Genomic DNA, 57,671 nt, shown 5'->3' on the forward strand with positions numbered 1-57,671 from the left:
TCCAGCAGACGCTGAAGCTCCTGTTCGCTGATAGGAAACATGGTCGCATGTCTCGCGCGGTAAGGGAAGCGAATCATCCCCTCATCCAATTCGTTTGACCATTGGGTCATATCTGAAGATTCCATAACGCCGAACTTGCCATATGCCCAATAGTCATAAAATAATAGCCATTTCTTCTCTTTGTCGACCCAAAGAAATTCCGGTCCCTCCGTGTAATCCGGTGTTTGGACGTTCGGAATGATTTCATAGGGACCTTCCATCTGATCTGATACAGCTAAGAAGTTCATTGGCGGGTGCGGATATTTCAACGGCTCATATACATGGCTTTCATCTTTAATAGCCATGTAATATTTCCCGTCATGCTCCGCCAGACTGGCGTCAATGGTTTGAAAGCCCGGATCATAGAACAATTCTGTCTTGGAGAATGTTTTCCAATCTTTAGTTCGCGTGCAAAAATGCTTGCTGTTACTTAAATCTTCCCCTACGCTTGAAGCCCAGTAAATAATAAAATCTCCATTAGCTTGATCATAGGAAAACTCGGGTGCCCAACTGTTGACGGTTTCAGGAATATCCTTCATGACAGGTAGTGCTCTTTCTTCTTTCCAGTGAATTAAATCGTCCGAAGTCGCATATCCAATCGTAGGTCCGAGTGGACGAATAGTAAATACGAGATGCCATTTTCCGTCCGGACCTTTACTAATATACGGATCCCTTAAAATTCCTTCACCTAAACTGGAAGCCCAGAGCGGTTTATTATTATTCAATTCATACCAATGCTTTCCATCACGGCTATAGGCATAATGCAATTTTTCTACCTTATGCGTCTGCCCAGGACCTGAGCGGAAATAGCCCATTAGAAATGCGTTTTGATTATTATTGCTTGATGTAAGCATCTGATGTGTACCCCTCTCGTGTTTGTACCTACGCTTAGTATATCGTTGTTCCTACGATTTCTTAATAGAGAAAGTGGTGCGACAGGTGAGGAAAAGGGACATCAAAATTCCCTCTTTCATTGAAGATTAGTGTCTACTTGACAGGTGTAACTTCACTGTCCCCCACTAATTTTTTCTTAACGTATTGGAGTAGTGATAGCTCTCTCCATTTGTATTGACCGCACGAATCCGATAATAGTAGACGGTGCCCGCGGTCAGCCCGCTATCAGTGTACGAGGTACCCGTAATTCCGGACTGAATGGCGGTGAAATTCGTGTGCGGCTGTGTGCTTCGGTAGACGGTATAGCTGTCCGTATTGTTGCGATACAGCCTTACCCAGTCGTACTTCGCTTGCACATTCAGGCTGTACAGACCTAATTTTCCGCTCGAATGTGTACTGTCGGTTGCGCTAAGAATTGGCCCGAGCTGGTTAACAGATCCCGTCAGTGTACTTCCCTCTACACGGAAATACATATGAAGCCGAGTCAGATCGAGCTCAGTCGCATTCGTATCAGTGAGCACCTGCGCCCGCGTTTTGCTTACAAGCACAGTCTCCGTACCGTTAACCACCTTTACGATTTTGAATTTGTCTTCATTTATATTGTATATGAATTTGTAATAGTTGGTATTGTCCACTATTCTTGCTGCCAGTCCGTATGCATAAGCTGTTTTCCCGGTCGCAGTAGCCGCCTGTTCAATCATGGCCTCCCCTCCGTAATCGCCGGTAGCGCTCGCGCTAAAGGTGGTCAATGACGTATTAGCTAAACTGGACTGATAGAACGAAACACCTCGCGTCAAATCGTTAACTAGCGACCATGTGCCAATATTCGGCGTCCATCCAGTCGATGTACCATCCTCAAAATATTTGTGGTACGTTTCAATCCTGGTCGGTTCCCAGTTAATCGTAATTGCTGTGCTGGTCTCACTGCCAATCTGCGCATCGTGCGGAGCGAGAGGAAGGCTGCCCGCAGCAACGGCAGTTAACTCAGAAGAAGCGCTGCTCTCTCCAGCCCCGTTATATGCAGTAAGGACAAAGTAGTAGGTCGTTCCAGGCGTCAGTCCCATCACCAACTGGCCAAGATTATTCCCGACATCAATCACGTTCGGATATGTTCCGGAGACGGTGCCGTACTTAACCTTGTAGCCGGTCGCTCCATTGACGCTCTGCCATTCGACGCCAATATTGCCGGACGTTTCGGCATAGGCTCTCCGTGCTAGAGGTGCCGTGGGAGCAGCAAGCTGAGCGCCTACTTCGTTGGACACCCCACTTTCGCCCGCAGAGTTGTAAGCCGTAATGACAAAGTAATAGGTTGAACCGTTCGTTAATCCCGTAACATTTTTGGTCAGCGCATTTCCGACATCTATCGTTGTAGGGTGGGAGCCCGAGGTTGTACCGTATTTCACCTTGTACCCTGTTGCATTAAGACTACTCTGCCATTTCAAATTGACAGCAGTGCTGCTTATATCGGCATATATGAGATTAGTGTTTCTTGGTATATCCGGCGTACCCGTTCCGTTCCATTCGACTCTCATGACACTGTAGGCGGGCACGAGAACAGGGTTCCCTGTTGACCCGGACTGTACCGCAATCGTGCTCGGCGCGACGTCCGTGTTAACTGCTAGCGGGTCGGTGCTGGTTGTGTACGTTTTTGTCATAGCAGCAGTAACATTAGAGCCGTTAACCTTAATTGTGACATCATGGGTGCTTGCCGATTTGTTTGTAATGACGACGTAGTTTTTGCCGTTATCTCCCTTGAATGCTTGGGCAAACAACGCGCTCATCGTTCCTGTGGTTTTATCTACTGTCGTTCCGCCGGTTACGGTTGTACCCCAAGCTGTAGTGCCTTGATTGACCGCACCATCCAGCACTTTGAGCGATGCGGAAGGCGCAGCGTAGAAAGAATTGAATGAAAGCGAAGGAATATCCACCGTATTCCCGTCTTGATACGCGTCCTCCAGCTTTGTCCCGAAATCGGTGCCAGGGGTAAAGAAGCCATTAGCCATTCGGTATCCGGCTAAATAAGAAACATCTGGATGGGTAACCAATCGGAGAATGGACTCGCTTACATAAACCCCATGGTACTGGGTACTGTCAAGCAAGCCCCCCAGCTTCACTCCGTGCTCTCCGATAAAAATATTTGGGTTGGTAAATTTGGCCGAATACGTGCTGTTGATAAAGGGCACCCAATCATCCAAATATGTGTTTGCATCCTTCATAGCCACTGTGCTAGTAGCACCGTCTCCTCTGAACCTGTGTGTCGTTATCGCGTCCCAATAAGGAGTTGGATAATTGATCACATCGTCGTCAAATGCCGCTACCTGCAAATTGCTCATCGATACGACCGTTTTTGCACCCGGATATTCGCTCTTAATTACGTCATTAAACGTCTTTACACGATCCAAATAGTCTGTGCCGCTCTTGAATGCAGGTTGCTGGTTTCCGACCCCCTGTACATAGAACGATATTTCATTGCCTAACTCGAAATACACCACAGGAACATGGTTTTGATAGAGGTACTTCGCTAAGTCACGTGCCTGTTCTGGGTTATACTGCAGGACATTGACCATAATGACTGCTTTGGCGCCTGTCTGCTGAAGAAAATCCACATAATCAGATATCCTTTCATCACCTTTAGCAATCTGATAGCGCTTAGAATAGATTTGATTGTAATAGCGCCGATCTTCCTTTTGCGTTTGACCTGTAAATTCGGTATCCGTCAGTCCAAGCTTCCACGAAAAGGCGTTGGTAGGTGTTCCACCTGGCCATCTGACAAAACCGATACGCCCGTAGTCAATAGCGGCATTGATTAATTCTGGGTCATTAAATTTAATCGCGGTTCGTTCTGGTTCATTATTCACTCCTCTAAAGTCGGGGTTGTAAGAAGTAACCGTACTCGTATCGATATCGATCGTTGCTGTATAATCTGCAGCTTGCACTGTGTTATGGAATGGCGAAGCAAACATGCTTGATGCAATCATGGCCAGGACCAGAGCAGATTTCGCTAATTTTTTCAATTCTATTCCTCCTCGTGAATTCATTAACTTATGACCAAAGCCTCACTTCATTCCACTGCTGATACAGCTGGTTCACCTCCTTGGACAGCTCATCGCCGCCGTTCTTCTTCCAATCCTCAACAACCGCATCAATCGTATCCAGCGGCGCTTCACCGGTAATGACTCTGGCCATTATGGACATCCATTTGGATTCAAGCTGAACAATAGAAGCACCCGAAGAGTTCTTCTGTGTATTCGGTAAGTCAAGCCACAGCACTTCGGTCGGATTCACGATCTCTATGCCGAGTTGGCCTTTCCAAAGTTTGTTGCCGCGTCCGTCGACTTCATGAACAGAAAATCTTTGTCTAGAACATCTTATGCAAACGCTTTCAGTAAATCAATGAAAGCCTTCTGCTCCTTTGTTTTCACCTGTACCGCTACTAGCTTGCCATCCTTCAATGCCCATTCATTGCCAATTTCGAAAAACTTGCCGATTATCCCCTTATCACCCTGCCATTCGCTAGCCATGACCCATTCCTGTTGGAACCTTACGGTTGTCCGCCTCTTTGAACCAAACTCTGCATTATGAAGAAGCCCCCTCCCTATCGGTTATTCCTTGCATTTCATAAGCTCAGCCGTGTAATTATACTGAGCATGATCTTATTATAATAAAAGCAAACCATAATTTAGTTGCACAGAACCTTGATTAGTTAACCGATTTCACGAAGAATGCTCATCCTCATTCCGTAGAGCCGGCATTACGCTTTTTGTTTCCCATGATGCCGGGACGTCCAAGCCTGCAAGCTCCATAATGACAGGTGCGATATCGAAATGCTGACAAAGGATCCATGCGGCGGCCTCCCTTGAATCGACCAGGTGCCCACACAATTATGGGGACACGGGTTACGGCGTCATACATAGACCATTTTAAAATATGATATTTATCCCCCAGCATTTCCCCATGATCCGAGGTGAAAATAATGACAGTATTGTCCAAGTACCCTTTTTCGCCCAATGCGCTTATAATTCCACCAATCTTCTCGTCGATCATCGTGATATTGGCATAATAATAGGCTCGCATGCGGTGCAGCTGCTTACGAAGACGAACCGACTTGCTTAGAAGCGAGTCCATCGGGATCAGTTCTAGCATTGTCCAGCCGGTGAATGCCGATTGAAACTTGACCACCAAATAGTGCCGTCCTTCGATTTCGATTTCCTTGGACTCCTTCTCGCCGATACGCTGAGCCTTGAGCTCATCGAATGAAGCCGGATCCAACGGATCGGCGGAAGCCGATTCCATGTCGGAGGAAAGCCGCAAATACTTTACCTTGAATGGAACGGGATGGGAGCCATTCGACCCATCGGTTGACAGGATGTATAACGATTCCTCCGGTTTGGCTGGGATGGATTGGCCTCAATATGTGCATAGATACAGGGTAACGGAAGGCGAATTATACTGCGCCGGGCAATGCACAACATCCGCCACGCCGCGATGACTGCGGAACAGGGAATAGCCTGTCCGGCGCCTGAACAGGCTATTGCAATGATGGCTTCTATCATCGGATTAACGGCTGCTTGTAATATACTGCTCCTCTCCTACTGTGGACTTTGCTTCAGCCCTGTAACTATGCAGCAGCACCATCCGACAAATTACGTCCCTTACGGCAAAATCGCAGACGGCCAACGCTTGGTGGCTCATTACCCGGGTGGGGGTGAACCGCTAAGCGCTGGCCGCTGAAAGTTCTTCTTCAAGGCTCGACCGCCGTTATTTCTTGGGGTAAGATTCCTTTAATTTTCGGATATCTACTACCTGTTCTTTTTTTCCCGCATTTTTATCAAACTTTAAGTATTGTTCCCTGGTCAGCACGTTCGCTCTTTGCGTCCATCGTACGTATTCTTCCTCCAACCGCCGTACGACTTCCGGATACTGTTCGGCCAAGTCATTTACTTCCGTTCCGTCGCTCACCATATCATACAGCTCCCAAGGCTGGGCATAGAACCTGACCAGCTTCCAGTTCTTATGCCTTACTCCGCAATTACCCTCATGTTCCCAGAACAAATACTCCTTCATTGACGTATCGTTCTTCCATATGGAAACCATACTTGTCCCTTCCATCGGTATAATTTGATTTCCATTATACGCCTTTGGATAGACGGAACCGGTTACTTCTACAATCGTAGCCATGATATCGGTAAGCTGTGCGGGAGATCTTCGAAGATCACCCTTGTCCTCCAAACCGGCAGGCCAATGAACGATAAAAGGTGAAGCAATTCCGCCCTCGTGGATATAATGCTTATACATTCGAAACGGTGTGTTGGATAGATTGGCCCAGCCATAGCCATAATGGCCGTTTCCGGTGAGGTAGTCTGGCCCGCCTGGAAGAAAATCAGGATTTTGAATTTCTGGAAACTCTCCGCTCCCCCCATTATCGGACAAGAACATGATGAGTGTATTGTCCAGCTCATCGACTTCTTCGAGAGATTGAAGCAAGCGGCCGATGTTTTGATCCATACAATCCACCATTGCAGCGTATACCTCAAATGCGCGAAGCCTCCACGCTTTATGAGGCTCTTCCGCCCAAGGCGAAGCAGCGGAGGCCGCTTGCGGCGACAACTCCCAGGATGCATCAATTATATTCATATCCTGCATGCGCCCGAATTTTTCGTCCCTTAACACATCCCAACCTTGATCAAATCGGCCCTTGTATTTTTGAATATCTTTCTCCTTCGCCTGTAAAGGAAAATGGGGAGCATTGAAAGCCAAGTACAAAAAGTAAGGCTGATTCGGCATTTGCTCGCGATGCTTCCTAAGAAACCCAATAGCTTGATCCGTCATATGATCCGTCGAAAAAAAATCGTCGTCGAAGCTGTCGGGATCCAGTTTCTGCCCGTTTAAAGCAACCTTCTCAGGGTTAAAATATTCCGGGGTATACACGATCGATTGATCAAAGCCTCTTTGGTGGGCAGGCACGACGCCCGCATGCCATTTACCGGAATGATAGGTTCCGTAACCGCTGCCCTTAAGCACCTCCGCAATCGTTACGCAGTGATCGCTCAGTCGCTCGGTGTATGGACCGTACTTGCCTTGAAGGTGCGCCATCCCTGCTTGATGCGGATGCAGACCGGTTAAGAGTGACGCTCTGGACGGCGAGCATCGAGCCGTATTCGAAAATTCGGTAAATCGAATCCCGTTACTGGCCAGCCTGTCGAGATGTGGAGTGTCGATATGACCTCCATAGCATCCGATATCCGAGTATCCCATATCATCCGCCAGAATCACAATGACATTCGGTTTTTGGTTCTGATTCATTTGAGTCCGCCTTTCCCTTCGACATGATTATTGGCGCTGACAGTTCCTTACTCCTCTTTCATTTAAACGATTGTATGTGGATAGCATTTTTTATTTACGCTGTTTGTAGATTTCATTCACCTCTTTGGTTAGTTGCTCGCCGCCATTTTTCAACCATTCGTCCACTGCTTTGTCTATTTCTTCCATCGGTGCATCATTGGCAATAACACGCGCCATGGAAGACATCCACTTCGTATTTAACGTTGTTATATTTACCTTCTTGTTGGCTTCTGTCTCTGCAGCCAAACCTAATCCAACATTCGGCCAATCATATTTATCATTGTTGTTCAGCCATTGTTCAACCTGCTTCACATAACCCTGATCGTTATATTTATGGAGCTGGATCGCTTTATCGGCACGACGGAAAAAGTTAATAGAGAATAGATTTCCGGTTTCTTTCGTCTGAAGCTTCTCAAAGCTGCCATCGTCCTTCTTCTTATAATCGACACCTTCTACGCCTTCTTTAATGAGATCATATCCTTCATCTGAAAGCATGTAATCAAGGAGTTTGAGAATACGCTGCTGTTTCTTGGGATCTGTATTCTTATTAATGACGACCTTCACCTGACCACTGCCCTCCGTTTGTGTCGCTCTGATTCCCGTAGGCCCAGCAGGTGGCAGAAGTTGAATAAGCTCCGCTTGAGGTGCATTCTTCTTGATGTTTGGAATATCCAAACGAATGGCTTCATTCGGATTTACAAGCTGAATCCCCGATTGTCCGTTCCATAGCTTATTTCTCGCGTCCGCAGGCTTCATAACTAAGAAGTTCTTATCCATTACACCCTCTGCAAATGCCTTTCTAAGGAACCCAATGAAACCCTTCAGTTCCTCTCTTTGCGCTTGCATCGCCACAAGCTTACCATCTTTCAAAGCCCATTCATTCCCTAATCCGAACGCTCCCTGCAAATAGGCTGCATTGCCGAATGTGCCGTTGGCAAGGGCCAGGATAGAGAAGCCAGTCGTATCCGCCTTGCCATTCCCATCTGGATCTTGCGTTACAAAAGCTTTAGCCACGTTATAAAATTCATCGATCGTCTCAGGCACTTTCAGATTCAATTTATCTAGCCAATCCTTCCGGATGGACATGGAGAAGAGATGCGGAATGCCATAATACGGAATGCCATAATAGGAACCCTTGGCATTTAATTCCATCCATGCTGCTTCAGGAAGCTGCTTGGTCAAATTAGGGTACGCACCCAGATAAGGTTTTACATCCAGAAACACGCCTCTGTCACGCCACTGCATATAATCTTCGGGAGCAATACGATATACATCGGGAAGGCTGTTTGAAGCAGCAAGAACACTTATTTTGTCGTTGTAGCTTGCGCCGGGAATCCACTGAATATCAAGCTTGATGTTTAACTTTTCATTCAACTTCTTAATGAGAGCAGAATCATTCGAAGGTCCGATTTCAGCATATTGCGGCACCATCAATGAGATATTCATGAGCTCCTTCCCGTCGTCAAGGCTTGCCGCAGAAGGCGTTGAAGTACCTCCCGCTTCTGATTTCTGGCTTCCATTCGTGGAGCATGCGGATAAACTGCTTACAGAAAGCAGCAGAGCTAAACTTAACAAGCACTTTTTTTTCATAGAAGCTCCCCCTCTTTAAACGTTAATAAATTTCAATGAGACCCTCGCAACCGAACCTGCAGGCATACTTATTTCTGCTCGTCCATCAGAGGCTACAGCTAGCTGTGATTCGATGATATGATAGCCGCTCTTTACATACCAATCGGTATGTCTTAGAAAAGGTGAATCACCGTACTGAAGCAGGACCGATGATTTCATCTCCCCTGTTAAACATTCTCCTTCTAAATGAACGGTATGGGCAAAACTCAGATCTCGATTCACAAGAAACAGGATGATTTCATCATTCCGATCTGAAATAACTGCGGCGGCATCAACATGCGGAACTTGTTCCATAGGTCGGATTCGAACCCAGGTCTGCGGCATCGTAAACGACGAGCCTTCTGTTTCAATCTCCAATCGCCGCCAGTTCGTATCGGTGCGCAAGAAAGGTTCCGCATAAAACCGTGACGTATCATTTCCTGGATTCACAGGCCTCATATCCACGGGGTAAGCCCGATAATATAGGGTATTGTCTCTTTGGTAGGCGTATTTGACAGAATCACCTTGTCGAATAAAGGTATTAAACATGGAGGAAACATAACACGCGTGAGCCATCGTTTCAAACTCCGCTTTTGGCCAATTCATATCCGTTTCCGGTTCCAGATTCCATTCCCCTATTTCCAGCGCCAGAGGCTCGAACCCGTATCCTTTAGCCAGTTCCTTCAGTTCTTGAATATTAGCTTCGTATTGGGTTGGATAGGAAACCAGAACTTGATTATAGAAAGATGGATCAGCAGCATTGCTTGCTAACCATTCCTTTCGCAAGCCTTCATCCCGTATTCCTCTTGTGTACTGGTGGATATCGAGCCCGTCGATATATGCAGGGCCTGCAATCTCGAACATTCGTTTGTTCCATATAGGCGGCTGGCCTGGAATTTCAGAGTAATCCACATAACTCGGGTCCTCTCCAGCCATAATAATGGAAATGGAAGGATCTATCTTTTTCATCATGGTATAGTACGTTTGAATTCGCTTGGAAAAATCGATTGAGTTCGTATAACCGAATTGATAATCCCCATAGCTCTCATTGCCAACCTGCCAAAGCTTAACTCCCCACGGTTCCGGATAACCATGTTCAGCGCGCAAACGCCCCATGGGAGTGGTGATATCTCCATTCACATATTCAACCCACTCTGCTGCAAGTTCAGGAGGCAAGTCATAGCTGAAACCGACATTTAAGAATGGCTCCGCTTCGATTAATTGACAGAATCTAAGGAATTCGTTGGTACCAAAATAGTTGGGCTCCAGACCACCCCAATTTTGATTATCTCGAACGGGTCGTTGCAGCCAAGGGCCGATCCCATCTTTCCAATTATATTCATTGGCATAATTACCGCCCCAGCGTATAGAGGTGACATTGTACATCTTCAGCAGCTCTATGGTCGTGGGGTTAAACAAACCTTCTACCGCATCTCCGGAAGTCAACATCACCCAATCGAGATCAACCGTACTTTCCCCATCTGCATCGGCTATCAAGCTTAATCTGTATTCACCAAAGGGAGAATCTGAATAACGGAATTCACTGGCTCGATCCAGGGTGAGCAGCAGATCGTAACGCTTCCAATTTTCAGTTAACTCCACACTGCTTTCACTTAGCCTCACACCCGCTTTATCCTCAAGCGCCGTATGCAGGCGGGTAAAAGAACCCGATGCTCGTGCATAGAACTGCAGGCGATATTCTAAAGTTCGTTCATCAGCCAGTGTAATTCGCTGCACAATCCCTCTTCTTCTCACGCCGTCCGTAAGCTTCATTCGCTGGTAGCTCTTCCACGCTGGTTTTCCGTGAACCCCGCCTTGCAGCTGTTCAAATGCACCCTCCTGATCGCCGACAGGCTCCCAGGGATAAGCCAATCCCGATGTATGTGGGGTGTCCCTGTACATGATTTCTGTCCGCATCGTCCACGGTAAATTCGTGCCATCCTTTTTTCTTTTCGAAAACCAAATCTCAAAGGAGCCATTGGCGATACAATCATCAATAATACCTGGATAGGTATCCTTCCCATTCATTTCAAAAAATTTCCCAAATATCCGCTTATCTATTTGCCAATGGCTCGCTTTCTCAGGTGCTGTGTGAAGGCGTATGTTAAGTCCCAAGGCTGCTCCTCCTTTTGTCTCAATTTCTCGTATTTGTCAAGCTTGTTGTCCTGCTTGTTCTAGTATGTATGTAATTCCGTTTTTTTTCGTTACACAGAAACTCGAAATGTTATCCGATTTCATTAGGAAGTTGTCAACTGGACTTCGAGAACATAGACCGCATGAGGTTGCAATTCATAGCTCCAATTCGCCCCCACAATCCGGGTGTTCAGAACCTCTTCTTTAATTTTAATCGGTTCAAATACGGTATTATAATCCTCATAGTGTTCTCCTATAATCGTATAAAGAAGCGCACCATCCAACGGTCTCCACGCAGCCAAATCACAGGTCAATGGGACATTCTCCAAACTCCGATTTACGATAAACATCGTCAAGATATCGTTCTGCTCGGAAATACAAGTCACAACATCCAAATTAGGCAGTTTATCCAAAGGAAGATCAAGCTTTGATACCCCGGCATCAAACGTATGGCAAAGTACCTGGGTTTCCACAACTCGATGCAATTGACGATTCGCATACAGACGTAAAAGGTGATAGGTCGCCGTTCCGAATATGGTGTCCTGACGTCCACTCCAGCCTGGCTTCTTCATGCGCTCATAATGATCTCCGACTCGGATACAGCCGCCCACCCAACCATTAACTAAATCAGAGAAGTTGGCGATATGGACCAGATGACTCTGTCGAATCATTTCGTTAAGCATGCAGGCATTGGCAACCGCAGCTTCTAATGTATGATTGTTCGGCAAATCAGGATTGGGGAAATACATGGTATTCCATTCTGTAACCGCAATTTTCAAATGCTTTAGATCTTCACTGCCTTGAATAATCGACTCCAATTCACCAAATAAAGACCTTGCTACTTCAGGAAAGGCCGTTATCGCTTTGAAACGGACTTCACCTGGGGTCCCGGCATCCATAGGAAAGAAATTTTGTCCTTGATACAGATGAAGTGTCAGGTAATCCATGGCTGAACCGGCTAATTCCAGCACTTTTCGATTCCATCCCGGGGCAAGCGAATCTCTGGCCGTTCCACAACCTAATAATCGAATGGATGAATCCTTTTCTTTCATTGCTTTTGCAAATGATAAATAATTGTCCGCATAATGTTCAGCAGAACACACGCCTGCCTGCCATGGACCGTACATTTCATTGCCAATTTCCCAATACTTGACTCCGTATGGCTCTGGATGTCCATTGCTTGCTCGCATGGCCCCCATCGGTGTTAAGACGTCCCCATTGCAATATTCCACCCACTGAGCAGCTTCCTCCGCTGTTCCCGTACCCATATTCACACAGATTTGGGGCTCCACACCAAGCTGTCGGCACAAAGAGACGAATTCGTCGGTACCAAAATATTTATGCACCTGCCCAGCCTGCTCCCATGCCTCATTGATGTAATTGGGTCTGTGATACGTCGAACCGACGAAGTCCTCCCAATGGTACAAACTGATGTAGTTGCCACCCAGTCGCATGATACCGCAATTCAATGCCTTAGCCATTTGAAATACGTCTTTCTTCAATAACCCCGTCTGTTGATCAGGGAGTATAGAAATATGATCGAACCAAATCATCCCTGTTGAAACCGAGTCCTCCCATTCCGCTGGAGGCAGCGGTATCGCCCACACCTGCATTTCGACAGCAGCACAGGAACGAGAAATCTCCAGGTTACCCGCAACTTCTTTCCAACGATGTTCCGTAACTTCGAGCTCTGTCGAGCCAAGAACCTCCCCGTTGCTCCGATCAAGCAGTTTTACCAGAACCCTGTGGATTTCACGCGTAGCCCGCATATACATGCGCAGGGTATGAGGTACACCATCTTCAATGTGAATACACTGCGCGATCCCTGACATGCACCTATCCTTGTTAAACAATCTAATTTTTTGACTATGTCCCGCATGCCCTCTTGCAGCTGGTTCTATCGCAAATTGGGTGTGCTTTCCGAAATTAAGCGGATACCAGGAACCCGAAACACCATCCAGATTATGGTCTTCCTCTTCGAAATCCATATTCCTGAGTGGATAAGCCAGCATCGCTGGCATATGATCATCAATATCCTCGATAAAATTCCCAAATATAAAGGGATTTATGGTGTGACCTGAAATGTCATTACCAACGATTAATCGCGCTTCAGTCATCATTTCCCCTCCTTCTTCACTCTTTCTTAAGTAAAGGTACTCTTATGGAGACAACTGTCCCTCTATTCTCAAATGACGTGATCGTCAAACCATAGGAGGGACCGTATTGCAGCACTAAACGTGCATGCACATTGACAATCCCTAGCGACTCACTTTTCATTAGCGTTTCGTTAGCCTGGGTAAGGATCCAATCCAACCGTTCCTGTAATTCTGCCAACTTGCTTACTGCAATGCCATTGCCATTGTCAGCAATTTCAATAATTAAGTCCTGTGCTTCATTGTAAGCACTGACAATGACTGTTCCACGTCCGCTCTTCGGTTCAACCGCATATTTAATGGCATTTTCTAGTATTGGCTGTAGTGAACATTTCACAATTAGCACATCCAAATACTTTTCATTGACATAAAAGCGGCTTTGAAAATGCTTTGGAAATCGAATCTTAATAATTTCCAAATATTTTTCCAATTGATTAAGTTCTTCTCTTAATGTAACAACAGGCTCTATGATAGAGGCCGTGTACCGGTAATAGTCTCCCAGGTTTTTGGCAATCACTTGAATGCGTTCATTTTTTTCTATATAGGCCAGACTGTTAATGATTTCTAAAGTGTTATACAGGAGATGCGGGTTAATCTGGTTTTGCAGTGCTTGGATCATGGCTTCTTTCTGTCTTAGCAAAATGTGCATCTCATTTACTTTCATAGAGCTGATAGTCTCAATGAGCTGATGAAGTTGATCCGTCATCCGGTTATAGCTGCGGCTCAGCAGCTGAATTTCATCCTTGCCTGGAATGACCTGCGCTCGAACATCCAAATTCCCTTTTTCAACATGTTCCATTAATTGCTTTAAACGCCGGAGAGGGCGAATGAACCACTGCGCAACAATCGGTACGAGAACAAGGACGACAGCGGCGAGAATTAGCATGGCTGCAATCATCGCGTTACGTGCCACTTTGACACCGCTTGCCATCTCTTCAAACGGAACCATCGCAACCAACTTCCACTTGGCTAACTCCGATTCGTTGTAAGCAACCAGCATTTCCGTACCCTGAATATCCTGAACAGAAGAAGTCTCATTAAACTTTAATTCGGATAACTTTGTTTCCTGAATGGGTTTACCAATCAACTCCGAATCAGGATGATACACAACCGTGCCCTCTTTGGATACGATAAAGAAATATCCTTTCTTAGCGAGAGAAGACCGTACAATCGTCTTTTCAAGATCGCTTATTCGCAAGTTAATGACTAGCCTTCCAGCCAATTTCATCGTATCGAGTGAGAAAATTGGCACGAGCAAGGAGATGACATTTTTACCTGTTACTTGAGATCTGTGTGTCGGCAGCACCTTTAAGGTAGAACTCATCTCCATTGCAAACCATGGTTCATTCAGATAGGTTTTAGATATTTGATCAAAGTGCTGAATATTCGAGACGACACGTCCACTCAAGGACATCAGAAACATACTGTCAACCTCACTGTAATTGAGGGCGACATAATTATTCAGCACATCCTCCAATTCGGCCAGCTGAGTAGGAGTACTCGGTTCTTCACTCGCCAGCCAATTCTGAATAATACCGAAATTACCAGTCAATTGGGTAAAATCGTTTCGCTTTGGCAAAGGACCCGCAACTAGTGAAGAAACAGAAATTTTCATTTGTTGAATATAGAGATCTATTTGATGATTGAGACGATAAGAGGCATCATCTGCAAACTGAAAAAAGTCATTTCGCGCCGCTTTCATATAGAAATATTGGGAGAGGGTCCCTGTTAGCAAGATGGATGAAAGCGTTACCGTCAGTAGGATCAGAATCAACTTTACCTTGATCGAATATCGGCTAAACCAAATTTCCCGCTTCATAAGCCCAGACCCTTTCGATATTCATTTGGGGTCACGGACGATACATGCTTGAACACACGGTTGAAATAGGGCAATGAAGCAAAACCAACCTCTTCCGCAATCTCATATATTTTTTTGTCTGAGTTTCGAAGGTATTCTAAGGCTTTTTCAATGCGTATCTGGTTTACATAGTTCACAAAGCTTTTCCCCGTATACTGTTTAAACAACACACCAAAATAAGACGTACTCAAATTGGAATAATCAGCCATCTGCTTTAGTGTTAATTCTTCTTGCATGTGGGTCATAATGTACTCGCAAGCTCGTTTAATAACGAGTCGCATGTTATTATTGGCAAACTGCGGATAGCGGCGTATCCACTCGTGCAAAAGGTCATGAAAGACATGGCGGACTTGATGCTCATTCAAATCCTCAGGAACGGAAGCCTCCTCAAATGCAGGATAAATGACCTTCACAACTTCCACGAGTTTACCTAAAAAGATACGTAAATAACTCATCTTAGCGCCCTTCTCTAATGAACGTTGACCCAAGATGACACCCAGCAGATGATCAGTTCGCTCAAACAGCTGAATCGGTTCGAATTGATGCAAACTATCCACAAAAAACTGCATGTCCAGCAAAATTTGATTGGGCTCTGCAAATGTTTCTAACCTGCTGACAGAGCGGGAAAGCGCAGAGTGAAGCTCCTTTTCCGAGATCGGTTTAAGCAAATATTCAGAGACATGCAATCGGATGGCATTTTGAGCATAAGGAAAGCTGTCATGGCCGCTAATGATAATAGAGACAACCGGTAAACGTTGATTTCGGATGCGCTGGGTAAGCTCGAGTCCATCCTTATCCGGCATTTGAATATCCGTGATGACCACAGTCGGCCACAGCTCTTGGATGAGACGCCAGCCTTCCTCGCAGCTGGAAGCTTCTCCAGTCACTTTAAAGCCATCCATTTGCTGAACCATTTCTACAATAGCATCCCTAATGAGCAGCTCGTCTTCTACTACTAGCACATGATACATCTGTATCCCCCTATATCTCACGGTCTGTCGAAGACTGTTTTAGTTCAAACATACTATATAAGGGCGCGCTTTAATAGTGGATATTGTTTCAATAACTATCCTTTGACAGAACCCATCATCATTCCCTTGCTGAAATATTTTTGCATAAAAGGGTATACCAGAATCAGCGGCATAGCTGCCAGCAGGATTGCGGCATGCCGGACAGCAGGTGTATACGCATATCCATTTTCCGTAACAGCGAGTCCCAGTTCAGAAGTATTTACAATGAGTACCTGACGAAGGAAAACCTGCAGCGGATACGAATTCGCATTGTTTAGATACAATACCGCTTGGAAGTAGGTATTCCAGTTGGCCACGGTATAGAATAACGTAAAGGTTACCAACACCGGCAGCGAGATAGGCAATATAATCCGCCAAAGAATTTTAAACTCACCGCAACCATCGATACGGGCAGATTCTTTCATTTCGTTTGGCAGCGTCTGAAAGAAGCTGCGCATGACAATCATGTTGAAGGGAGCTATCGCATTGACAAGCCAAATCGACCAATAGGAATTGATCAATCCGAGTTTATTCACAACCAAATAAGTAGGGATCATGCCTCCATGGAATAGCATCGTGAATAATACCATGAAATTGATGGTTGTTCTGCCTTTGACACCCGGCTGGGACAAGCCGTACGCCATCAGGATCGACAGCGTCATATTTATCGTTGTGCCTACCACGGTCAGATAAACGGCATTCTTAAATGCACGCGTGAATTGGTCATTATCCAAAAGAAATCTATACGCTTCCAATGTCCACTCTTTGGGCCAAAGCACAACACCTTTAAGCAGCAATTCTTTACTCGTGGCAAAAGAACTAAAAAAGGTAAACAAGAATGGCACGACAACGATCAATGCCAAACACAGAAGAATAAGAATTACACACGTATTAAACACGTTGTCTTTCAGGGACTGATCTGCTTTCATTCGCTAGTACACCCCTTCCTCTCCCAGCTTGCGTGCCAGTTTATTGGCACCAAGTACAAGCGTAAGTCCTACAATGGATTTGAACATTCCTACCACGGCCGAATAACTATAATCGCGTTGAAGAATACCGGTACGATATACGTAAGTATCAAATACGTCAGAGACATGAACATTAAGCGGATTCTGCAGCAGAAAAATATGCTCAAAGCCAATGTCCATGAAATTGCCCAGCCGCAAAATGAAAAGTACAATGACGACGTATCGAATCCCCGGCAGGGTGATATGCCAAATCTGACGGAAACGGCCCGCGCCGTCTACCTTTGCCGCTTCATATAAGGAAGGATCAATGGAGGCCATCGTGGCCAAATATAAAATGGACCCCCAGCCCATCCCTTGCCATATATTTTGCAGCAGCCACATCGGTCGAAGCCACTCCGCCTTCGTGAACAGCTCGATCTTTCCGAAGCCTGCTGACATCAGCCACTGATTGATAACGCCATCTTGTGAGGAAAACAATGTCGTCGTTATAGAAACAATAACAACCCATGATATGAAATGCGGGGCATACATAATGGTCTGCACAACGTTTCTGACTGTTTTCAATCTCGCTTCATTCAGCAGAAGGGCCAGAAGAATCGGTGCAGGAAAGAAAAAGAAAATATCCATCCCTGCAAAGTAAAACGTATTTTTGATCAGCAACGGAAAATCTTGCTCTGTAAATAATCGCACATAATTGTCAAAACCCACCCATTTGCTCTTCCATATGCCAACAAACGGATCATACCGCTGAAACGAAATGAGGAGACCCAGCATAGGGATATATTTAAAAATTAAGAAGTAAAGTAATCCAGGTACAATCATTAAATAAAATGGAAGATGGGCTAGTTTCCACGGTTGCTTCCTAGACTGAATGGTAGTAGCTGTAGCTGCTGTCTGGGCATTCCTCATAATTACCTCCACATGTTAGAACTGCATTTGACCTCATTATACAGACTGCCCATGCCGATTACGTTGCCTAGAATATCTATTTCTTAACCGATTTCACTTTATACTTGTACCTCATACGATGATCCAATTACAAATGATAAATAAAAGGACCCTCCTGTACATCACTGTACAAGGAGAGTCCTTTGTTAATGTTACTAGGGATGAGGTAAAACAAGCCAGACAATTAGCCTTATTCTTTATGGCCTTACAAGAAATCGAAATGCAAATTGAACGTTTACAAAGTTAGATGAGTTTTCATGGCTTACTAAGTCGATTGATCATGAGGCACTGTGACAGTTACCGAAGTATCCGTTTTGTTGCCCGCTTTATCGGTAACCGTATAGGTAATGGTATAGATACGTCCGTATCCAACCCCTAATCTTTCAGCACGCAACCGAAATGAAGTGGCCGCTGTACCGATATTTGCCTCCATGTCACCTTGACCACTATCTGGTTCATTGCTTGTAATAGAGGTTAACACCACTGATTCAACGCCTGATATAGCATCACTCGAATGAAGTGCAGCATTTATAACGACCATTTTATGATTCGCAGGCCAAATGGATGTTTTATCTAATTGAACAGTTAGTAACGGTGCCGTCTTGTCAATTTTAAACTCGATAGTTTGGATTTGCTCTACATTGCCTGCTTGATCCGTACTGCGATAATCGACCTTGTATATCCCTTCACCGAAGGCAGGAATGGAATCCGTATAGGTGATCCAACCCCCATTATTCACTTGGTATTCTGTTTTCGCCACGCCGGATAAATTGTCATATACAGACATGCTTACCGTAACATCCGACGTATACCATCCGTAACTGCCGTTATGTGCTGCCGGGCTTACAGTTGCAACACTTACGGGTGCTGTCTTGTCATTAGGCGTTACTTTCACCTCAGTCTCGGCATGAAGAGACGTCAATGGATTCGTGACACGGATCACTGCGCTGCCAACAGCCAGAGCATGCAGCTGTCCTTGGGCATCAATGGCTGCCACGTCGCTATTCGTGCTGCTCCAAAGCAGATTTTGATCCGTTGCATCGTTCGGAGTTATCCCCGCCGTAAATAAATGCGTATCTCCTACTTGAAAATCAAGCGCTTGGCTATCCAAGCTGATGCCCGTAGGGGGGATGAACTCGAACTTGACCACATCCGCACGAAGCGGTCTGTCATGAGCTGGATTCGCATCCTCGACCGTGATGTAGCTGGCACTTCCTCGCGGCAAATCATAGATGCCCAATACCTGCCATGAACCTTGTAATGTAGATTGATCAACGATCTTAGAATCGCTCTTTACGCCATCCGTATAAATCGAGTATTCGGCAGCTTTGGTCGTATACGCCGGAGTCGCGGGCGTTCCTGGCAAATAAACCGATACCCTATATCGTCCGGGCTGGGTGATTGTCGGCGTCCATTTGGCCGATGCGCCTGTTGGGTTCGTAATCGCTCGCGAGATACCGCCGTTATAACCTTGGAGAACCGTGGAAGTCACCCACTTATTCGTAGCGATTCCTAGTGGTCCGTTGACTTCCGTGTATCCCCCATTTGTGCCATAACTATTATAAATCGTAACCTGCTGTATGACGGGCATCGTTACCTGGATCTTCGCTTCGGCATAAAGGGAAGTTAGCGGATTCGTGGCTCGAATCACTGCCTCCCCGACCCCGGTCGCATTCGCATGCCCCTCGGCATCGACAGTCACGACTTGACTGTTCGAACTGCTCCAAATTAGCGACTGGTCAGTGGCCTCAGCAGGCGTAAACACAGCCGTGAAGGAATAATTATCTCCAACCCGTAAATCCAAGGAGTCGGTATCCAGAGCAATTCCTGTCGGCGGTATAGCCTCTAGCTTGATGACATCTGCCCTAAGAGGTCGATCGTGAGCTAGGCTTGTGTCTTCGAGCAGGATATAGCTGCTTGTTCCCCTTGGAAACTCATAGGTACCCAATACCTGCCATGATCCCTGCAGAGAGAATTGATCAACAACTTTCGTCTCCTGTTTTACTCCGTTGATGTAGATCGAATAAGCAGCCATCTTGGTGGTATTCACCGGAGTGGCGGGCGTTCCAGGGAGATACGCTGAAACCCGATAGCGTCCGGACGCGGACACATTCGGTGTCCATTTGGCCGTTGCGCCCGTTGGGTTCGTAATCGCTCGCGAAATACCGCCGTTGTAGCCTTTGAGCACGGTAGAGGTTACCCATTTATTAGTAGCCGTGCCAAGCGGTCCATTGACTTCCACATAGCCTCCCATGCTGTAACCACTATATAGAGTGATCGGATTGGTACTCGTCGGCGGAATCTCTTCGATATAAGGAGCCTCCAACTCACCTTTTACATAAAGCGGATTCTCATCCAGCCGCAGCCGTACATAACCATTCGTTGGCGTATATGCCACCGTATTCCCCATGATGTCCGTGACATGAAGGCTGCTGTGAGTATACAGCTTGAGGTCGGCTCCCGCAGGAGCGTACATGACCCGAATATCCTCCGCTGCTGTATGAAACTTATGACTATAAACGCCAGGTCCAACATCCTCCGTGGTTTGGAAATCCGCTCCCGTTAATTCACGGGTCATAGTCGCATAAGCGGCATAGGCCGGCTTAGGAACATAGGCCCCTTTGACATCGTCAGGATTCCGAATCAAACCGAACGTTCCCTCAAATTCATTCGGAACTGTAGATTTATTTTGCAAATTATAGATATTGATTTTTTGGATACCATTTGCCAAAGCAGTGACAATTCTTCGAGCCACATAGTTGGCTTGGACATGCTCGTCGAAATTGAAGTTACTAAATCCTGTCTCCGAAAGATTGATAGGGATGGTTTGATTATTGTTATAGGTTTTCATTATATTTTTGTGCCTGTTGATATCTTTAACGAAATCCTCTGGATTCCTCGTATACGAATGAAACGAATACTCATCCATATAATTCAGCGCACCCTTTTGGTAAAGCGCTTCCAAAAATGCATCTGAACCCAATTCGCCAAATACAAATCCGGTTATTTTCACATTCGGAAAAAGGGGATGAATTTGTTCGTAGGAGGTTTTTAACAAATTGAAGTAAAAATCCGCTTTCTCTGCCTCAGTGCTAAGTCCCTTCCCGAACGAAGGAATGTCCGGCTCGTTCCAAATTTCCACCTGACCGATCTGGGGATACCTGCTCAATACTTGCTTGCCATATTCAGCAAATGCCGTCCTTCCCTCCAAACTTGTCGGTGCATTTCCCCCATCGTATAAATTATTATATAACGCCAGAGTTAAATAGGGCTTGAGATCGTTCCCCGCTACACGCGACATGAAATCGTCATGGAAGGATTTAAAGCTATAAACCCCCTTCGTCGTATCCTCGATGTCCCCCCACCGCAAGGCATCCCTGACATACTTAACCCCCATTTTTTTGGCAATCGGGATCAGGGCTGCGGAGTCTTGAGCAATTAAGTCGGTTCGTGCAGCATGTGTTTGTACGGAAAAATGCGAATCCGCCACTTGGCTCAGATCGAAATTCGAGACGACCGCGAACGAAGTATCTTTGGAGGCAATAACGTTCCCGTTCTGCTTGGCTGTAATCACTAAGTTGAACCATCCATTTTTACCGGGATTAACGGTTAGCAGGGTCGTTCCGTCACTTACGGCTTGGCTTCCGGACTGTACGGTGTTATTCCAATAATCGGAATAAACCCAATCAATCGAGTCCCCATCTGTATGGATTTGGAAGCTCTTGGTGTCATTTTCATAGAAAATGTTCCCTATTGTGTTTTGCTCAATGGTTAATGCTGCCGCATAAGCAACTTGGTTTCCCGAAATAAGGGTGAACCCATAAGTTGCTAGTAGAGAAAACACAAGAATTGAAGAACATAAACGACCAAGCAATTGTTTCATAGCGTGACTTCTCCCTTCAAATGTAAATAAATGTTTTAAAATCATTCGATACCGATGCTATATTCCCGATGTTCCCCCAATCTCTAGCATAGATTGAAACCGTTTACGATTTAAATTATAAGTAGATGGAAAAATACTGTATACGGACTCTTTTAATTTGTTCAAGGACATTTTTAATCTCTTTCCCCTCTACCTCAGCAATTAAATTTGATGCTTCCGCACCCACGTTTTTGAGCACCGATGATACGCCCCATTTCATTTTCCGCCACAATCTTACTCGCGGATCGTATACGTTAGGATGCATAAAATTAAAATTACTTGCTTTAGAGTGAACTCGAAAGTATATACTGTTGTTATGGAAAAGTTATTAACAATTCGACAGGTTGCTGACATTACAGGTCTTAGTGTTCACACGTTGCGTTATTACGAAAATATTGGTCTTCTTAGCTCAATCCATCGCAATAAAAATGGTTACCGCTGTTACTCAAAAGTAGACATTATCTGGATTGAGTTTTTGAATCGACTGAAAGCCACAGGAATGCCAATCAACAAAATGCTCGAAATCGCCGAGCTAAGGTGGCGAGGCGATTCAACTTTAACTGAAAGGAGAATTCTTCTCGAGGAGCACTACAAAGAAGTTCAACTACATATGATTGAGCTTAACCAAAATTTAAATTTGCTTGCAGATAAGATCGTGACTTATAAGGAGATGGAGAAAAATTACATGCTTAACATAACAGAATGAGTCTGACCCTAATACCCATCAATCATTGGGTATTGTTTGTCGCCAATTCATGAAATACATTTTATCCCTTACATGCATTTTATTGTTCATTCATTGAAACTAAGGAGAATTCTAATTCTATGAAAAAGTCATATATTTCCTCTATCATCGCCATCGGCATATTTGGAATAATTAATACCGAACTTGGCGTTGTGGGTACTTTACCACAGATTACTCAGCACTTCCGAATCAGTGTTTCGCAAGCAGGATTACTTGTAAGTCTGTTCGCTCTCGTCATTGCCATTTTCGGTCCATTTATGACTTTATTATTCTCAGGGGTAAATCGCAAAAATATCTTGGCTGGAGTACTTGCTATTTTTGCAATATCAAATCTTGGCTCAGCATTTGCCCCCAACTACACGGTTCTATTACTTTTTCGAATTCTACCTGCTTTTCTTCATCCCGTTTATTTTTCGGTCGCTTTTACGGCGGCTGCGAGTTCTGTCCCAAAAGATCAAAGTACCAAAGCAGTCGCCAAAGTATTTACTGGCGTGACTGTAGGAATGGTCTTAGGAATTCCGATCACTTCATTTATTGGAAATCAATTTTCTCTTGAATCATCATTTCTATTCTCAGCAGTTATCAATGCTATTACATGTATGAGTATTTTAAGTTGGATCCCCTCCATGCCAGTAAAAGAAAAAATGTCCTATGGGAAACAATTGAAAGTTTTAGTAAAACCCCAATTATGGTTTAATATTGCAACTGCATGTTTGATTATGGCAGCTTTATTCGCCGTATACAGCTATTTTGCAGAATATCTAGGGAAAGTGACAAACATGAAGGGTACAACGATAAGTGTCATGTTAATTCTATTTGGAGCAAGTGGTGTTTACGGCAATCTACAAACTGGTAAGCTATTAAGTAAAAGCATCGTTAAAACTACCATTTTTTATCCTTTGGTATTGGGAATGATCTATTTATTGATATTTTATGCGGGAACCTACACGATTCCGATGATTGTTATTATCATTGTATGGGGAGCTGTTTTCACAAGCGGTCTCATAATAAGCCAGACTTGGCTAACCTCTGAGGCCTCAGAAGCGCCTGAGTTTGCAAATAGCTTGTTTGTATCTTTTGGAAATCTAGGTGTCTCATTAGGTACCACCTCGGGGGGGTGGTTTCTATCCCAGATGGGAACGCATCAGATTATATGGAGCGGTGTATTGTTTCTGATGCTTGCTTTCATCTGCATTGGATTAAAAATCAGGCTTTTTGATCCGAAACGGGATAAAATTTTACTAGCAAAGAATATCACCAGCAACGAATGAACGCTGGCTACCTCAAAGTGTCCGATCCCGCTGGGCTCGCCGCTTATCAGATGGACTCTCACAACTGCCAGCGCATTTTCGTTTTGGTAACCTTTCTGAATCGACATAATAAGTTAAAAGATTTTGACAAACAAGCGTTTCACTTCAGAAGCAGTTGTTTCCGATAGGCAACGAGCGGGAACGTTCGCCTCACTAGAGTGCGCATATTCCGAATAGCAGGATCTGAATTGTTCACCACTTCGTCTGACTGCCTTGTAGCGAAATTGGCCGCCTACAATTCTTGACGCAATACGTTTTACCTACACAACATGTATTTCCTTAACAGGACCTTCTACGAATTGGCCCCGGGTTTGCAGAATATAACGTATCTCTTCGGCAGGAACCATCCGAACATCGCTGAAGCCAGACTTGACAGTTAAAGCTGCGGCGGTTCCTGCTGCTTCGCCGATGGCACTAATTCCTGACATCACACGGTAAGAAGCGTGAGCCTCAAATGTTCCGCTAATACATCTCGAACTTAATAGCAGATTGCCAAATCCTTTAGCGATAAGGCTGCGATAAGGAATATGATAATACCCCGGACTTGGCAAAATAGTCATATACTCTTGGTGATTTTTATTTCCATCTGGATCATGGACATCCACATCATAAGCACAAGCAGCCACCATATCATCAAACTTGCGTACTTGCAGACAGTCTTCCCCGGTTAACATGTAATCTCCGATAACTCTGCGGCCTTCACGTACCCCTAGCTTCGTAAAAATAGTCTCAATCTTCGCATCCCGAAAAGCTGGGTGCTCCCTGATCGCTTCAACTAATTCATACACTTGAACTTTGCCGATTTCAAACGCACGTTCAACGGATCCTGGAATGGTGGGATCAACATCGCTTATCGCAGTCGAATTAAATAGGAATGCTTTCCCATCTGGATAAGGGAATGCTAATACGCCCTGACGCATATTCGTGCTGTTCTTTCTCTGTTTCATCGCAACATAATAGGGCTTGAGCGTCTCTTCCAGCCAAAAAAAGCAGCCCCAACTTGTGACATCTTTCACTTTAAATAAAGAGGTATCGAATCCGGTGAGTTTGAAAGTAACCGTCGCCATCTGCATCTTTCCATCTTTGTCTCGCCCCTTTTGAAACTCAGCTCCTGCCAATGCAGATAAATTCCCGTCAGCCGTCCCGTCCAGGAACACGCGACCAAATACACGCGTTTGCTTAGATCCAGTGATCGTCACTGAACGAATATTCCCATCTTCCACCTGTACAGCGTCCACCTCGCAGTCCGTCCATACGGTCAGATTTTTCTCTTTTTGAATTAATCGATGATAGGTTTCTTTTAATTCCTGTTCGTCATAGCTGGATACCGTTTCCTCGTCAAAGGTCAATCCCGTATTCTGATAGGCCTGCGGGAATAATTCCTTATGAATCCCCGTGTTCACACATCTCCCATCATGATCACGAAACTTGCATACTAAAGCAATAGCCGCATGGACGCCTGTGCCGCCAATCTCACTCATTTTTTCAATAAGCAGCACCTTGCTTTTTAATCTTGAAGCAGCTAAAGCGGCACAAATGCCACCTACTCCTGCCCCAACAATCACAATATCAAAATCGTTTGTAAAATCATTCATGGATATCACTCCTTTATTAAATTTCGCTGCTGTTACCCTTTCAGGCCGCTGCTGGCAATGCCTTCAACAAAGAATCTTTGGAAAATGGCTACGACGGTGATGAGAGGAAGCAGCGCCGAAACCGAAGCGGCCATAATCAAGGAATAATTTGCACCATATTCATCTACAAAGCTGGAAAGACCTATCGGTAGTGTGAACAATTCACTTGAACGCAAGAAGATCAACGGATTCTCATATTCGTTCCAGTGCCAGGTAAAAGTAAGTATGAGGAGTGTTACAATGGCAGGCTTCGTTAATGGCAAACAAATTTGCCAATAGATCCGGAAGAATCCCGCTCCATCCACTTTTGCCGCTTCAAGCAGCTCGTTCGGAATTGTACTGAAAAATTGCCGCATCAGGAACGTTCCGAATACGGTAAAAATCCCCGGTAAAATGACGGCCCAATGGGTGTTAACTAAGCCAATGCGATCGAACAGGATAAACCTAGGGACAAGCAGCACCTGAGCGGGAATGATCATTGTAGCCAAGTACATAAGGAAGATAAAATCTCTTCCCTTAAAATTCAGTTTGGCGAATGCGAACCCAGCGAGGGAGCTGGTGATGATGGAGCCGACAACTGTAAAGAAGGTGATTTTGGCCGAGTTCCAGTAAAACAAAGCAAATTTATATTTGCCGCCCCAAACCTCTTCATAGTTCGAGAGAATCGGATTTTTGGGAATCCAATTGATCGGGTATTTGAATAAATCAGCTTGGATTTTGAAAGACGAAGAAATCATCCAGATAAACGGGATCAAGACCATTACACCCAAAACCAACATGACAAGCGTGAAGCTTAATTTTCGCATAGATACCACTACAAACCCACTCCTCCATTAAAAATGCTGCTGCCACTTCTTCTGGCTGCGCCATTGAATCAATGTAATCGAAAATATGATGACGAACAAAACCCAGGACATCGCTGCCGCATAACCCATTTTATAATTCTGGAAGGCAGTGAGATAAATATGATAAGCAATAACCATCGTCGAACTGACTGGACCGCCTTGTGTCATCACATTCACAACAGCAAAAACCTGGAAGGTGGAGATAATAAGAGTGATGGCAATCAAAAAGGTAGTTGGCTTCAGCATGGGTACTGTGATACTGAAAAACTGCCTCATCCCTGTGGCCCCGTCAATCGAAGCCGCTTCATATAAATCTTTCGGAATCCCTTGTAATCCCGCCATATACAGCACCATCGTGTATCCGATGTAAGTCCAAACGACCATAATGATGATAGCCGGCAATGCCCACGCCGTACTCCCCAACCACCCGGGAGGATCGGTCACCCCTAGTGATCTTAGGAAGGCATTGATGGGACCATCCTGGGCATTGTAAAGCACGCTCCATACTACAGAAACGGCAACCAAACTGCTGACATAAGGAAGGAAAAACAAAGTTCGTAATAAACCCTTGGCATAAACATGTCGATTAAGCAATACGGCTACAACCAAACCTATCGCCATTGCACTGGGCACCGTTACGCCTGTCAAAATAAAATTGTTCTTGAGTGCGTGCCATAAGTAAACGTCATTCACTAATTTTTTAAGATTTCCTAGTCCAGCGAAACTCAGCCCAGCAAAGCCCTTTAAGTAATCCCAATCTGCAAAAATCAGCATAAAACTGAAAAGCAGAGGTAGAATTACGAAGAAAAAAACGCCGAGAAAGTTCGGCAAAATAAACAAATAACCCGCCAATTGTTCCTTCATGTTATGTTTGGACGCTCGTCGCATGATGCCACCTCATTTAGCTATATTCAACCCATACCCGTATCATAAACAGTAGCGAATCAGAGTGGAATGGCGTGATTTAGGTTGTTACAGCGTTGATTTTAAGATGTAGGAAAACAAATTAAAAAATAGGAGCAGGAGATAAATAGGCAAGCTAGATGTGCTTATTGCACAAACTATCTCAGCATTTCGCGTGATAAGACCACAGAGCGTGCTTATTTACTCCATTTCCTTCCTTTCTTGGCGTATGAACGAACAATAAGCACTCGTAGCTTACTTATACCTCCAAAACAGCAGAAATTCGAACAAATAAGCACTCATAGTTGCCTTATTTTCTGTTTCGAATCGTTTGGGGGATATGGATTTAGGCTCAGCATGAAGAAAAAGGACCTGGCAGACTTCAAATTGAAGTCCGTCAGGTCCCTTTTCTAACACAACCTTTATTTTTTTTCAGCCTTAATCGCTTGATCCGCTCTTGTCTTCATATTCTGAATGGCTTTGTCTAAGGGCTGCACACCCATGACGTATTTCTCTGTTTCTTCATTAATGATTTTGGTCATTTCCGGTAAAGCGGTGGAAATCGTTTGAACGGGGAACGTATAATCGCCTTTGATTAGAGATTTCAGAGAATCCACGTTAATTAGGTTTCCTGCATCTCCAACCATGAGCTCAGCCACCTTATCTACATCAATCTTCTTGGAAGACGGCAACCGTCCACCCGGAATCATGAGAAGATTCCCTTCGGTTAGGTACCACGAGATAAATTGAAAGGCTTCGTCTTTGTTCGAAGACGTATTGTTAATCGACATGAAGTCGTTGAAGCCTGCTGTATTCACTTTGCCGCCCTTCTCTAACTGGGGTACTGGCGCAAAAATGGTTTTGAAGTCATGCGGGAAGCTTTTCGTATCCTTTACATTCCTTAGCAGATGTGTACCTCCGAAAATCATGGCTGATTTACCGGTTAGAAGCTCGTTTGGAGGAAGCAGTTTGTTGGCGATAATTTCTGGCCACTTGACCGATAATCCTTTGTCCTGCAGCGCTTTTTGATATTCCAAGCCCTTCTTGACGGCAGGACTGTCGAAGGTTGACAATCCATCCGCTGTATAGTAGGAATCCACCGGCTTATTCTCAAGAATGGCAAAACGCACCATATTATCGTCTGGAACCTTGATAAAACTGCCCTTCTGGTCCGGTGTATGCAGCTTCTCGGCAAGAGTCATGTAGTCATCCCATGTCCATCCTTGAGCCGGAATCTTCTCTCCCGCTTTCTCCAAGGCCGTTTGATTAATCATAACGGAAGATAATAGCTTCATAGCCGGTAGATAGTGCGTTTTCCCTTTATACGGGACGACATTATCTTTGCCAATAATATCATCCACATTAAGCTTATATTTGCTAATCAAATCATCCAACGGAAAGGTGACGCCCGCATTCGCTCGGCGATTGTAATTCGTTTCTCCATAACTGAAGAAGATGTCTGGAGCATCGGAGTTGCTAATAAGTGCCGTATCGAGCTTCGTGTTGCCGCTATCGTCGTTCACGTAACGTGTATACTCCACTTGAATATCAGGATGTAAGCTGTTCCACTTCGTGACCACGTCCTTGGGTCCACTTTCTTCTGGAATGCCGCCCCACATCTTAAGTTTGACGGCTTTCTTGGGAACTGCGGAGCTTGCAGTCGTTGCTGCAGCGGGAGATGAGCTTGATGGGTTGTCGCCTTTTGCACAGCCGGAAAGCATCAAACTAAATGCCATTGTGAGTGATAGTGCGGAATAAATCGATTTGTTCATACTGGTAAAACCCCTCTCTTACTTGTTTTCATCCGTTAGGAACATCATTAGCATAGCAAAGTGATCATTCCTGCGTAATGAATTCATTTAAGATCTTACCTGTCTTGTTTTATCTACTTTTAATGAATATAGCGCTTCCGATATTCTTGCGGGTATATGCCTTCAATTTTTTTGAACAGCTTGGCGAAATAATTAGGGTCCGAATAGCCTATCGCGTCCGCAACTTCATAAATTTTAACATTGGAATCCTTGAGCAGTTCCCTGGCTTTCTTCATTCGTATACGAATCATGTAATCGATCATTGTTTCGCCGGTTTCTTTCTTGAATAAAGAGCTTAAATACGGTTCCGTAAAATTAACTTCTTTGGCCAAGTCGGACATTTTAAAGGAAGTACTGTACTTTTCTTCGATCATTCTTTGAACGGCTTGAATTTCCGGGCGAGGCTGATGAATCGCGCTTGCGCGCAAATGCTCGAAGAAGACTGAAATCCATCCAATCAACCAGTCGCTTATTTCTTGTATGGACTCAGATAGCCTCACGACATGATGAGGATACTTCCCATCGTAAGGCACGATTGAATATAGGTCTCCTCCTTTATGTTGAAGGAACACCTCGAATAGATGGACAATATGCAGCCAACGTTCTCTGGCCAAATCTGGATAAGGTCTAGGTACTCCGTCTTCTAAATAAGCCTCCGCCATATTTCTTATGGCATTCTGAAGTGCTTCTTTGTCTTGCCGAGCCATCATATCAAGCCATTCATCCTGTGATGAAATAGGTAAAGCTTGGTTTGTAAACATTTGCTCCCTATAGTGAATGACACGACTCGAGTTATTGTAAAATCTCACCAAAAGCGCTTCATCGGCAAACTTGCATGCTTCATGCAGGTCGTATGCTCGTTCAACAGGGGCATAAGTACCGAAATAGACAGCTAATTTGAGATAGCGTTGTATACATTCTGTCATCTCTTGAAGCATCGGCTCCGCCCCCATACCGGAGATCATACCGAAACGCCCTCCATCCATTTCCACAATGTGTCCTGCCTTATATTTGCGCATAACTTCCCGAAGGATATTCATCACGGAAAAACGCAGCAGCTTTTCACTCTTAAAGCGATTCTCATCGACAACAGACTCGTATCGGTCAATTTTCATCATCGAAACCGTCCATGGAAATGGGGGAAGTAGATTCGCATATTCCTCTGAGAGATCGTCCGCTTCCTTCTTTGAGTATTGCATGGTCAGGAGATCACGCAAATGCTTGTCAATGGTGATTTCTTGACGAAATTGAACCGTAGTCCGATTAAGCAGTAACATTTCCTCCTGCTTTTTACGTTCGTTCTCGATTTCCTTTTGCATTTGCTGCAGCTTGGTTTGAAGATCATCCGGCTGCATAGTTAGCTTCAATATGTAGTCGGAAGCTCCAAGCTGCAAGGCTCGCCTTACATACCCAAAATCATTATAGTTGGATAAAATTAAAATTTTGATGTGAGGATATAATTCCTTCACCCGTTCCATCAGCGAGATACCATCCATATTCGGCATGGAAATGTCGGTAATCAAGAGATCACATGGCTTTTCAGAAAGAATGGTAAGCGCATCCAATCCATCCACTGCCTCGCCGATCAATTCAAAGCCAAATTCCTCCCAAGGAATAAACGTCTTGAGTCCAAGCCTCACCAGAAATTCATCTTCCACTAATAAAAGCTTCGTCATGCTGGATCCTCCATCCGCTTCCAAGGCAGCTTAATAACCGTCTCCGCTCCAGCATCCATGCCATTGTGCATAAATAGCCCATAGGGTTCCCCGAAATGCATGCGAATCCGACTCTGAACATTCTCAAGTCCGATTCCACTATATTTCCCTTGCCTTATGGGATCGGATTTCTCAAGAGCGTCATCGGCAAGCTTTCTCTCAGACAGCCCTTGTCCATTATCTGTAACGGTAACAAACAACAAATCATCTTCATGATAAGCCGTAATACGGATGATCAGAGGCATACGGTTCCCATGGATGATGCTGTTTTCCACAATAGGTTGAAGGGTGAATTTAAGAATGCGAGCAGACAATAGACTTTCATCGACATGAATCAACATCTCTATATTATCGTTAAACCGAATTTTTTGCAGCGAAAAATAATGTTGTATAAAATCAAGCTCATCTCTCAGTGTGACAACTTCGCTCTCCTGCTTCATACTGTAGCTGAGCATAATACCAAGGGATGTAATCATATCCCCAACGTTTTTAGCGCCCGAAAATACAGCCAGCCACTTAATGGAATTGAGTGCGTTAAATAAGAAATGGGGAGAAATTTGAGCTTGCAGGGCATGAAACCGTGCTTCCTCTTTAAGCTGCTGCTCTTCTCGAAGAGTCGTAACCATTTCCTTCAAGCTCGACAGCATACGGTTGAAATGATGGCTCAGAAGCCCGATTTCATCGTTTCCTCCTGCCAAAGCGGGCTTTTCGAAATTTCCGAATGCAGCTTTTCCCATTGCCTGCACGAGCGAGCGAATAGGCTTCATCAAACGAAGGGTAAAGATGACATAGATGAAAAGAAAACATGCGAATAAAACGATGACACTCCACGTCGTTGTGGAACGTACGTTTTTCAACTGCTGCATCCATTGTTCCTGCATGGGGATCCATTGCAATTGCCAGCCGGTTGCTTTTAAGGTTTGTAGGAATGTGGATCGTTCCTCTCCCGATTCAGCCCTGTTCCACAAATCATTTTGTCCCCACAGCAAACGGTTTTTATCGGATATCAGGAATTGGGCAGGGGAATCCTTCTCTAACCCATTAGAAACGAGAAACATTTCCTTGATTGGAAATGCGATAAAAACTAAGCCATACCCCTTTGTCGTCTCCCCTTTAATTAACCGGGCCATGGTAATAAAGCCCCCTTCTTGGTTGCCCTCAAGCCCTTTTACTCTCAGAGAAGGGTTCACGTCCCAAGCTGGAGCACCGTTTCTTTCTCTGGCTTGTTTCACATAATCCGGTATCACTTTAAGAATCGCTTCGTCTTGATTGGTCGCATAGATGCTGCCATTAAATCCATAAACCGCAACAATGGCATGGTTGTCCAAAATATATGAGATCAGGTTGTCCATCTTGCTCTGTAGACCAATTACCCTCTGGTAGGTAGGATAATCATCTAAATCCGACTGCCCCGAACTTCTTAGCAATTGCAAGACATCATAGTCGTTCGTGAGCAAATTCGAAACATTTAACGTCCGATTCAGCATATCGTCGGCTCGATCCGTAACCCGCTTTAGAACCTGGGCTTGTGTGTCGGTCATTTGTCTCATAAATATTTTGTCTGATTGAACGAAGTAAAGATACATCATAAATAAAATGGGAGCCACAATAAACAACGTAAATGCAAGTAAAAACTTCAGGCGCAAAGAGAAAAATATTTGCCTCTTGTTCATTGTCATTTTCTCTCCCCTTCGGAACAAATGTACAATAGCAACCGTCCACTGAACGGTTGCCATGAATACTTATATATTTAGTATTATAACTCCTACATTACTTATATAAATAGGTTCTATTTTATGTTTAAGCACGGTTATATTTAATTTTCTCCGTTAGCCATCAATGTCCCTCGCAGGGCACCAAATCTGACGGTTCCATAATAGCCAACAACTCTAATGCAGCAAGCGGCGAAAGTCGCGAGCTTTGTCCCTTTGTTCGGCGAGAACGACTCGATGGCTGTCCCAAAAGTCACATTAGGAAATTCGGCTCCCACTTTGTGAATTTCGCAGTTTGCATGCTACTTCCATTGGATTTATCTAGTGGAAGTATGAATTTCATTCTGAATACCGATTCGAATGTCCCGGAAGGTCAATAAGCCTTAAGGGGCTGTCCCAAAAATAGATTTATCTACTTTTGGGACAGCCCCTTCGAAGTTGAACTATTGTTCTCCGTCTTAATTAACATTGCCAAAAAGTACGACTCCGGATTACTCAATATGGCTGTGAATTCCTGTGAGCTTGCGTGGGAAAATCAAATCATACTAAGGTCATTTCCGGACCCCAAAATCTCCAAAGCAGAAATGAATGTCCACTTCTTTCAGCAATTAATGAATCGCATACCTGCCCTCTTCAATGGACAGATTCATAACCCGCTCGGACTTGGTGTTGATTAGTTGAAAATTGGCGGTGGATGTTCCTACATTTAATATCGTAATTCGGTCTGACAGAATGTTAATATCCAGATTTAGAGAATCCACTTCACTTGATTCCAAACGGTATAACTCCGGCAGATAACCACTGCTAAATCCATCAATCGAATCGGACCATACGTAATGTCCGAATCCAATACGATTATTCCCCCTATATAATGGAACCGAACCGTCTTTGAGCATTTTCTTACCTGAGACTGTTTTTGGACCTGATTCAAAATGGATATAAGCTAAATAACCATCTATCTCCAGAAGCAGCGCATGCTCCGCTTGATCGGAGAGCAGGGACACATTTTGATGGGAAAGTGCCGTCTCCTCATGAGTTTGATTTGGGAGGGCAACAACAATGAAGGGCTTTAAGGTCTCATTTTCATGAAACTCCACAGCTCCGCCATCATTCATGATCAGTACATCCTCTACCCCTTTCCATTTGGGATATACATGCTTGTTCACATAAGTAATCCCTGCGGATCCGTAAATCAGATAGCCAATTTCGTTATCCATATTTAAATACGGATATACCGGGTAATTCTTTACCAGGTTGGGCTGATCCCCGTAGAACCCTTTAAACGTTTCGGAATCGCCCGGAAAATAAAGAGTTCTTTGACCTGGAGCAAGCTCGGGCATAGCCGAATAATTTTCATTACGGATCCCTATCATACCTGTTTTAAGTTCAAGTACTTTACAAGCTTTAACGGCATGAAACTGTTCTGCATAAACGCTATTCCCATTTGGGAGGGCAACAAACGCGACATTCTGCATGAGCTCGCGGTTTCCTCTGCCTATGGTAACAACGGCACCAAAACCATCCTCAAATGTGTTAATGCGTTGTTTCATCACGTCTCTAATGATAGATTCGTTAGATAAACCTGGGGTTCCCAGTGATTGTTCAAACTGAACTGTTCCCGTAAAGCTTGCGTATAACGGAGTAATCGTCCATAAACCCTTCTTGGGAAGGCTTAACGCCATTACATTGTTGCGCCAGCTAAAGCAAGTAAAGCTTTCCTTCGTCCGATGTACGATGGTATTCCCGTAGGGGTATTCATATACACCGGAAAGACGTGAAATCATTTCTGTTGGGTCGTTCGGCTCCACTCCTGGACCCCCAAAGACGTGAAGCAGGTAGGATTTTGTTAAATCAAGCGCGGAGCCCGGCTCCAAATCTTTGGCAAACTGAGCATGCGCAAGATTAATCACACACTCTTCTCCTCTTTCCTCTAATAGGCAGCCCCTTGAATTGCTTAGCTGAATCTTCTCAATGGTATCAAGTGCGCTTCGCTCAAACCTTGCTGCATCCGAATGATTATGCAGCACATTCAAAATCGTATGAGTTAATTGACGCTCATGTTGGCGATTGTACCACCAATCCTGTCCCTGAACCGGGACAGCCAATCCGTCAAACTGCGCCCATATTTTAACCGTTTGATCGTATAGATTTACATTATTATGGACAGCACTGTCTAGTACTTCCTGCCCTCCCATTAAGGAGAGCGTGGCGTGGAAGGCCCGCAGATTCGTTCCTGCACATAGGTAGCTGGGATGTACAAAAGCATGATTTTCTGTTGTGAAATCCGGGTGAAATGTGACCGTTTTTATTCGATTCCCTGCAGGTGTGTCAATAAGTCCGGATGGGTCTGCCAAGCGATCCTTATATGTAGTAACAGAGCTGATCGACCATTGAACGAATCCCTTCTTCCAAGCCGAATGATGTGGATGGTCCGGGAATAAAGCTACACCTGCGGCTATCCCTGCAGAAGTCCAAGCGTTCTCTTCACACTGCGTATCATAATAGGTTCCATTTCGCGGTTCTTCATCCGACCAGCGATCGGCGTAGCTTGCGATCATATTCTGCACAAGGATTCTGGTTTCGTCGTCTAAATCATCCCATAGAAGCCACGCGGCATGTGATAAGGAAGCTATGGATCTACCATTCTGGCTTGCCATGAAGAAGTTATCTCCTTCACCGCCCCACTTCTTCTCACTGCAATAAGGATTGATCCCTTTAACCCTGACACATTCGCTCGGTCCTGTATCATGAGTAAAACCAGCGTAGCGAAGGCCCATGATGGCTTTCTGCTTCAATGTTTCACGGTTAATACCTGTAGCCTGCCTATCATAATCTCCAAGCTTGGCTAGTACAGCAAAAATGAACGAGCTCGCAGCCGTATCCGAGCAGTACCAAAAGTTTCCGCCAAAAAAGTGGCCGCTGTTTGGTTTTCCGTCCCATTTTTCAAATTGCTCATTAGCGAATGGCAGCCATCTCAATAAAATGTTATAAATGCGTCTTGACATTTCATTTTCCTTCGCATGATCCCAGCGGATTGGAGCTACCTTCCACACTTCGGCAGCCGGAGTAAATTCCATGATACCCACACTTCCTTATTAAGAAATAATTAGATTACAAAACAGCTTTACGGCATAGTACACCATGCCGTCTTTCTGATACATGCCTATGCTGAGCTTCTTCACTTTCCGTCAGCGGAATCCAAACTACAACATTTTCACATTCCATAAGGCCTTCAATAATCGGGTTGCCTTCTTGGTCGAGCTTGAGAATTTGCAGCTTTCTGCGTGCCCGCTCCCAATCGTTAATTTGTTTACCTGTCCAAAATACAAATCCTTGCGGTCTGGCTTGCCTAACAATGCTCCGAAGCCAATCCCTGATAAATTCCTTGTTATGGATATGAATAGGATGGAAGCAAAAGTGGGCAACACCCTCTACCCTCTTAGCTTGCTCCAGAAAAGGAGCGATAAGACTCGTATCTAGACTAAGAAAATCACCATAAAGGAAGCTAATTTCAAGCACGTCATATAACCGGTTGTGCTCATCCGACCAGGCCATTGGAAAATAAGGATGACAGGTTCCAAATAGGAATCCTACATTTCCTTTTTTACTGTTCCCTCTAGTTTGATCTGAGGCTACTCCATTGGCTTCACACCAACGAAACAACTCCCCCCAGCCCTCCACTCGCGTCAAATGATTCTTATTTGAAGAAATGTGCTTAAGTCCGGTTGTTTCTCTAAACCAGTTCGCTTGCCGTTCAAACTCATCGGCTCCCCACCTGCCATGATCCACAGGAACCGCGTTATAGTGGAGGCCGAGCTCGTCACCTGCTTGCAGAATTCGCTCATACATCGGCCTGCTGTACTCCTTCTCCATCATGCACCATGTAGCTGAGATTTCACATTCGCGGAGAAGCTGATACGTAGATTCTGCTTCAGTATCTCCAGTATGGTCACTGTCCAAGGAGATCAGAGCCACATGATCGATACCATTAGGCCAGTACCCGGTAAATGGCAGCGTCTTGCCTTGACCAACAACTCGCTGAAGAAGATGGCTAATGAGAATTTCCCGCCACAAGTCCGCATAGGGATGGGCAAAATAAGGGACACCCGTTTCCGTCTTTACTCGGTCCATTTCCCAGTCCATTTCTACTTGATCATCAGCTTTAAGCACGCCGTCGTTAACCGGGCCTGTTCCGTCAGGCGCAGGATATCCATCCTCGAAAACAGGCTTTGTCCCCTGCATGAGGCCAACAACCGTATAAGGAATATTTATTGACCACCGATCAATAAAACCCATTCCTACTGAAAATTGCTGAAGAGCATCGCCAGCGTGCTGTCCATTGGGATGGTCTTTTACGATCCGCCCGATTTCCCTTATAGGCTTGATCGTTTTCGTTTCTTGGATCTGATAAACACTGGGATTGTTCTTTGCTCCTTCTTCCTCACGAAGAGAATTGAGCTTCTGGATCCAAGGAGCGGCTTGCAAAAATCGGAGTGGTCTGCTTTCCTCGAAAAGGTCGGATGGCAGGTGAGCGTACCCTTTATCCGCTGGCCTTCCCAGCATATATCCAAATCTATCGGCAAGGCAGTTTAATCCGGCATAGGAAATGACCGTTCCACCCTGTTCAGCAAATTCCCATACAATCGAAGCAGTGTCTGTATGCTCCTCCATCAAACCAATTAAAAGCACATCCAATTGACAAGCTTTGATCTGATTCACATTCGTTAGCCATTGAAAGGTTATGCCTCGGTGTGCAAGAATTTCTCCAAGAAACTGTTCGAATACATTGAGTCCAAACTCCCAACGCCGTTTCGCCGTGTTTTCATCTATCAGAATCCCTACTTTAGCCAGCTTCATGCTAAAACCCCCTTATTCCCATTCAATGTGTTAGCTTACAGCACGGATAACTTTCAACACGGCTTCAGCGATTTGATGCATATCCTTCTCTCCGGCAAGAAGAACGTTTTGCATCAACCATAATACTTCCTTATCGCAAAACCTCTCACTTATTGGACATGAATATATGCGCTCTACACCAGTCCATTTTTTCGTATCCGCAATTACCGCCTTATTATGATTAAGAGATACATATCCCGGCTGTGCTGGAATCCCTTCCGCATTAAGCATATTGATCACACTCATCTTATCAATCCGATCGGCAAGCGCAGGGTCCAGTGCAAACATATACATATGCCTGCCATTAGCGGTAATCCGTGGATCCGTCTGCAGTAACCGAATCCCTTCAATTTCAGCAAAAAGCTCATTTAATAGCTTGGCATTGCGCTCACGCAGGGCAAATTGCTCTTTAAAGCGGCTAAGCTGGGCCAGAACAATCGCCGCCTGAAACTCCGTCATACGCAAATTCCAGCCGATTCGTTCATGCTGATACCATTCGCCTTTGCGAATTCTTCCCACATTGGTTAGCGACCAAGCATGGTCGGCCACTTCTTCATCGTTTGAGAGCATAATTCCGCCCTCTCCCGAAGTGATATTCTTGCCAAGTTGAAAACTGAAAGATCCGATATCCCCGAGAGCCCCGACCTTGCGCCCCTCCCATTCTGCGCCAACTCCCTGCGCCGAATCCTCAATCAGACGCAATCCATGCTTAGCCGCAATCTCCTTCAGTCGCGTCATATTTGCGGGTGCACCCGCAATATGAACAGCGACGATCGCTTTTGTTCTCGGTGTAATCGCTGCCTCCACTTTCTCCGGGTCCAAATTAAGCGTATCCGATTCCACATCTACAAATACGGGAATAGCACCGAATATCAATGCGGATGTTGCAGTTGCAATAAAGGTATACGGCGGCATAATGACCTCATCCCCCGGCTGCACACCTACAGCTTGAAGGGCCACGGTTAACCCCATCGTCCCGTTTACCAGCGTGATTGCGTGCTTCGCCTGATGAAGTTCGGCAAACCGCTCCTCCAGCTCTACAAGTTTAATGCGGGTTCCTGATCCGCCCCATTTACCGGAGCGAACCACTTCGAGAATCAATCGTTCTTCTTCTTCCCCAACAATCGGCCAGCTTGGAAAGGGGGCCGTTCTTACGGGTGTTCCTCCGGTGAGCGCTAATTTATCCATTTATCGTTCCATCTCCCTTGCTCTTTATGATAGGAATTAACATTCCATGACATTTTCCTGGGTGAGCTTTCCAGCTTCGACGTCCAGACGTAATGTTTTCATTTCAAACTTGCCGAGCTCGACCTGCTGCTCGATTCCCAGCGCGGGCAAATGAATGATCGTAGAACGCGGTTGCCCGGTTGGTTCAAATAAGCGAATGATGTAATCTTCGGAAGCTTCCGCTTTCTTAAACGCAGTCATCTGCACCACATCGTCACTCAAAGTAATCAGCGGTTTAGGCAGCTCTCCGGCACCGGAGGGGAAATAGGTGAGGGCGTATGGCTTCTCATTATGTGCCAATGCCTCCCTATCCACGGAAGCAACTCGGTCCACAAGCTCGGAGCCTTTAAACCAAAATGAATATTTGCGCTCTCCCTGATCCATTCGGTTGGAAAAGCGATCTCTAGGCATCGTATTGGTCTTCTTGCCCCCGGGCAGTGCAGAATATCCAGGAGAACGAAGCAAGGACAGCCTCATCTCCCCATCTAACATATCCGAGCCATAAATCCCATCATTCGTGCAGGTAAAAGCAACGTTGTGTGCCTCTGAGAAAACGCCCACCCATTTTTGCGACACAACTTCTCTTCCGTTATTTGGTAATTCATCTGTTCCATAGGCCACCTGCCCGCGATATTGGGCATCGTTAAAGAGGGTCGGTACGGCTAATTTCAACATGCTCTTCTTTTCATTCCAATGAACCAGCACATCAACCTGAATTTCCGTTCCCTGCTTCGGCAGCTTATAGGTTTGGCATATAGAGGAATCGCCATAAGACATTAGTGCTTCTACGACGGTTCTCGCTTCCCCGTCTTCAACAATTCTTACGCTCTCTATGGACTTTCCGGGAAGTCCTGAATATCGGGTGCCTTGTCTTTTGGACATCAACCCAAAGCATCCTTTTTTCTTAGGAAAGCTCTGGATCTGACTGCCCCAAGAGTCATCTTGATCCTCCATAACGATAGGTTGAAACGCATTCTCCTTTAAATAAGACACACCGCTTGCTTTATACAGATCGATCAAGCCCGTCTTCGTATTGATGACTACCTCAAGATCGTCGGTTTTGAACAAAATCTTTCCTTTTTCTGCTTGAAGCATCGGCTTTGGCTTTGCTGTCAAAAACTCAATCTTTACATCAAAACGATTCATTTGACCCGGCTCCAACTCGGCAGCAAAAACGGATCGTTTTCTCCAGTCGATATAAAGATTACTTACTTCCTTTTCCACCTGAGAAGGCAGTCTTAGTCCGTCCTTGTACACAATAGGATTGGCAAACTGATCCTTGGAGCCTTTGGGCAGTTGAAATTCACATTCAAATATCCCTTTCACCTTGTAAGGATGCGGGTTGTAGATGAAGATCGGAACTTCCCCTTCCTCCGCCCTCTTCTGACCGGCAGTTAAAGCAAAGAATGCTCTAGCCTTCAATCTGGATATGATCTCCAGCCCATGGTCCATTAGCCTTAACGAATTGTCTTCAACTAGCTGTATGGAAGATCCCGGCAAAATATCATGGAATTCGGCGATCATCAGATCGATAAGAGACCCTTGAATATCCTGCTGCGGATATGTCGTAAGCCCTTGCAATGCGGCGTTGGACATCATCTTCTCCAGCATGTAGATCTCATTTTCCAATAAGCGATGCTTTTGTTTGATGCGAATCTGCGAGGTATAACAGCCAACTGCCCAAGGGTTTAAATCCTTCTCATACCTTGGCAATGCTTTACCGCTGGCTTTCAATTCTATAAAATAATCCTCCGGTATGGAGTGAATGATTTCGAAATCCGTTGTTTTCTCCGCTAACGCTTTCAGATTGTTCAAGTCGATTCTTGAGGGACCTCCGCCATGGTTACCAATCCCCCATAACACAAGCCCTTCGGATTTACCCTTATTCGCTTCTAACCAGCTCTCTACTTTAAGGTGCGCCTTGCCGTGGCCGGAAAGGTAAGCCTTAAACGCCCGATGTCCAACAACCTCCGACCCATCATAGCCAACCCATATAAATTCTTCATCAGGGAGCATGCAATCATTCTCCGCAGGTCGGCAAAAGATATACGAATCAAAGCCGGATTTCGCCATAATCTGAACTAAACCGCGTGTATGGCCAAAGGGATCAAAATTAATAGCGGTCTTTGGCTCCATACCAAATTTTTCTCTGAAATATGCTCTTCCTAATAGAATTTGTCTCACAAAAGACTCGCCACTGGGCATATTGCAGTCCGGTTGTAAATACCAGCCGCCCATAATATGCCATTTCCCTTGTTTGACCAGCCCTTGAATTCGCTGAAATAAACTAGGATCGTACTCTTCAATCCATTTATATAAGATTACTTCATTATGATTAAATACGAACCCCTCATATTCTTCGCAAAAATCAGCTGCTATGCGGAAGGTAGAAAGCGCCTCTCCTGCACCTTCTTCAATTTCCCATAACCATGCAGGGTCTAAATGAGCGTTGCAGATCAAATGTAGTTTGCGCATATTTCTCCTCCTACGCCTATCTGTTATTTTAGAAAACCCCCGACTTTTTAGGGTTCGGGGGCCTTGTTATTCATTACCAGACTTATTTTTTGTGCATTTTATTGTACCATTCTGTTGCTTCTTTAATTAATTGATCGCCACCGCGCTTCTTCCAGTCCGCAACGAAATCATTAAATTTGTCAGCAGATTCTTTCCCCGTCATAACCTTTGCTGCAAACTCCAACCACAATCCGTCATATTTCAATTCCGGATGCGCAACCGCAGACGGCATGGTCGGCATGTCAAGGCCATCATCAACCAAGCCTTCTTTTGCTGCGACAGCCAACGATTTGAGAATCATGTCACCGCCGCCACCCGGCTTGTTCTTAATGTATTCCGGATCCGTCAGGTGCGTTTTTGGTCCTGTGAAGTGAACCCACTCCTGGTGCATAAACTGCTCGCTGTTCCCTTGATCGGTTGTCGGATAGTTGTACTTAACCTTGCCGCCCTCTTCTGTGTAATCTGTGCCCTTTAATCCATAGACGAAGAAGTCATCTTTCGCTTTGTCACCGGTTGCATAATACCAGTCAAGGAATTTAATAATGGCTGCTGGGTCTTTCGCACTTTTCGGTATTGTCCATACAAAATCAGACACTGTAGAGCCCATGGAATAAATGCCACCCGGTTTACCGCTTGGACCAACAGGTGAAGCAATAACTGCTAATTCCGCCTTCGGATCGCCTGCTTTCACGGAAGTGGACCAAGAATCAGGCTGCGCTGAGGAATGTGCCCACATGCCAACAATGGCTTGAGCTTTGATTTTGGCATCCCAATCTTTCCCTTGATTCACCAAAACCTCATTATCAATGAGTTTCTCGGCGTACAACTTTTGGTAGATTTTCAAAGCATCAACCATCTCAGGACGAATAATGTTTGGAACGAGCTGTCCGTCAATAAATTTCCACGCTTGTGGTTGGACATCATAAGCGCCGAAGAAAGCATACCCAAATGATAGCTTCGCACGGGCAGAGAATGGAATCTCATCCTTCTTTCCGTTCCCGTTCGGATCTTGGTCGCGGAAGGCAGTTAGCATCTTGATATAATCGTCTACTGTTTTGGGTTCTGCCATACCAATCTTATTCAACCAATCTTTGCGGATATAAGTGACCGTGTCGACACGGATCGGGTTCGGCTGAGGAATGCCATAAATCTTGCCATCCCTACTTACTTTTGCACTATCCCAAGATTCTTGAGGAATATTTTTCTTAAGATTTGGACCATACTTGTCTATTAAATCGTTGAGCGGAAGAAGTTGACCAGCATCAATTGCAGGAGCTATCTGCGGTGTGTTAATCCCGTGAGTCTGCAGCAGGTCAGGTAACTCCCCTCCTGCCATGAGTAATGTAAGGTTTTGCTCATAATTGGTATGTTGAATAAGCTGCAAATTCAGGTCGACATTGGCAAGCTCCTCCAATTTTTTCACGTATTTATCACTATTGATGTCTGATGACTGTTCCACATATTTCAAACCGCCGGTTTCAAGCGCGACTTTAATCTTTGTGGGCTCTTGCTTCGGAACTGACGTTGCTTGACCAGAAGCTTGTGGTTGTTTGACCGGCTCCTCGGTTTTAGTAGAACAGCCATACAAAACACTTGTCATCATAGCAGCACACGACATAACAACGAACGGTTTTCTAAATTTCACTGTGACCTCTCCCCATTTCAAAAGTGTTTTTTTATTATTCACCCTTTAACCGAGCCCAGCATTGAGCCTTTCACAAAATGCTTTTGAATCAAAGGATAGACAATCAGAATAGGCAAGGTAGCCACTATAATGGAAGCCATTTTAAGCCCCTCCACCGATTGCACGGTAAGCAAAGCCGCATTATGCAGCATTTGCTCTGCATCGTTCTGCACGATGAGCTGTCGAAGCTTAACCTGCAGCGGATATAAGTGAGGATTACGAATGTACATCATGGCTGCGTAATAACCATTCCAGTGCGAGACTGCATAGAAGAGACCAATCGTGCTTAATGAAGGTAGTGATAATGGATATACAATACGAAACAAAGTCCGATATTCCCCACATCCGTCTATTTTCGCAGAGTCAACAAGACCTTCCGGAATGTTTTGAAAAAATGAGATCATAATAATCAGGTTAAATGCGCTAATTGTGCCCGGAATAATCAATGACCAAACAGTATCTATCATTCCTAAGGACTTCACTACCAGATAGCTCGGAATCATGGGAGCTTGGAATATCATTGTAAAGAGAATAAACAGCATGATAAATTTGCGTCCCTTTATATCCTTTTTAGTTAAGCCGAAGGCCATCAGGGAAGTAAAAAACAAGTTTGAAGCCGTTCCTACAACTGTAACGAATACCGTAACCCCGATCGACCGCCATATATTCGGATCGCTGAAAACAGCACGGTAGTTATCCAAGGTAAATTGGGATGGCCAGAGTTGAACATCTCCCCTGTCAATCGCCAGTCCGCTGCTCAAAGATCCGGCAACAATATGCATAAACGGTATCAGCATGAGCAGCGAAGTAGCAATTAAGAAGATATAATTAATGTTCATAAATACCTTTTCTAAAACAGTCGTTCGATTCATCTTGAGGCGAACCTCCTTTGCTAGTAGATAGAGTTGCCTGTCGCCTTTTTGCTTAACTGATTAGCAGCTATGATTAGAATAAACCCAACAACGGATTTAAAGATCCCGATCGCTGTCGTTGCACTGAATTGTGCGCCCAATAGCCCAACCCTATAAATATAAGTGTCAAACACTTCGCCCACATCGTAAACAAGTGGATTCAGGAACATATAAATCTGCTCGAAGCCCGTATCCATAATACTGCCAATTCGCAGTAAAAACAGGATCGCGATGGTTGGCAATATACTAGGTAAAGTGATGCTGAATACTTGTCTGAACTTCCCCGCCCCATCCATCTCAGCGGATTCATAGAGCTCAGGATTAATGCCGGCTAATGCTGCCAAGTAAATAATCGTCCCCCACCCGACTTCCTTCCAAATCCCGGATGAAACAATAATGGATCGGAAATACCCAGGCTCTTGAACAAAGAAGATAGGCTCTCCGCCAAAATATGTGATCATTTCGTTAATCATCCCTACCCTCGGAGACAACAGGTTAATGAACAAACCACCTACGATAACCCAGGATAAAAAATGTGGCAAATAGAGTACCGTTTGGATAATTCGCTTAAATATCATCTTCCTAACTTCGTTTAGCAGCAGTGCTAGGATAATAGGCGCGGGAAATCCAAGAACAAGCTGGTATAAGCTAATGATCAATGTATTTTTAAGTACACGGTAAAATTCAGGATATGCAAAAAGATTCTCGAAATGTTTAAGCCCGACAAACTTACTATGAAACACGCCATTGAATATGTTGTAATCCTGAAAAGCGATAATGCTCCCGCATAGAGGGATGTAGATAAAAATAATAAAGAATAAGAGTCCGGGGACAATCATTGAGTAGGTCTGCCAATTCTTTATGAAATAGTTCTTTTTTCTTGGTATCGCTTTCATCTCGACTGATTTCATTTCTTCCCCCTCGTTCTTCTTTGCTATAGATCCAACTATATCTACTTTTTATTTGCAGCAACAGGTCAATTTTTGCGAAAATTTGTGTTATTTTTACTTAAATAATAAAGGTACTGTCTTTACATTCTCGTCTGCTTCTACAGCAGCTTTAGAAGCGTTCAGTACATCTTTCCTGGTAAGGATCGCATGCTTTCCTTCTATACGATGAAGAAAGTCCTGCATAATTCCGCATGGGGGATTTAGCAGCATAACCGAATGTAAGCTATACTCACCCGTAACCTTAAGCATCATTGGAGTCTGTGAAACAAGCGGATCGCCAAGAAGTCTTAACTCGGCGGACCCTTTGGTTCCGGCAACGAAAATTCGGCAATCCCCCCAAGTCCAGCTTTTGCCCGGCGTATGCCAATCTGCATACAATTGAGCGACTAAACCACTCTCCATTTGTACGAGCAGTTGTGCTGAATCGTAAAAAGTCGGATACTCGTTCAAGATTTGTTTTCTCATGTACCCCTCAGCAGTGATGATTTCACTTTCAGTAAACCAACGAAGCAAGTCAATATCGTGAATGAGTAAATCGTTAATAATGCCTCCTGACTGTTCTCGATGAAAGAACCATTCAGGTCGATTATTTACACTTAATCTATGTGGTTTCCTCATCGCGATGGACACCAATTCCCCCAAAGCGCCTTCATCGATTTGCTGCTTTAGCGTGTAGATAGCAGGATGAAACCGTTCTGTTAAAAGCATGCCGATCTGGATGTTCCCCCTTTCCATAACGGCCTCCAAACGGGATAACCCATGGCGGTCAGTAACCATAGGCTTGTCAAGCATAATATGCTTGTTCCGCTGCTCACACAACTCAATTACATCAATCTTACGTTTATTAATGGCCGCACAGCCTACGATTTCAATTTCAGGCTTCAGCGCATCCTCCATATTACTCAATAGGGGAATATCATATTTATGCGAAAGAATTGCTGCAAGATTACTCTCTTTTTGATCATCAAAGATTCCCGCACACCGATGCCCTAGATGCAGCATTTCCTCAATAAAAACTTGTATATGTGCATGCTGGCAGCCAATGATAGAAAATGAACTTTTCTCCAAGGGTGATCCTCTCCTTTGTGTTTATATAGTTTACACCCCACATGATGACATGACTTTTTATAACATTCAACCCTTAATTTAGAGTCCATTTGTGCGATTACGGTCCGGTTGTGGTGCAAAACTTGTATACTTTAAAAAGTATATTCCTTATAATAAATGGGGAGTACCCCTATTGATCCACACTAGTTTTAGGGACTTAGGAGGCAAAATGAAGCTAAGAAAAATAAAAGACCTTTCTATTAAAATAAAACTAGTTGTTTTAATCGTATTCTGTTTGTGTCTCCCTTTTTTAATACTTGGCACACTTTGGTATGAAAAATCAAGTGATGTCATCGAAAACAACGCCATTCATTCCAACCAACAATTAGTTAGTCAAGTCAGCAATCAATTGGATTCCTATTTTGCTGATTTGGAAAGAAGCACCTTTCCTTTAATTATTAATCCGCTGATCCAACAATTCATGGAAATCGATCATTCTGACCAATATCAACTGTTCAAGGTGACCCAACAAATTGAAAAAGAGCTGCTGCCCAACATTTTATTCGGTAGGTCTGACATCTCTGGCTTCTCCATCATATCCAATAGCGGTGTTGCAACGACTTATGGGGGAAACTTAGCTAGGGAACGAAATAAGAAGTATATGTCTGATCTGACAGATAGCGAAAGCTATAAAAACATGGGAATCAACGTGATTGATTCGGTCCCTATGTTAACCGTGACGCGTAAATTTCGCGATACTTTGACCTATCAGACTAAAGGCATGCTAATAACTGATTTATATGTAAACGAAATCGCTAAGATCGCTGAAACTGTAAAGCTTGGGAATGCTGGTTATGTGTGGGTTATTGATTCGAATGGACGCATTGTTTACCATCCGGATAAACATAAATTAGGTCAAGATGCTCCTCCAGCTTATCTTGATAATATTAATAGACATTACGTAGAGGGCTTTTTCTCTGAGAAAATTGACGGACAGGAGAACCTGGTTGTTTTTCACAAATCGGCCTTAAATAATTGGATCATGGTCTCTGAAGTGCCGATACACGAGTTAATTGTCAACCTAATTGGGATGCGTAATATGACAATATGGATTGGCAGTCTCCTCATGCTCTTTGTTCTCATAGTTGTTAGTGGATTTTCCCTCCAATTAACTCGTTCTTTATCTAATATACAGCGCCTCATGAAAAAGGCGGAAAGCGGAGATCTTACCGTCAAAGCCCCCGAACATAGACAAGATGAAATCGGTGCTTTGAACCGCAGCTTTAATAAAATGGTGAGTGAAATTAGAAGATTAATTGAAGTCGTTCATACGTCCAAACTGAAAGAAAAGGAAATGGAAATCAAGCAAAGAGAATCAGCACTGCAAGCGATGCAATCGCAAATCAATCCGCACTTCTTGTATAACACACTAGAGATTATTAACTCTTATGCCATTCTAGAAGGGGTTCTTCCGATCAGCCATATGGCGACCTCCCTAGCCAGTATCTTCAGATACAGTGTAGGTTACGCTAACCAAGAAGTTACCTTAAAGGAAGAAATCACTCATGTATCTACGTATTTTTCCATCCAAAAAGAGAGATATCGATATTTTATAGCTGATATTACGCTGGATGATACGTTGCTGACTCAGGTGCAAGCTGTAAGATTAATGATTCAACCCATGATCGAAAACGCCTTCATCCACGGCTATGAGAAACATAAATTAAAGCCTGAGTATATCGGAATATCTGATGAAATCACGAATGATTGTTATATACTTCGAATTACAGATAAAGGGAAAGGGATGCCTTCTGATCAAATGGAGAAGTACAATAGTCACTTTCTAGAAGAGTTCATCGTTTCAAACGAAGAGGCAGCAGAACCATCCTTCCATAGAATCGGACTTTTAAATGTGCATCATCGTCTTCGTTTAACTTTTGGTGCCCCTTACGGACTCTATATTGAAAAGTCCGATAAAGATGGAACAATAATCGCAATTACACTCCCTTATAAGATGGATAAGGAGGACGAGCATGTATACAGTAGTCATAGTTGATGATGAACATATGATTAAACTCACGCTAAGAAAGTTAATTGATTCATCTGACATTCCCTTTCAAGTCGTTGGCGAGGCGGAAGATGGCCAGGAAGCGCTCTCGGCCATTGAACTGTGGAACCCTAGCCTTGTTATTACTGATATTCGTATGCCCGTTATGGGAGGATTAGAGTTGATTGAAGAAGCTAGAAAGCGGAATTTGAGATCGGAGTTTATTATTATTTCCGGCCACGATGATTTCACATATGCTCAGATGGCAATGCGTTTCGGTGTTGTAGATTACTTGTTAAAGCCGATAAGTCCCTCACAATTACAGGAGACTTTAGAGCGAGTGCTGGGCCGATTTAGGAACGAGAAGCAATCGAAGCTTGAACGCAGTGAATGGATCTGGTACTGCAAGAACAGAGCACTCCCCCTTGTCAAGCATCTTGAGCTGTTAAACGAAAGTGAAGTGTTGGAGGAGTTAATGGACATCCATTCCCATCTTCTTGGTAAAATTGAGGATTATGGGATGCTTAAGCAAGTTTATTTGGATCTCATGACTTTAATCGACGGGGAAATAGATGAGCGGATCGGGCACACCCCACGGCGGGAACCCGTGGATTTGTCCACCGTAGCGGAACAACCTGAATTCATTTATCGAGCAGTAGAAACTCGCATACTGGAGATGATTGAGGACATACGGCTTACCCGAAATTGGGGCAGCCATCAGAATGTCAAACGAGCGAGCGAGTACATGCAAGAGCATTTTGCCAAAGAATCATTATCCCTTCAGGAGGTCGCAGATGTTATTGGCATGTCCGCTTCCTACTTCAGCCGATCCTTTAAAGAGGAATTTGGCATCAGCTTTATCCAGTATTTAACTAAGCTTAGATTGGAAAAGGCCAAATCGTTGCTTTCTGATCCAAATCGCAAAACTTATGAAATCGCTTACTCGGTAGGCTACACGGACTACCCTCATTTCACCAAAGTATTCAAAAAATATTGGGGTCTCTCCCCAACGGAGGTTAAAAAAAGAATGTAATGATACCACGGAATGTACCTCTTTATCGGATCCGTAAAGCGAAGGAAATGCTGCTCGAACCGGGTTCCCGCATTCAGGATGTAGCCCGCAAAGCGGGTTATCAAAATATGAATTCGTTCAACCGAATGTTTAAGAAGTTTTCCGGTATCACACCTAGCGAATTCCGCAAGCAAGCGGTGTCGTTCCACACCTCATAGCAAAGCCCCCGCTTGGGCTACGCCCTCAACCCGTGGACAAATCAATATCACCTATTCAAAAATGGTGTGTCCAAACGTTCATTTTCGCAAAAAAAATAGAACAAACCGGACTTCAAAATTATCAAAGAGACTTAATAATTAGAAGAAAAGCAGTCAATCCCATTAGGAATTGACTGCTTTTTTGACTTAAACAAATACACTTACTTGCATGGCAAACTTTTTACGCTCATAGGGTTCAATGGAGCCCGCTGAACCGTTGGAAATAGCCTCTTCAATGCCATAGGTAGGGTACCCGACAAATGGCTCAAGCCCAATGTTATAATGCCTTCCATACCACGGATAGCTTGTGGTTGCCCCAAACTCCTGCCAGTACCATAGATAGGGAAGCGTACGAGCATCCCATTCTACTTTCATACCGATTCCCTTTTGTCCGTTTACGACCGAATACCATCCATTATTGCCAAAGCCAGTTAAATAAACGATCTCGGAGGCCGTCCCTTTCGGCGGCAGCTGCGATAAATCAACAAGCTCACCAAGTTCATTATACGCAAGTGGCCATTCGTATTCGTTCCCGCGCTTCACTCGACCAGAAGGATTTTGGTTCGCTTCTTCCGTTCGAATGCGCACCCCTGCTGGCATATGTATGAGACAGCTTTCATCTAAAAAGGGTTTGCCCAAAGCGATATGTTGCCCCCACATGTATCGCTGCGAATAATCACTTAAATTTTCTACTTCCTCATCTATGTACAGAGTCGCCTGCCCACTAACAAGCGACATCGTTTTCGTCAAGGAAAACGGTACTTTCTTCGTACGAACGCTAAATCGCACAGAAATTCTCTCCGTGGTATCCTGGGTAATTTCGTAATGCCAAGGCATATGTGCTACTTCGCCATGCTGGCCGAACTGAGCTCCCTTATAGCTGCTCGAAGACCCGCCATTCGGAAACACTTCCTGCCATCCGCCAGGGTAATAATCGATGAAAGCAGCGATTGGGTCATCTGAAGTTGATAAATAGCTGTTCGGATTTTGCACACCATTCTCCGTCAACCACATTAAATCCATATCTTTTGGCTTATATAAAAATTCGAAAATTTCAGTTCCTTTATCTACCAAAATCGAGATACGTACCAGTTCATTTTCAAGGACAACCGTACGCATGCCGTAATAGGTGAACGCATCTCGAATTCGGCAGCCATAATTACGTTGGGGACGATAAGGATTCAAAACCGATCACCTTCCTCTTCAAAAGATAAGAGAACTTAGATGTATAGTCCTCCCCTTAAACTCATATATAAGACCGTTGCATCGATCTTGCAACGGTCACGTTCTAAATCTACAAGAATCAGTTAACTCCGACCTTGTCTTCTCGCACATAAGAGGTTTGGTGCCATAACGTACGGTACTCTAGTTGATGACCGGAACGCCAAGAATCTAGATAGAACGGAACGGTGAAAAATTCGTAATGCCACGTTGAACTAAACTGCTGCCTTGTTATCGTTCTGGAAGCAAGGAGTGCCCCTCCGTCACTGGCGTCGACGACTTCTAAGGTAACAACGCCTAAATTATCCGCGTTATTATTGTCTACCATCAGCTTCCAAACTGCTGTATTTTCCCCTACATTCGTAACAGTCGTATAAGGGCCGTATTGCATGTAGTTTGGCGAATCTAATCCCGTGTCCGCCGACCATCCATCTGCATCGGACCTGCCAATGACATGCTGCAGACTTTCAGCTTCCCATGAATTCGTAACCCCGCCGTTTAGTTCATTGGCGATGCGAGCGCGTCTTGTATGATTGTCTGATGAGCCACCGCCAGGAATAACGCCAAGGCTTCCAGTCTTATATAAAAGAAATCTGGATGCTGATAATTTGCTTCCCTACTGCTGCAACGGATAAGACATTCTCAGTGAAAGGCGCCTGACTTTGCAATGCTTCATCCAAATTAACGAAATAAGCGCTTCCCAGCTTTCTATCAAACGTAATCGAGCCTTCTACGTATTTGTCCGCGATGTTGAAGAGACGAATAACGTAGGTATCGTTTCGATCCTCGGACGCCTTTACAGCGCTGACTATAAGCTCAGCCGGACTTACTTGAAGAAATGAATACAAGAGCGATAAATCAGCTTCGCGTCGCTGCAGCGATTCATAAACAACTTTCCCCAGTTTTCTGTCAACAGAACGAATTCCCGCCACAAATTGCTGATGTTCATTCCAAAGGCGGCTTGTATGCGACTCGTTAACGGCAAAAGGGCTGATTGCGTAATGAAACTCAAGCTCTGTGAGAAGCTGGCCACCATCTCCACCATCTGAAAGAACCTCTTTACCTGTACTGCGAAATAATGTCAGAGCTACAGTTCTCGAGCCATCCATGCGAACTTCAGCTTCATATAACCCCTTGCTATACACAGCTAACCCACAACTACCATCATCAATAGAAATGATGCCATTATGGGGCACCGTTCCTCTAGCCTTTTCCATGTACCCCGCATAGTCTGGTTGCTCAATGCCTCTTTTAACAAAATCAAACGGCGTACTCGTGTGAAAATGTTCCGTTTGCAGCCCCGATGGAAACAACAGCCGTAGACGGTGGTCGCGCGCATGATTGTTTACCACGGTTCGACAGCGAAGAATTGGGTCATTCTTCCTTAATTCCAGAAAAGTCGTAACTTCAATCGCGACAAAGTCTTCGCTTCTTCTCGTTTCTTGAGGATGAATGGCATGCGGAATGCTGAGCGAATTGCGGATTCGAATACGCGTCTGCAGCGGGCCGTCATAGACAACAGAAATTTGGGCGCTCGAACCATAGGAAGTGAAGACCTCGTTCGTTACTGGGCTCACATGGTTCCAGCCTTCTCCGATATCCGCTTCGTCTTCAAGCAGCAGCAAACTTTCATAACGCCGCCCCGTCTCAAAATCCGTTACATCCATGGTGCCATTCGAACGAACTTCCACTCGCATTCGCCCATTCTCCCAAGCGTGTGAATTTACCCCCATGGATCCAAGAAAACGTACGGGAGCCGTTAAGTTAGGTGCATGGTACTCACCAGGACCAGGGCCGATTAAAGGTGTTTTTTTAGTTACGTAGACGGCATATCCAAAAGACGGAATGCGAGCATGGAAGGCTATGCGGCACCGATCCACGGTGTCCGAATAAGGAATATCCCGATAAGGCCGCCACATGCGTGTGCTGTTTTTAAGCAGCTCCAGCAGTTGATAGGGAATCTCGTTTTTTTCATGGTCATATAGACGGAATGAAGTGCCCCCCAAGTGAAACATCGTCGTGACTGCATCCGACATTGCAGGCATGGCGAACTCGACCTCAATGACGCCATCAATTGCGGTCTGTGAACCGTTGAATACCGTAATGACTTGATCTCCATCTAGGTCGGCTAACTCGTGATGATTAGAAATATAAAGGAGCTGCTCTTTAACCATTCCTTCGGCAATAAGTCTGCTCTGATCAAAGCGATACATCATATCGCGATGAACTTGATCGATCGAACAGCCGCATATGGAATCGTGAGGATGATTCTGAATCAAATACGCCCAAGCTTTCGCTAAGAAGTTTTTGGGATACGCACGCCCTTGAAGCGATGTAAAAACGCCCCACGGCTCCGCCCATTTCTCCAACAGCGTTTCGCAAGCTTGATTGTTTATCTTCAAATGAATCCGAGAAGAAAGCACATTCGCGAGCACCCAATTGTTTACGCCATTATATCCAGGAGATCTTTGCTCTCCTTTAAGTATCTGCAGATCACCTATTTTCTCTCGCAAATCCTTGACGTAAGCTTCTAAGGAACAGTGTTCAAACTTGGCTCCCAACTCAGCCTCATTCAGTGTTTGCAGTATCCATGGCAAACGGGGTTCAATCTCGATGTGATCAACCCCATCAAACCCAGCGATTATTGATGTTGTAGCTCGTTTGGATTTGTAGTCCAACATGTCATTTGCCCGTGTGATCAATTCCTCGGGTTCATAGTTAAAATCTCGATCCGCGAACGGCCAACGGATAAAAAAGTAAAAATCCCCATACGAGCGATCCTCATCGAGTTTAAGCCCTAATATGCGGCTGCCGTCAGCACCCTCCCACCAAATTTCCGACGCGTCTGCATCTCCGTAAAATCCACGGAACAATACAGCGCTATCAATTCCAAAACCTTGCAAAATTTGCGGAAACTGGCTGTTATGACCAAAAATATCGGTGATATACCCGGATTTCATCGGCTCGACGCCGAAAGACCGCGATTGGCGATGTCCAATTTGAAGATTTCGAATCAAAGATTCCCCACTGACTAGAAACTCATCAGGCATGACATACCAAGGACCTATGCTGATTCGGCCACCCTGGATAAGCTTCATGAAACGCTCTCGGTTCTCTGGCCGTATTTCTAAATAATCGTCCAAGACAATGGTCTGACCGTCCATCATAAAATGGCGATAGGCTGGATCTTGCTCCATCTTTTCAATGAGCTCGTCAAGCAAATAAACAAGCCTTGTGCGATAACCTTGAAAATCCTGATACCATTCGCGATCCCAATGGGTATGCGAAATCACATAAACCTTTTCTATTTTTTGGGGCATATCGTCCGATCTCCTTTACACAAATACAGGCGGCCAGTCCGTCGTCATCAGTTTCACAGATTGTCCGCCTGATTCTTTGTCGCCATATCTTACTTTTTACTTGCCATGAACGCATCCAGCTGTTTCTGAACTTCAGCAATCGCTTTATCGATGCCTGCCTGTTTCATTTTTTCTTTGAATAGCGGTAACACTTTATCAACATCGGCAGTACCGCTTTTTAAGACCGTTCCATATTCAGCAAAAACGCTATCAAGGGAAGCAACCTCTGTTTTAATTGGGCTCGTATCGAAGAGGAAGCCCATCGCAGGGAATCTCAACGTAACATCCTTATCATAGTCTTTATAGGCTTCAAAGAACCCTTTCACATCCGTGCCTTTGGACTTCATAAATTTCGGATTTTGCCAGATCCATTCAAACGGCAAGTAAGGAGGTTTAGCAGGGTCAACACCAGCCGGGAAGTTCACTGCCCCGTCTTTGATCACATAATGTTTGCCCTCAACACCTAACGTTAAGAGGTCGTAGTTTTGCTGATTTTTTTGGAACCAGTTTAAGAACGCAACCGCTCTCTCGATATTCTTGCTTCCTGCCGCTATACTTTGGTAGTTCCAGGTTGTTACCTCTTGGAAGACCTTAGGCGTGATCTGAATTCTGACGAATTCGACTTGAGCACCTGGTATGGCCGATACAGCCCTCGCATTGATATTGTACTCCGGCAGATCTCCGATCACCGATGCTGCTTTACCTGCGGCAAAAGCCGCCCGGAAATCCTTGATGGATAAAACATCCTTCGAAATATACCCTTTGTTGAACAATTCCCTATGGAAGTCGAGACCTTTTTTGTATGCAGGCGTATCCAGCATATTCTCGGCCTTCATCGTGTTCATATCGATTCCAACACCGCTTGGCAATCCGCGAACAAATTCTTCTTTGAAGTTTAAATCAAAGGAAGTGTTGCCTTGGCTCAGCGGTATAATCTCCGGATTGTTTTTCTTCACTGCTGCGTAGAAGGCTAACAAATCATCCAATGATTTGATTGCCGGCAGCGCGTATTTTTCTCTTAAATCTTTCCGAATCGTGAAGGTGGCATAGCCGGCAGCTGTACCGATCTGAGCTGCGGGCACACCGTAGGTTTTACCTTTCACTTGAACGACAGGCCAGTAGTAATCTGGAATATTCGCTTTTAAATCCTTACCTACTTTAGCAATGGCATCGTCAAGCGCTGCGACGGAATTGGAGCTGATCAGTTGAGCGAGCAGCTCCGGATGCGTCCAGAGAATATCTACGTTTTCTCCCGTCGAAGTCATCACTTTAACTTTCGTTGCATAATCGCCCCATGGCACGTACGTATAATTGAGTTTAACATTAAGCTCATCTTTGACAGCTTTCTCAATCGCTGCATTTACAGAGGCTTGGTCAGGCTGCGGATCCCCAGGAAATACAATGTTTAAGGTAACTTGATCAAGTGGCTTTGCTGTTGGTGCAGGCTGCTCTGACGCCTTAGTCGCTGTGCTGGCGGCAGGTGTGGCTGGTGCAGGAGTAGGTTCAGCAGTATTGGAAGAGCAGGCTGCAAGCGTGGCAATCGTTGTAATGATCATCGTTGATACCCATATCTTGGAACCTTTTGCCTTTTGTCCTGACATTGTTTGTACCTCCCATTTTTTAATAGTTACGAAGTAACTTTATATATAAACGGTGGTTAACCGCGTATATCGAATCTTCGAGCTATCCTTTTACACCGCCAACCGTTAAGCCTTTGATAAAATATTTTTGCACGAATGGGTAGACAAAAATGATCGGCCCGATAGTCACAATCGTAATGGCCATTTTAATTGATTCTGCCGGTACAGTTGAAGCCGCATACGTACTGCCAACACCTCCGGAAGAGATATACTGCATACTTGATAAGACCATACGAAGCAAATACTGTACTGGATACAGCTTCTGATCATTAATTAACAAGAGCGGGAGCCACCAATCATTCCAGTATTGCAGCGCATAGAACAATCCAACCGTCATGACCCCAGGCAAGGCTAGAGGGAATACGATCCGAAACAAAATGTTGACTTCGTTAGCTCCATCTATTCTTGCCGATTCCAACATCGCATCGTCAATCGTCGAGAAAAAGTTCCTCAGCAGAAACATGTTCCATGCGTTCACCGTATAGGGCAAAATGAGTCCCCAAATCGTATCGCCAAGATGCAAATATTTCGTTGTAACGATATACCATGGTACCAAGCCCCCATTGAAAAGAATCGTAAAGAAGACAATGAACGATAAGCTATTACGAAATTTCAATTCTTTTCTGGAAAGTGAATACGCAAGTAATCCCGTTATGACCATACTGAAAGCGGTGCCAATTACAGTTACAAAAATAGTCACCCAATACGCCTTACCTATCGAGGAGTGTCCCGAAAAAATATAAGCGTATGCCTTTAGGGAAAATACATGAGGAAGAATGCTGTAACCATTCAACTGCAAATATTTCTCATCCGTTATGGAACCCGAGAACATGATGAAAAAAGGAATGACGCAGAGCAAGGCCAGCAATGATAGAAACACATAAGCTGAGTACGTCACGATTTTATCTTGCACATAGTTATTTTTCATGCACAATCTCCTAAACGTAGTTAGAATAGTGAGCCTTCGCTTTTGTACTTTTTGACGAGCGCATTGAATCCTAGCACCAAGATAAACCCTACCACGGACTGATATAACCCCGCCGCAGATGACATACCTGCATCCCCAATGGTTCGTAAGGATCGATAGACGAACGTATCAATGACATCCGTTGTGGCGTACAGACTCGCATTATCGCCAACGAGCGCATAGATCATGCCGAAATCCCCGTAAAAGATCCTCCCGACTGACAACAGCACCATAATGGTTATTGTCGGTGAAATAACGGGCAGCGTAATATACCGAATTTGTTGTAATTTCGTAGCGCCATCTAAGGCTGCGGATTCAAAATACTCCGTGTTCACGCCCGTTATCGCGGCAATGTAGATCACAGTTAGAAAACCTGCATACTTCCAGATTGAAAATAACACGAGAATACCCGGCCACAAATCCGCCCGTTGTCCCCAGGCAACCTCTGGGATATGGAGAAACGCAAGAATGCTATTGAGCAGACCACCTTCAGATGCAAACAAATTATAGGCAAATACACTTACGACGATCCATGAGATGAAATATGGCAAAAAGATAAATGACTGCGTCACCTTTTTAAAAACCTTCGAACCGACTTCATTGAGAAATAGAGCTGTGACGATGGCGATTGCTTGTTGAAAGAAGATAAACATCGCATTCAAGAACACGGTGTTCCATGTAACTCGTAGCACTTTATCGCTGCTGAATAGGAATTTAAAATTATCAAACCCCACCCATTTGCTACCCATGATGCCCAAATTTACTTTGTAATCTTTAAATGCGACGATAATGCCGGCCATAGGCAGATAAGCAAATAAAAGAAAATATAGTAACCCAGGCAGCATAAACAGATATAGGGCTTTGTTTTTTGAAATATCCAGCAGTACATCAAATACGATGAATTTTCTTTTTCTGATTTGGCTCTCCACCTTTCTCCGGCCTCTTGTGGCTTGGCTGTTTACACCGTTAGTCTATAAGCGTTTGAGCAAATGTAAAAGTTAAAAGAATATACATGGTTTATATTTGCATACTTCTACGCCAATAAATTAAATACCACGGTTACAAAACCATACTTGTTCTAACGAAAAGGCCACTCCTTGATGAGAAAAGGACGTGGCCTTGAAATTTCTAATTTCATGGCTATCAGATTTTCAGTTTATTTCTATATTCGCTCGGAGACATTCCGGTATGTTTTTTAAATAATGTGACGAAATAGGACGGGTTGTTAAAACCAACTTTAACGCCAACTTCTTTAATGGTGATTTGATCTTGTTCCAAATAAACCTTTGACTTATTTAATCTTAATTCCGTGATGTATTCCGAGAATGATTGGTTAAATAGCTCTTTAAAAAGCCGACCGAAATACATCGGATTATAGTCAAATCGATT

41 protein-coding genes (2 of these 41 cut by a window edge) are annotated in these 57,671 nt (G+C 44.5%); 6 read left to right on the forward strand and 35 right to left on the reverse strand.

Annotation, left to right across the window (positions count from 1 at the left end):
- The 5 genes from ASD40_RS24980 to ASD40_RS24995 all read right to left on the reverse strand — a co-directional run.
- A protein-coding gene (locus ASD40_RS24980) for a LamG-like jellyroll fold domain-containing protein (protein WP_057305839.1) crosses the window boundary here: on the reverse strand, positions 1-893 show its 5' portion. The gene continues 538 nt to the left of window position 1, outside the view; only the first 893 of its 1,431 coding nucleotides appear in the window; the start codon lies at positions 891-893; the stop codon falls past the left edge of the window.
- Between the two features lie 165 nt (positions 894-1,058).
- The gene (locus tag ASD40_RS24985; protein WP_057305840.1) at positions 1,059-3,947 is read right to left on the reverse strand and encodes a fibronectin type III domain-containing protein; all 2,889 of its coding nucleotides are present in this window, start codon (positions 3,945-3,947) and stop codon (positions 1,059-1,061) included.
- 28 nt (positions 3,948-3,975) lie between these two features.
- Positions 3,976-4,218 carry a hypothetical protein gene (locus ASD40_RS24990; protein ID WP_057305841.1) on the reverse strand — a complete coding sequence of 81 codons (243 nt, stop codon included), beginning with the start codon at positions 4,216-4,218 and terminating at the stop codon, positions 3,976-3,978.
- An 83-nt stretch (positions 4,219-4,301) separates the two neighbouring features.
- On the reverse strand, positions 4,302-4,454 hold the full coding sequence (locus tag ASD40_RS37455; protein ID WP_156390183.1) for a hypothetical protein: 153 nt from the start codon (positions 4,452-4,454) through the stop codon (positions 4,302-4,304).
- Positions 4,455-4,665: 211 nt separating this feature from the next.
- The gene (locus ASD40_RS24995; protein WP_057305842.1) at positions 4,666-5,226 is read right to left on the reverse strand and encodes a sulfatase-like hydrolase/transferase; all 561 of its coding nucleotides are present in this window, start codon (positions 5,224-5,226) and stop codon (positions 4,666-4,668) included.
- Positions 5,227-5,394: 168 nt separating this feature from the next.
- Here ASD40_RS24995 and ASD40_RS37460 point away from each other — a divergent pair, with 168 nt between their 5' ends.
- Positions 5,395-5,664 carry a hypothetical protein gene (locus ASD40_RS37460; protein ID WP_156390184.1) on the forward strand — a complete coding sequence of 90 codons (270 nt, stop codon included), beginning with the start codon at positions 5,395-5,397 and terminating at the stop codon, positions 5,662-5,664.
- A 27-nt stretch (positions 5,665-5,691) separates the two neighbouring features.
- On the opposite strand, the gene ASD40_RS25005 is transcribed toward ASD40_RS37460, so the two are convergent.
- The 9 genes from ASD40_RS25005 to ASD40_RS25045 form a co-directional block, all read right to left on the reverse strand.
- Positions 5,692-7,236 (reverse strand): arylsulfatase, encoded by a 1,545-nt coding sequence (locus ASD40_RS25005; protein ID WP_057305844.1) that lies wholly within the window; start codon positions 7,234-7,236, stop codon positions 5,692-5,694.
- Positions 7,237-7,326: 90 nt separating this feature from the next.
- Positions 7,327-8,865, reverse strand: coding sequence for an extracellular solute-binding protein (locus ASD40_RS25010; RefSeq protein ID WP_057305845.1), 1,539 nt, complete (start codon positions 8,863-8,865; stop codon positions 7,327-7,329).
- Positions 8,866-8,880: 15 nt separating this feature from the next.
- Complete coding sequence (locus ASD40_RS25015) at positions 8,881-10,998, reverse strand: hypothetical protein (protein WP_057305846.1); 2,118 nt, start codon at positions 10,996-10,998, stop codon at positions 8,881-8,883.
- Between the two features lie 122 nt (positions 10,999-11,120).
- Positions 11,121-13,136: an alpha-L-arabinofuranosidase C-terminal domain-containing protein gene (locus ASD40_RS25020; protein ID WP_063870831.1), complete on the reverse strand. Its 2,016-nt coding sequence runs from the start codon at positions 13,134-13,136 to the stop codon at positions 11,121-11,123.
- A 13-nt stretch (positions 13,137-13,149) separates the two neighbouring features.
- On the reverse strand, positions 13,150-14,988 hold the full coding sequence (locus ASD40_RS25025; protein ID WP_057305848.1) for a sensor histidine kinase: 1,839 nt from the start codon (positions 14,986-14,988) through the stop codon (positions 13,150-13,152).
- Entirely contained in the window at positions 14,985-15,998 is a 1,014-nt protein-coding gene (locus ASD40_RS25030; RefSeq protein ID WP_057305849.1) for a response regulator, read from the reverse strand. The genes ASD40_RS25025 and ASD40_RS25030 overlap by 4 nt, the downstream gene beginning before the upstream one ends.
- 95 nt (positions 15,999-16,093) lie before the next feature.
- On the reverse strand, positions 16,094-16,966 hold the full coding sequence (locus ASD40_RS25035; protein ID WP_057305850.1) for a carbohydrate ABC transporter permease: 873 nt from the start codon (positions 16,964-16,966) through the stop codon (positions 16,094-16,096).
- A 3-nt stretch (positions 16,967-16,969) separates the two neighbouring features.
- On the reverse strand, positions 16,970-17,914 hold the full coding sequence (locus ASD40_RS25040; RefSeq protein ID WP_057305851.1) for an ABC transporter permease: 945 nt from the start codon (positions 17,912-17,914) through the stop codon (positions 16,970-16,972).
- Positions 17,915-18,218: 304 nt separating this feature from the next.
- Positions 18,219-21,836, reverse strand: a complete 3,618-nt coding sequence (locus tag ASD40_RS25045) for a golvesin C-terminal-like domain-containing protein (RefSeq protein ID WP_057305852.1) — start codon at positions 21,834-21,836, stop codon at positions 18,219-18,221.
- Positions 21,837-22,191: 355 nt separating this feature from the next.
- Here ASD40_RS25045 and ASD40_RS25050 point away from each other — a divergent pair, with 355 nt between their 5' ends.
- Positions 22,192-22,581 (forward strand): MerR family transcriptional regulator, encoded by a 390-nt coding sequence (locus ASD40_RS25050; RefSeq protein WP_057306308.1) that lies wholly within the window; start codon positions 22,192-22,194, stop codon positions 22,579-22,581.
- Between the two features lie 119 nt (positions 22,582-22,700).
- Positions 22,701-23,891 carry an MFS transporter gene (locus tag ASD40_RS25055; RefSeq protein WP_057305853.1) on the forward strand — a complete coding sequence of 397 codons (1,191 nt, stop codon included), beginning with the start codon at positions 22,701-22,703 and terminating at the stop codon, positions 23,889-23,891.
- A 299-nt stretch (positions 23,892-24,190) separates the two neighbouring features.
- Here ASD40_RS25055 and ASD40_RS25060 read toward each other — a convergent pair whose 3' ends face one another.
- The 14 genes from ASD40_RS25060 to ASD40_RS25125 form a co-directional block, all read right to left on the reverse strand.
- Positions 24,191-25,525: an FAD-dependent oxidoreductase gene (locus tag ASD40_RS25060; protein ID WP_057305854.1), complete on the reverse strand. Its 1,335-nt coding sequence runs from the start codon at positions 25,523-25,525 to the stop codon at positions 24,191-24,193.
- A 32-nt stretch (positions 25,526-25,557) separates the two neighbouring features.
- Complete coding sequence (locus ASD40_RS25065; protein ID WP_057306309.1) at positions 25,558-26,370, reverse strand: carbohydrate ABC transporter permease; 813 nt, start codon at positions 26,368-26,370, stop codon at positions 25,558-25,560.
- Positions 26,371-26,397: 27 nt separating this feature from the next.
- Positions 26,398-27,297, reverse strand: coding sequence for a carbohydrate ABC transporter permease (locus ASD40_RS25070; protein WP_057305855.1), 900 nt, complete (start codon positions 27,295-27,297; stop codon positions 26,398-26,400).
- Positions 27,298-27,734: 437 nt separating this feature from the next.
- Positions 27,735-29,084, reverse strand: coding sequence for an ABC transporter substrate-binding protein (locus ASD40_RS25075; RefSeq protein ID WP_057305856.1), 1,350 nt, complete (start codon positions 29,082-29,084; stop codon positions 27,735-27,737).
- 119 nt (positions 29,085-29,203) lie between these two features.
- Positions 29,204-30,799, reverse strand: a complete 1,596-nt coding sequence (locus ASD40_RS25080) for a response regulator (RefSeq protein ID WP_057305857.1) — start codon at positions 30,797-30,799, stop codon at positions 29,204-29,206.
- Positions 30,796-32,517, reverse strand: coding sequence for a histidine kinase (locus tag ASD40_RS25085; protein ID WP_162251307.1), 1,722 nt, complete (start codon positions 32,515-32,517; stop codon positions 30,796-30,798). The genes ASD40_RS25080 and ASD40_RS25085 overlap by 4 nt, the downstream gene beginning before the upstream one ends.
- 641 nt (positions 32,518-33,158) lie before the next feature.
- On the reverse strand, positions 33,159-35,627 hold the full coding sequence (locus ASD40_RS25090; protein WP_057305859.1) for a hypothetical protein: 2,469 nt from the start codon (positions 35,625-35,627) through the stop codon (positions 33,159-33,161).
- Between the two features lie 34 nt (positions 35,628-35,661).
- Positions 35,662-37,407: a hypothetical protein gene (locus tag ASD40_RS25095; RefSeq protein WP_057305860.1), complete on the reverse strand. Its 1,746-nt coding sequence runs from the start codon at positions 37,405-37,407 to the stop codon at positions 35,662-35,664.
- A gap of 30 nt (positions 37,408-37,437) precedes the next feature.
- Complete coding sequence (locus ASD40_RS25100; protein WP_057305861.1) at positions 37,438-38,634, reverse strand: DegT/DnrJ/EryC1/StrS family aminotransferase; 1,197 nt, start codon at positions 38,632-38,634, stop codon at positions 37,438-37,440.
- A 36-nt stretch (positions 38,635-38,670) separates the two neighbouring features.
- Positions 38,671-41,148, reverse strand: coding sequence for a glycoside hydrolase family 38 C-terminal domain-containing protein (locus ASD40_RS25105; protein WP_057305862.1), 2,478 nt, complete (start codon positions 41,146-41,148; stop codon positions 38,671-38,673).
- 82 nt (positions 41,149-41,230) lie between these two features.
- Positions 41,231-42,832 (reverse strand): extracellular solute-binding protein, encoded by a 1,602-nt coding sequence (locus ASD40_RS25110; RefSeq protein WP_057305863.1) that lies wholly within the window; start codon positions 42,830-42,832, stop codon positions 41,231-41,233.
- A gap of 38 nt (positions 42,833-42,870) precedes the next feature.
- Complete coding sequence (locus ASD40_RS25115) at positions 42,871-43,743, reverse strand: carbohydrate ABC transporter permease (protein ID WP_057305864.1); 873 nt, start codon at positions 43,741-43,743, stop codon at positions 42,871-42,873.
- A 20-nt stretch (positions 43,744-43,763) separates the two neighbouring features.
- A complete protein-coding gene (locus ASD40_RS25120) occupies positions 43,764-44,693 on the reverse strand; it encodes an ABC transporter permease (RefSeq protein ID WP_235549371.1) in 930 nt (309 codons plus the stop codon).
- 93 nt (positions 44,694-44,786) lie between these two features.
- Positions 44,787-45,800, reverse strand: coding sequence for a Gfo/Idh/MocA family protein (locus tag ASD40_RS25125; protein ID WP_057305865.1), 1,014 nt, complete (start codon positions 45,798-45,800; stop codon positions 44,787-44,789).
- A gap of 208 nt (positions 45,801-46,008) precedes the next feature.
- On the opposite strand from ASD40_RS25125, the gene ASD40_RS25130 reads away from it, so the two are divergent.
- The 3 genes from ASD40_RS25130 to ASD40_RS25140 are packed head-to-tail and all read left to right on the forward strand — an operon-like array spanning position 46,009 to position 49,056.
- Positions 46,009-47,835, forward strand: a complete 1,827-nt coding sequence (locus ASD40_RS25130) for a cache domain-containing sensor histidine kinase (protein WP_057305866.1) — start codon at positions 46,009-46,011, stop codon at positions 47,833-47,835.
- A complete protein-coding gene (locus ASD40_RS25135) occupies positions 47,813-48,859 on the forward strand; it encodes a response regulator transcription factor (RefSeq protein ID WP_057305867.1) in 1,047 nt (348 codons plus the stop codon). The genes ASD40_RS25130 and ASD40_RS25135 overlap by 23 nt, the downstream gene beginning before the upstream one ends.
- Positions 48,859-49,056: a helix-turn-helix domain-containing protein gene (locus tag ASD40_RS25140; RefSeq protein ID WP_057305868.1), complete on the forward strand. Its 198-nt coding sequence runs from the start codon at positions 48,859-48,861 to the stop codon at positions 49,054-49,056. The genes ASD40_RS25135 and ASD40_RS25140 overlap by 1 nt, the downstream gene beginning before the upstream one ends.
- A 186-nt stretch (positions 49,057-49,242) precedes the next feature.
- Here the strand turns inward: ASD40_RS25140 and ASD40_RS25145 are convergent, their stop codons facing one another.
- From ASD40_RS25145 to ASD40_RS25175, 7 genes are all read right to left on the reverse strand, one after another.
- Positions 49,243-50,280 carry a DUF4432 family protein gene (locus tag ASD40_RS25145; RefSeq protein WP_057305869.1) on the reverse strand — a complete coding sequence of 346 codons (1,038 nt, stop codon included), beginning with the start codon at positions 50,278-50,280 and terminating at the stop codon, positions 49,243-49,245.
- Between the two features lie 118 nt (positions 50,281-50,398).
- The gene (locus ASD40_RS25150) at positions 50,399-50,707 is read right to left on the reverse strand and encodes a hypothetical protein (RefSeq protein WP_057305870.1); all 309 of its coding nucleotides are present in this window, start codon (positions 50,705-50,707) and stop codon (positions 50,399-50,401) included.
- A gap of 187 nt (positions 50,708-50,894) precedes the next feature.
- Entirely contained in the window at positions 50,895-53,636 is a 2,742-nt protein-coding gene (locus ASD40_RS25155; RefSeq protein ID WP_057305871.1) for an alpha-mannosidase, read from the reverse strand.
- A gap of 89 nt (positions 53,637-53,725) precedes the next feature.
- Complete coding sequence (locus tag ASD40_RS25160) at positions 53,726-55,276, reverse strand: ABC transporter substrate-binding protein (RefSeq protein WP_057305872.1); 1,551 nt, start codon at positions 55,274-55,276, stop codon at positions 53,726-53,728.
- An 82-nt stretch (positions 55,277-55,358) separates the two neighbouring features.
- On the reverse strand, positions 55,359-56,243 hold the full coding sequence (locus ASD40_RS25165; RefSeq protein WP_063860403.1) for a carbohydrate ABC transporter permease: 885 nt from the start codon (positions 56,241-56,243) through the stop codon (positions 55,359-55,361).
- A 20-nt stretch (positions 56,244-56,263) separates the two neighbouring features.
- Positions 56,264-57,211, reverse strand: a complete 948-nt coding sequence (locus tag ASD40_RS25170) for an ABC transporter permease (RefSeq protein WP_235549372.1) — start codon at positions 57,209-57,211, stop codon at positions 56,264-56,266.
- 214 nt (positions 57,212-57,425) lie between these two features.
- Positions 57,426-57,671 carry the final stretch of an AraC family transcriptional regulator gene (locus tag ASD40_RS25175; protein WP_057305873.1) on the reverse strand. 1,953 nt of this gene lie beyond the right edge of the window, so only the last 246 of its 2,199 coding nucleotides appear in the window; its start codon lies beyond the right edge, outside the window; its stop codon occupies positions 57,426-57,428.

This window comes from Paenibacillus sp. Root444D2, assembly GCF_001426375.1.
Classification (GTDB): Bacteria; Bacillota; Bacilli; order Paenibacillales; family NBRC-103111; genus Paenibacillus_E.

Bases quoted from the DNA above. Each gene is read 5' to 3' on its own strand.
- ASD40_RS37455 (WP_156390183.1), bottom strand. From the start codon at position 4,454: ATGGCTAGCGAATGGCAGGGTGATAAGGGGATAATCGGCAAGTTTTTC.
- ASD40_RS24995 (WP_057305842.1), bottom strand. From the start codon at position 5,226: ATGGAATCGGCTTCCGCCGATCCGTTGGATCCGGCTTCATTCGATGAG.
- ASD40_RS37460 (WP_156390184.1), top strand. From the start codon at position 5,395: ATGCACAACATCCGCCACGCCGCGATGACTGCGGAACAGGGAATAGCC.
- ASD40_RS25005 (WP_057305844.1), bottom strand. From the start codon at position 7,236: ATGAATCAGAACCAAAAACCGAATGTCATTGTGATTCTGGCGGATGAT.
- ASD40_RS25010 (WP_057305845.1), bottom strand. From the start codon at position 8,865: ATGAAAAAAAAGTGCTTGTTAAGTTTAGCTCTGCTGCTTTCTGTAAGC.
- ASD40_RS25020 (WP_063870831.1), bottom strand. From the start codon at position 13,136: ATGATGACTGAAGCGCGATTAATCGTTGGTAATGACATTTCAGGTCAC.
- ASD40_RS25025 (WP_057305848.1), bottom strand. From the start codon at position 14,988: ATGAAGCGGGAAATTTGGTTTAGCCGATATTCGATCAAGGTAAAGTTG.
- ASD40_RS25030 (WP_057305849.1), bottom strand. From the start codon at position 15,998: ATGTATCATGTGCTAGTAGTAGAAGACGAGCTGCTCATTAGGGATGCT.
- ASD40_RS25035 (WP_057305850.1), bottom strand. From the start codon at position 16,966: ATGAAAGCAGATCAGTCCCTGAAAGACAACGTGTTTAATACGTGTGTA.
- ASD40_RS25040 (WP_057305851.1), bottom strand. From the start codon at position 17,914: ATGAGGAATGCCCAGACAGCAGCTACAGCTACTACCATTCAGTCTAGG.
- ASD40_RS25045 (WP_057305852.1), bottom strand. From the start codon at position 21,836: ATGAAACAATTGCTTGGTCGTTTATGTTCTTCAATTCTTGTGTTTTCT.
- ASD40_RS25050 (WP_057306308.1), top strand. From the start codon at position 22,192: ATGGAAAAGTTATTAACAATTCGACAGGTTGCTGACATTACAGGTCTT.
- ASD40_RS25055 (WP_057305853.1), top strand. From the start codon at position 22,701: ATGAAAAAGTCATATATTTCCTCTATCATCGCCATCGGCATATTTGGA.
- ASD40_RS25060 (WP_057305854.1), bottom strand. From the start codon at position 25,525: ATGAATGATTTTACAAACGATTTTGATATTGTGATTGTTGGGGCAGGA.
- ASD40_RS25065 (WP_057306309.1), bottom strand. From the start codon at position 26,370: ATGCGAAAATTAAGCTTCACGCTTGTCATGTTGGTTTTGGGTGTAATG.
- ASD40_RS25070 (WP_057305855.1), bottom strand. From the start codon at position 27,297: ATGCGACGAGCGTCCAAACATAACATGAAGGAACAATTGGCGGGTTAT.
- ASD40_RS25075 (WP_057305856.1), bottom strand. From the start codon at position 29,084: ATGAACAAATCGATTTATTCCGCACTATCACTCACAATGGCATTTAGT.
- ASD40_RS25080 (WP_057305857.1), bottom strand. From the start codon at position 30,799: ATGACGAAGCTTTTATTAGTGGAAGATGAATTTCTGGTGAGGCTTGGA.
- ASD40_RS25085 (WP_162251307.1), bottom strand. From the start codon at position 32,517: ATGACAATGAACAAGAGGCAAATATTTTTCTCTTTGCGCCTGAAGTTT.
- ASD40_RS25090 (WP_057305859.1), bottom strand. From the start codon at position 35,627: ATGGAATTTACTCCGGCTGCCGAAGTGTGGAAGGTAGCTCCAATCCGC.
- ASD40_RS25095 (WP_057305860.1), bottom strand. From the start codon at position 37,407: ATGAAGCTGGCTAAAGTAGGGATTCTGATAGATGAAAACACGGCGAAA.
- ASD40_RS25100 (WP_057305861.1), bottom strand. From the start codon at position 38,634: ATGGATAAATTAGCGCTCACCGGAGGAACACCCGTAAGAACGGCCCCC.
- ASD40_RS25105 (WP_057305862.1), bottom strand. From the start codon at position 41,148: ATGCGCAAACTACATTTGATCTGCAACGCTCATTTAGACCCTGCATGG.
- ASD40_RS25115 (WP_057305864.1), bottom strand. From the start codon at position 43,743: ATGAATCGAACGACTGTTTTAGAAAAGGTATTTATGAACATTAATTAT.
- ASD40_RS25120 (WP_235549371.1), bottom strand. From the start codon at position 44,693: ATGAAATCAGTCGAGATGAAAGCGATACCAAGAAAAAAGAACTATTTC.
- ASD40_RS25130 (WP_057305866.1), top strand. From the start codon at position 46,009: ATGAAGCTAAGAAAAATAAAAGACCTTTCTATTAAAATAAAACTAGTT.
- ASD40_RS25135 (WP_057305867.1), top strand. From the start codon at position 47,813: ATGTATACAGTAGTCATAGTTGATGATGAACATATGATTAAACTCACG.
- ASD40_RS25140 (WP_057305868.1), top strand. From the start codon at position 48,859: ATGATACCACGGAATGTACCTCTTTATCGGATCCGTAAAGCGAAGGAA.
- ASD40_RS25150 (WP_057305870.1), bottom strand. From the start codon at position 50,707: ATGCAATACGGCCCTTATACGACTGTTACGAATGTAGGGGAAAATACA.
- ASD40_RS25155 (WP_057305871.1), bottom strand. From the start codon at position 53,636: ATGCCCCAAAAAATAGAAAAGGTTTATGTGATTTCGCATACCCATTGG.
- ASD40_RS25160 (WP_057305872.1), bottom strand. From the start codon at position 55,276: ATGTCAGGACAAAAGGCAAAAGGTTCCAAGATATGGGTATCAACGATG.
- ASD40_RS25165 (WP_063860403.1), bottom strand. From the start codon at position 56,243: ATGAAAAATAACTATGTGCAAGATAAAATCGTGACGTACTCAGCTTAT.